General features: G+C 69.3%; 51 protein-coding genes (1 of these 51 only partly in view). 27 read left to right on the top strand and 24 right to left on the bottom strand.

Annotated features, from left to right (window positions below; genetic code table 11):
• The 3 genes from ABZ342_RS33910 to ABZ342_RS33900 form a co-directional block, all read left to right on the top strand.
• Positions 1–2,030, top strand: the 3' portion of a protein-coding gene (locus ABZ342_RS33910) for an FtsK/SpoIIIE domain-containing protein (protein WP_360481809.1). 364 nt of this gene lie to the left of the window's left edge; 2,030 of the gene's 2,394 nt are visible here — the last part of the coding sequence; its start codon lies beyond the left edge, outside the window; it ends in the stop codon at positions 2,028–2,030.
• Positions 2,031–2,841: 811 nt separating this feature from the next.
• The gene (locus ABZ342_RS33905) at positions 2,842–3,624 is read left to right on the top strand and encodes a hypothetical protein (protein WP_360481806.1); all 783 of its coding nucleotides are present in this window, start codon (positions 2,842–2,844) and stop codon (positions 3,622–3,624) included.
• Between the two features lie 127 nt (positions 3,625–3,751).
• Positions 3,752–4,993, top strand: coding sequence for an HAD hydrolase-like protein (locus tag ABZ342_RS33900; protein WP_360481803.1), 1,242 nt, complete (start codon positions 3,752–3,754; stop codon positions 4,991–4,993).
• Between the two features lie 205 nt (positions 4,994–5,198).
• Here the strand turns inward: ABZ342_RS33900 and ABZ342_RS33895 are convergent, their stop codons facing one another.
• Positions 5,199–6,647 carry a recombinase family protein gene (locus tag ABZ342_RS33895; RefSeq protein ID WP_360481800.1) on the bottom strand — a complete coding sequence of 483 codons (1,449 nt, stop codon included), beginning with the start codon at positions 6,645–6,647 and terminating at the stop codon, positions 5,199–5,201.
• A 269-nt stretch (positions 6,648–6,916) separates the two neighbouring features.
• Here ABZ342_RS33895 and ABZ342_RS33890 point away from each other — a divergent pair, with 269 nt between their 5' ends.
• Positions 6,917–7,795, top strand: coding sequence for an aldo/keto reductase family oxidoreductase (locus ABZ342_RS33890; protein ID WP_360481797.1), 879 nt, complete (start codon positions 6,917–6,919; stop codon positions 7,793–7,795).
• 58 nt (positions 7,796–7,853) lie between these two features.
• On the opposite strand, the gene ABZ342_RS33885 is transcribed toward ABZ342_RS33890, so the two are convergent.
• The 5 genes from ABZ342_RS33885 to ABZ342_RS33865 form a co-directional block, all read right to left on the bottom strand.
• Positions 7,854–9,056, bottom strand: coding sequence for an Ig-like domain-containing protein (locus tag ABZ342_RS33885; protein ID WP_360481855.1), 1,203 nt, complete (start codon positions 9,054–9,056; stop codon positions 7,854–7,856).
• An 88-nt stretch (positions 9,057–9,144) separates the two neighbouring features.
• Positions 9,145–9,705: a hypothetical protein gene (locus ABZ342_RS33880; RefSeq protein ID WP_360481794.1), complete on the bottom strand. Its 561-nt coding sequence runs from the start codon at positions 9,703–9,705 to the stop codon at positions 9,145–9,147.
• 148 nt (positions 9,706–9,853) lie between these two features.
• Positions 9,854–11,623 (bottom strand): hypothetical protein, encoded by a 1,770-nt coding sequence (locus tag ABZ342_RS33875; protein ID WP_360481791.1) that lies wholly within the window; start codon positions 11,621–11,623, stop codon positions 9,854–9,856.
• Between the two features lie 35 nt (positions 11,624–11,658).
• Positions 11,659–12,612, bottom strand: coding sequence for a hypothetical protein (locus ABZ342_RS33870; RefSeq protein ID WP_360481788.1), 954 nt, complete (start codon positions 12,610–12,612; stop codon positions 11,659–11,661).
• Positions 12,609–12,947 carry a helix-turn-helix transcriptional regulator gene (locus tag ABZ342_RS33865; protein WP_360481785.1) on the bottom strand — a complete coding sequence of 113 codons (339 nt, stop codon included), beginning with the start codon at positions 12,945–12,947 and terminating at the stop codon, positions 12,609–12,611. The genes ABZ342_RS33870 and ABZ342_RS33865 overlap by 4 nt, the downstream gene beginning before the upstream one ends.
• A 447-nt stretch (positions 12,948–13,394) precedes the next feature.
• Here ABZ342_RS33865 and ABZ342_RS33860 point away from each other — a divergent pair, with 447 nt between their 5' ends.
• Positions 13,395–14,300, top strand: a complete 906-nt coding sequence (locus ABZ342_RS33860) for a DUF1963 domain-containing protein (RefSeq protein WP_360481782.1) — start codon at positions 13,395–13,397, stop codon at positions 14,298–14,300.
• Here the strand turns inward: ABZ342_RS33860 and ABZ342_RS33855 are convergent.
• Positions 14,290–15,195, bottom strand: coding sequence for a helix-turn-helix domain-containing protein (locus tag ABZ342_RS33855; RefSeq protein WP_360481779.1), 906 nt, complete (start codon positions 15,193–15,195; stop codon positions 14,290–14,292). The two genes, ABZ342_RS33860 and ABZ342_RS33855, sit on opposite strands and share 11 nt — an antisense overlap.
• A gap of 158 nt (positions 15,196–15,353) precedes the next feature.
• Between ABZ342_RS33855 and ABZ342_RS33850 the strand changes: the two genes are divergently transcribed.
• On the top strand, positions 15,354–16,181 hold the full coding sequence (locus ABZ342_RS33850; protein WP_360481777.1) for a dienelactone hydrolase family protein: 828 nt from the start codon (positions 15,354–15,356) through the stop codon (positions 16,179–16,181).
• A gap of 9 nt (positions 16,182–16,190) precedes the next feature.
• Here ABZ342_RS33850 and ABZ342_RS33845 read toward each other — a convergent pair whose 3' ends face one another.
• On the bottom strand, positions 16,191–16,391 hold the full coding sequence (locus ABZ342_RS33845) for a hypothetical protein (protein ID WP_360481774.1): 201 nt from the start codon (positions 16,389–16,391) through the stop codon (positions 16,191–16,193).
• 142 nt (positions 16,392–16,533) lie between these two features.
• Between ABZ342_RS33845 and ABZ342_RS33840 the strand changes: the two genes are divergently transcribed.
• The 7 genes from ABZ342_RS33840 to ABZ342_RS33810 all read left to right on the top strand — a co-directional run bounded on the left by ABZ342_RS33840 (position 16,534) and on the right by ABZ342_RS33810 (position 22,981).
• The gene (locus tag ABZ342_RS33840) at positions 16,534–17,235 is read left to right on the top strand and encodes a YbaB/EbfC family nucleoid-associated protein (protein ID WP_360481771.1); all 702 of its coding nucleotides are present in this window, start codon (positions 16,534–16,536) and stop codon (positions 17,233–17,235) included.
• Positions 17,232–17,543: a hypothetical protein gene (locus ABZ342_RS33835; protein ID WP_360481768.1), complete on the top strand. Its 312-nt coding sequence runs from the start codon at positions 17,232–17,234 to the stop codon at positions 17,541–17,543. Before ABZ342_RS33840 ends, ABZ342_RS33835 begins: the two co-directional genes overlap by 4 nt.
• Positions 17,540–17,917, top strand: coding sequence for a hypothetical protein (locus tag ABZ342_RS33830; protein ID WP_360481765.1), 378 nt, complete (start codon positions 17,540–17,542; stop codon positions 17,915–17,917). The genes ABZ342_RS33835 and ABZ342_RS33830 overlap by 4 nt, the downstream gene beginning before the upstream one ends.
• Entirely contained in the window at positions 17,914–18,669 is a 756-nt protein-coding gene (locus ABZ342_RS33825; protein ID WP_360481762.1) for a hypothetical protein, read from the top strand. Before ABZ342_RS33830 ends, ABZ342_RS33825 begins: the two co-directional genes overlap by 4 nt.
• Positions 18,666–19,256, top strand: coding sequence for a DUF3558 family protein (locus ABZ342_RS33820; RefSeq protein WP_360481759.1), 591 nt, complete (start codon positions 18,666–18,668; stop codon positions 19,254–19,256). Before ABZ342_RS33825 ends, ABZ342_RS33820 begins: the two co-directional genes overlap by 4 nt.
• 180 nt (positions 19,257–19,436) lie before the next feature.
• The gene (locus ABZ342_RS33815; RefSeq protein ID WP_360481756.1) at positions 19,437–19,679 is read left to right on the top strand and encodes a hypothetical protein; all 243 of its coding nucleotides are present in this window, start codon (positions 19,437–19,439) and stop codon (positions 19,677–19,679) included.
• A 158-nt stretch (positions 19,680–19,837) separates the two neighbouring features.
• The gene (locus ABZ342_RS33810; protein ID WP_360481753.1) at positions 19,838–22,981 is read left to right on the top strand and encodes a tetratricopeptide repeat protein; all 3,144 of its coding nucleotides are present in this window, start codon (positions 19,838–19,840) and stop codon (positions 22,979–22,981) included.
• A 31-nt stretch (positions 22,982–23,012) separates the two neighbouring features.
• Here the strand turns inward: ABZ342_RS33810 and ABZ342_RS33805 are convergent, their stop codons facing one another.
• Entirely contained in the window at positions 23,013–23,480 is a 468-nt protein-coding gene (locus tag ABZ342_RS33805) for a MarR family transcriptional regulator (RefSeq protein WP_360481750.1), read from the bottom strand.
• Between the two features lie 89 nt (positions 23,481–23,569).
• Between ABZ342_RS33805 and ABZ342_RS33800 the strand changes: the two genes are divergently transcribed.
• Both ABZ342_RS33800 and ABZ342_RS33795 read left to right on the top strand, forming a co-directional pair.
• The gene (locus ABZ342_RS33800; protein ID WP_360481747.1) at positions 23,570–24,214 is read left to right on the top strand and encodes an NAD(P)-binding domain-containing protein; all 645 of its coding nucleotides are present in this window, start codon (positions 23,570–23,572) and stop codon (positions 24,212–24,214) included.
• 77 nt (positions 24,215–24,291) lie between these two features.
• Positions 24,292–27,741, top strand: coding sequence for a ricin-type beta-trefoil lectin domain protein (locus ABZ342_RS33795; protein ID WP_360481852.1), 3,450 nt, complete (start codon positions 24,292–24,294; stop codon positions 27,739–27,741).
• A 1-nt stretch (position 27,742) separates the two neighbouring features.
• Here the strand turns inward: ABZ342_RS33795 and ABZ342_RS33790 are convergent, their stop codons facing one another.
• On the bottom strand, positions 27,743–28,777 hold the full coding sequence (locus ABZ342_RS33790; RefSeq protein WP_360481744.1) for an NAD(P)-dependent alcohol dehydrogenase: 1,035 nt from the start codon (positions 28,775–28,777) through the stop codon (positions 27,743–27,745).
• A gap of 96 nt (positions 28,778–28,873) precedes the next feature.
• On the opposite strand from ABZ342_RS33790, the gene ABZ342_RS33785 reads away from it, so the two are divergent.
• Positions 28,874–29,461, top strand: a complete 588-nt coding sequence (locus ABZ342_RS33785; RefSeq protein WP_360481741.1) for a TetR family transcriptional regulator — start codon at positions 28,874–28,876, stop codon at positions 29,459–29,461.
• Here ABZ342_RS33785 and ABZ342_RS33780 read toward each other — a convergent pair.
• The 5 genes from ABZ342_RS33780 to ABZ342_RS33760 all read right to left on the bottom strand — a co-directional run bounded on the left by ABZ342_RS33780 (position 29,423) and on the right by ABZ342_RS33760 (position 33,264).
• Positions 29,423–30,244 carry a helix-turn-helix transcriptional regulator gene (locus ABZ342_RS33780; protein ID WP_360481738.1) on the bottom strand — a complete coding sequence of 274 codons (822 nt, stop codon included), beginning with the start codon at positions 30,242–30,244 and terminating at the stop codon, positions 29,423–29,425. The genes ABZ342_RS33785 and ABZ342_RS33780 overlap by 39 nt on opposite strands.
• Complete coding sequence (locus ABZ342_RS33775) at positions 30,237–31,055, bottom strand: carboxymuconolactone decarboxylase family protein (RefSeq protein WP_360481735.1); 819 nt, start codon at positions 31,053–31,055, stop codon at positions 30,237–30,239. Before ABZ342_RS33775 ends, ABZ342_RS33780 begins: the two co-directional genes overlap by 8 nt.
• Positions 30,997–31,713, bottom strand: a complete 717-nt coding sequence (locus ABZ342_RS33770) for an alpha/beta hydrolase (protein WP_360481732.1) — start codon at positions 31,711–31,713, stop codon at positions 30,997–30,999. Before ABZ342_RS33770 ends, ABZ342_RS33775 begins: the two co-directional genes overlap by 59 nt.
• A 108-nt stretch (positions 31,714–31,821) precedes the next feature.
• Complete coding sequence (locus tag ABZ342_RS33765) at positions 31,822–32,772, bottom strand: helix-turn-helix domain-containing protein (protein ID WP_360481729.1); 951 nt, start codon at positions 32,770–32,772, stop codon at positions 31,822–31,824.
• 9 nt (positions 32,773–32,781) lie between these two features.
• Entirely contained in the window at positions 32,782–33,264 is a 483-nt protein-coding gene (locus tag ABZ342_RS33760; RefSeq protein ID WP_360481726.1) for a nitroreductase/quinone reductase family protein, read from the bottom strand.
• 95 nt (positions 33,265–33,359) lie between these two features.
• Here ABZ342_RS33760 and ABZ342_RS33755 point away from each other — a divergent pair, with 95 nt between their 5' ends.
• Positions 33,360–33,977 (top strand): TetR family transcriptional regulator, encoded by a 618-nt coding sequence (locus ABZ342_RS33755; RefSeq protein ID WP_360481723.1) that lies wholly within the window; start codon positions 33,360–33,362, stop codon positions 33,975–33,977.
• A gap of 21 nt (positions 33,978–33,998) precedes the next feature.
• Here ABZ342_RS33755 and ABZ342_RS33750 read toward each other — a convergent pair whose 3' ends face one another.
• The gene (locus ABZ342_RS33750) at positions 33,999–35,138 is read right to left on the bottom strand and encodes a serine hydrolase domain-containing protein (RefSeq protein ID WP_360481720.1); all 1,140 of its coding nucleotides are present in this window, start codon (positions 35,136–35,138) and stop codon (positions 33,999–34,001) included.
• A 217-nt stretch (positions 35,139–35,355) separates the two neighbouring features.
• On the opposite strand from ABZ342_RS33750, the gene ABZ342_RS33745 reads away from it, so the two are divergent.
• On the top strand, positions 35,356–40,236 hold the full coding sequence (locus tag ABZ342_RS33745) for an RHS repeat-associated core domain-containing protein (RefSeq protein ID WP_360481717.1): 4,881 nt from the start codon (positions 35,356–35,358) through the stop codon (positions 40,234–40,236).
• A gap of 523 nt (positions 40,237–40,759) precedes the next feature.
• Here the strand turns inward: ABZ342_RS33745 and ABZ342_RS33740 are convergent.
• The gene (locus ABZ342_RS33740; RefSeq protein WP_360481714.1) at positions 40,760–41,521 is read right to left on the bottom strand and encodes an alpha/beta hydrolase; all 762 of its coding nucleotides are present in this window, start codon (positions 41,519–41,521) and stop codon (positions 40,760–40,762) included.
• Positions 41,522–41,594: 73 nt separating this feature from the next.
• Complete coding sequence (locus ABZ342_RS33735) at positions 41,595–42,203, bottom strand: TetR/AcrR family transcriptional regulator (protein ID WP_155544794.1); 609 nt, start codon at positions 42,201–42,203, stop codon at positions 41,595–41,597.
• Between the two features lie 140 nt (positions 42,204–42,343).
• Here ABZ342_RS33735 and ABZ342_RS33730 point away from each other — a divergent pair, with 140 nt between their 5' ends.
• The gene (locus ABZ342_RS33730) at positions 42,344–43,372 is read left to right on the top strand and encodes a helix-turn-helix domain-containing protein (protein WP_360481710.1); all 1,029 of its coding nucleotides are present in this window, start codon (positions 42,344–42,346) and stop codon (positions 43,370–43,372) included.
• Here the strand turns inward: ABZ342_RS33730 and ABZ342_RS33725 are convergent.
• Complete coding sequence (locus ABZ342_RS33725; protein ID WP_360481707.1) at positions 43,369–47,064, bottom strand: S8 family serine peptidase; 3,696 nt, start codon at positions 47,062–47,064, stop codon at positions 43,369–43,371. The two genes, ABZ342_RS33730 and ABZ342_RS33725, sit on opposite strands and share 4 nt — an antisense overlap.
• Positions 47,065–47,139: 75 nt before the next feature.
• The gene (locus ABZ342_RS33720) at positions 47,140–47,586 is read right to left on the bottom strand and encodes a MarR family transcriptional regulator (RefSeq protein WP_360481704.1); all 447 of its coding nucleotides are present in this window, start codon (positions 47,584–47,586) and stop codon (positions 47,140–47,142) included.
• A gap of 46 nt (positions 47,587–47,632) precedes the next feature.
• Between ABZ342_RS33720 and ABZ342_RS33715 the strand changes: the two genes are divergently transcribed.
• The gene (locus ABZ342_RS33715) at positions 47,633–48,319 is read left to right on the top strand and encodes a class I SAM-dependent methyltransferase (protein WP_360481702.1); all 687 of its coding nucleotides are present in this window, start codon (positions 47,633–47,635) and stop codon (positions 48,317–48,319) included.
• A 53-nt stretch (positions 48,320–48,372) separates the two neighbouring features.
• Positions 48,373–48,522: a hypothetical protein gene (locus tag ABZ342_RS33710; RefSeq protein ID WP_360481699.1), complete on the top strand. Its 150-nt coding sequence runs from the start codon at positions 48,373–48,375 to the stop codon at positions 48,520–48,522.
• A gap of 86 nt (positions 48,523–48,608) precedes the next feature.
• Here ABZ342_RS33710 and ABZ342_RS33705 read toward each other — a convergent pair whose 3' ends face one another.
• On the bottom strand, positions 48,609–49,052 hold the full coding sequence (locus tag ABZ342_RS33705; protein WP_360481696.1) for a hypothetical protein: 444 nt from the start codon (positions 49,050–49,052) through the stop codon (positions 48,609–48,611).
• Positions 49,053–49,235: 183 nt separating this feature from the next.
• Between ABZ342_RS33705 and ABZ342_RS33700 the strand changes: the two genes are divergently transcribed.
• The 5 genes from ABZ342_RS33700 (at position 49,236) to vanX (ending at position 52,906) form a co-directional block, all read left to right on the top strand.
• Positions 49,236–49,604, top strand: coding sequence for a VOC family protein (locus ABZ342_RS33700; RefSeq protein WP_360481693.1), 369 nt, complete (start codon positions 49,236–49,238; stop codon positions 49,602–49,604).
• Between the two features lie 64 nt (positions 49,605–49,668).
• Positions 49,669–50,076, top strand: coding sequence for an HPF/RaiA family ribosome-associated protein (locus ABZ342_RS33695; protein ID WP_230862661.1), 408 nt, complete (start codon positions 49,669–49,671; stop codon positions 50,074–50,076).
• Between the two features lie 145 nt (positions 50,077–50,221).
• Positions 50,222–51,241 (top strand): D-isomer specific 2-hydroxyacid dehydrogenase family protein, encoded by a 1,020-nt coding sequence (locus ABZ342_RS33690; RefSeq protein ID WP_360481689.1) that lies wholly within the window; start codon positions 50,222–50,224, stop codon positions 51,239–51,241.
• Positions 51,234–52,274, top strand: a complete 1,041-nt coding sequence (gene vanA, locus ABZ342_RS33685; protein ID WP_360481686.1) for a D-alanine--(R)-lactate ligase — start codon at positions 51,234–51,236, stop codon at positions 52,272–52,274. Before ABZ342_RS33690 ends, vanA begins: the two co-directional genes overlap by 8 nt.
• Positions 52,271–52,906, top strand: coding sequence for a D-Ala-D-Ala dipeptidase VanX (gene vanX, locus ABZ342_RS33680; protein ID WP_360481683.1), 636 nt, complete (start codon positions 52,271–52,273; stop codon positions 52,904–52,906). Before vanA ends, vanX begins: the two co-directional genes overlap by 4 nt.
• Here vanX and ABZ342_RS33675 read toward each other — a convergent pair.
• Positions 52,872–53,879, bottom strand: coding sequence for a HAMP domain-containing sensor histidine kinase (locus ABZ342_RS33675; protein WP_360481848.1), 1,008 nt, complete (start codon positions 53,877–53,879; stop codon positions 52,872–52,874). The two genes, vanX and ABZ342_RS33675, sit on opposite strands and share 35 nt — an antisense overlap.
• Positions 53,880–53,946: 67 nt before the next feature.
• Positions 53,947–54,606 (bottom strand): response regulator transcription factor, encoded by a 660-nt coding sequence (locus ABZ342_RS33670; protein WP_360481680.1) that lies wholly within the window; start codon positions 54,604–54,606, stop codon positions 53,947–53,949.
• An 87-nt stretch (positions 54,607–54,693) separates the two neighbouring features.
• On the opposite strand from ABZ342_RS33670, the gene ABZ342_RS33665 reads away from it, so the two are divergent.
• Entirely contained in the window at positions 54,694–55,119 is a 426-nt protein-coding gene (locus ABZ342_RS33665) for a M15 family metallopeptidase (protein ID WP_360481677.1), read from the top strand.
• Here the strand turns inward: ABZ342_RS33665 and ABZ342_RS33660 are convergent.
• Positions 55,094–55,669, bottom strand: coding sequence for a hypothetical protein (locus tag ABZ342_RS33660; RefSeq protein ID WP_360481674.1), 576 nt, complete (start codon positions 55,667–55,669; stop codon positions 55,094–55,096). The two genes, ABZ342_RS33665 and ABZ342_RS33660, sit on opposite strands and share 26 nt — an antisense overlap.
• Between the last annotated feature and the right edge of the window lie 763 nt (positions 55,670–56,432).

Below are 56,432 nucleotides of genomic sequence, written 5' to 3'. Positions count from 1 at the left end.
GGCTCGCCGGGGACGCCGCCGCGCGCCGCGCGGCGCAGGAGCTGATCCGCTCCGATGCCACGGCGCGGTGGGCCAAGCTCGGCATTGCCGTGCGCCGGTTGGTGATCACCATACGGGTCGCCGCTCCGGTCGTATCGGTGCTGTGGCTGGTGGACTCGGTGATGGACCGGGCGGACATGTGGCCGTGGCTCGCGGACGTCTACACGGGAGTGGAAGCCGTCTGGTCCGCGCTCACGGTGGCGGTGCCAGTACTGCTGATCGTGATCCCGGTGGCGTGGGCCGTGGCGGCGACGTTCGAGGGACGTGACCGCACCCCCGGTTCCGGGTGGCTGGTCCGGCCGGACCGCGACGACGCCGATTCCTGGATCGACGAACGCATGATCTCGAAAGCGTTGGCGCATCTGGGAATCAGCCCACTGGACAGGTTCTACCGCGACGGCGGGGAGCTGGTCTACACCGTGGCCGCCCGTAAAGACGGTGACGGGACGTTCGCTCAACTCCGGCTGCCGCTCGGGGTCACCGCGGACATGGTCGCGGCGCGTCGGTCCAAACTGGCCGCGAACCTCGGACGCGCGTCGCTGGAAACCTGGCCTACCAAGGGAGATGAAGACGGCATCCTCGACCTGTGGATCGCCGACAAGGGCGTCCTCCGGGGCGGGGCCGGCCAATGGCCGCTGGTCCACGATGGACAGGTCGACGTGTTCGAGGGAGTCCCATTCGGCCTGTCCCAACGCGGGGTGGTCATCAACGCGCCACTTGTTGGGGTGAACTGGCTGATCGGTGGCCGTCCCGGACAGGGCAAGTCGGCGGCGTTGCGGACGCTGCTGCTCGGCGCGGCACTCGACCCCACGGCCGAGCTGTGGGCGTTCGTCATGGGCGAGTCGCCCGACTTCGAACCGTTCCGGCCCCGGCTGTCCCGCTACGGGATGGGGATGGATGACAGTGTGGCCGAAGCGGCCACGCAGGCGCTGGCGGACTTGCTGACCGAAATGGAGCGACGCGGCAAGATTCTCGGAGAGCAGCCGGGCCGCCCGCCGAAAGTCTCTCGCAAGCTCGCCGACAAGGCCGGGCTTGGCTTGCATCCGCTGGTGTGCGGGATCGACGAGTGCCACGAGTTGTTCCAGCACCCGAAGTTCGGCAAGAAAGCCGCCGAACTGGCTGTGCGGTTGATCAAGCGGGGACGCAAGTACGGGATCGTGTTGTTGCTGGCCACCCAGTCGCCGACGAAGGACAGCATCCCTCGGGAGGTCACCCGCAACGTCTCGTGCGGGGTGGCGTTCAGCGTGGCCGATCAGGTGGCCAATGACGGGCTACTCGGGTCGGGCAAGTACGCGGCCGGTATCCGCGCAACGGAGCTCCGGATCAACACCGACCGGGGGACCTGCGTCGCGGTCGGCATCACCGATGAGACGTTCGAGCTGGTGCGCACGTTCTACGTGCCGTTCGAGGACGGCGCTGACGACGTCACGCCGGTCATCGCGCGGGCGGTGGCGCTGATTGAGGAGATGGGCCGGGCGGTCGAGTCAAGCGCACGCCCGCAGCTCGGCGCGGCACCGGTCGTCGCGGACCACCTGGCCGACGTCGCGGCGGTGCTGGACGGAGAGAAGCGGGTCCGGACTCAGGTGGTCTTGAACCGGTTAGCTCGGCACGATCCCGGCAAGTACGGGGAGTGGACGTTCCGGGACCTGTCGGCCGCCCTCGCGCCGTTCCGGGTCGCGCCGGTCAAGTCGGACGGGAACAAAGTCATCCGGGCCGACGATGTGGCCGCCGCGCTTGCCCGTCGGGACCGCGACGACGTCGGCACGGGGACCGGAGACGACAGGGATGCGGGCAGGGACCCGGCAGGGACTCAGGGACTTCTCCCTGACGGGTCCCTCAGCGAAAGTCCCTGCTCTGACCAGGGCGAACGCGGGTCAGGGAGCCCAGGGACCCACCGCCGGCCTGGCCCCGGATCGGGCCGAAACCGGGGTGACTCCGGGATCGGCGACGATCCCTCCCTGCCTCCCCGCCGACCGGACGAGGGGAGGTGAGCGGCCCTTTGCCCGACCACACCACCGACGCACCGCGGACGACCACCCGGCAGGACCTGAAAGGCAGCGACCATGACCACCACCCCGACGCAGGAGACGACCGCCCGACTCACGACGGCGGAGCGACCGGGACGAGTACGGCTGACGGTGACCGTGCCGACAGCCCGGACGACGGCGACCAGTCGGACGCCGACCGGCCCCGGCGCACTCGGCAACGCGCCGCCGTAGGACGGCCTGAGGGAGCCGTGGACGGCTCGATACCGTCACGGCCGAACCGAGCGACCGGGGCGGGGTCTCGACGCGTCAGAGCCGCTGCGAGCCGACAGGGTGGGCGAGCAGTCCCGCAGTGTCCGATCCCGACTCCGGAGGAGTGGGCGCAGGAACAGTTGAAGCACGCTCCCGAGCGCTCCCGCGCCTGGGCCGTCAAGGTGGCGGCGATCTACGGGCTCGAGCTACCCGCAGACTGATACCACGGAGAATTCAATCCGCGACAACGCCACGGCGGTGCGGCCGGTCACAACCGGTCGCACCGCCGTGGTCATTGCACGGTCAGCGTCGGACCGCTCAGCACGGGCGGTAGCCGATGATCAGGTGCCCTGGCCCCGTTGTTGCGCGAGGGTCGACCGCTCGATCTGTTGCCCCGGGTTTGGTGCGCGGCCTGTTGTCGTACCGAGAAAGTAGTTAGTCGATCACCAAATATTAAGTCATCTTGCAAAATGAGAACGAGGTTTCGAATTGACAACAGGTGTAACGAGGTTGTCACTCGTTAGGACATTAAGATCATCGATAGGGGGACCTACTGGAGGTGCTCGTGTACTTCTTCGTCACCGACGAAACCAACGTGACACCGACCCAGGCGGCCGAATATTTCATCTACGGGGGCCTGACGCTATCCGACAAGCAGTTGCCCAGGGTGAGTAACGCCATCGCAAATATCCGAAAAAAGTATGGGTTTCAGGATATCGATAGGCTGAAATTTGATACCAACTCACGGCCGTCGGCCGTCACGGCAGACGCTCACCGCGAGGCGAAAAACGCTGTCATCGAGGCCTGTCACGCTGAAGGACTGCGATTCATTGTGCAAATGATTCACCACAACATTGCAAAGCCGGAGAACCTTACCGAATACTCGCTCAATACCGTACTCAACTCGTTCAATGAAAGATTTCTCCGCGATCACGACGATTACGGAATCGTGGTAATCGACCGACTTCCAGACGGTCAGGCGTACTCAATGCTTAAGAACAAGTTTCAGCTCGGCCTTCAATTTCCAGGTTCTGGCTACCAATTACCACTTGATCGTGTTTTGATGTACGCGACGACGTGTGACGGCGCGTCAAATATCAGCTCTGCGGTGGACATTGTCCTGGGCGCCTTCCGCTGGGTCGTCAACAGTCAAGGTAAGCCGACAAAAAACGGGACGGAACGAACATTGTTCGAGAAAGTTGCACGCATGCTGTACGTGCGCGAGAAAGATGGGATTCGTTACGCGCGTGAAAATGGTCTGATTCTTCGACCGAAGGAGATCAAAGCGCCTGTTTACCAAGAGCGATATGACGAGCTAGTGAAATACTTCGTCGACCTAGGAAGCTAGCGCTGACTTTAGAAACAATTCGCTTTCGGGAGAAACGTCAGAGAATTGCTTCTGGCATGCGGCAAGGCGCACGGTTTGCGCCCTGCGACGCCAGAGGGACTCACGTGACTGTAATTTTTGGAGAGTAATGACACCTTCCGTAGAGCAACTGCTACGCGACTGCCAGCTGGTTCTGTTTGAATTTGAAGGGGTCGTTTGCAACACGCCCGGACAGCGTTTCGATGTCGCCAAGACTTTATCTAGACTCGCCCGCAGATTCAGTCTTCCTATCACGCTGATCGACTCACGCGATACATTCGAACTGCTTAGTCAACTCGATTCAAAAGCAACCGAGGTAGCGGAGGCAGGCGATCAGGCAGTCGCCGAACTGGAACTTGAACTCATCAATGATGCTATGACCAATCCTGGAGTCAGATCTCTGCTTGAGCTCGTTCGGCAGTCGAACCGAAAGACGGCTTGCATATCAAGAATGTCCAGCGCGGCGGTTCATAGATTCATTGAAGAGAATGACCTCATCGATCAATTCGACCTGATCGTCACTCGTCCACGGGCGCTGAGCCACATGATGCCAGAGCCTCATGTTTTCCATACGGTGAGATTCAACCTTCAAACGCCGCTCGAGAACTCACTGCTAGTGGCATCCTCCACGGCAAGTTGCGATGCAGCCAAAGAGGTCAGAGTCCCGACGATTGTTTATCGAAAGAGTCACTATAAACGAACTCACAACGAAGGCTCGTTGCCCGAGGTGCGGAGCTTGGTAGAGCTCGGAAGTGTCCTTGGCGAGGTCTATCTCGACGCGCGAGAACGCCAACTGCAAAGAGTATTTGATCTCCGCGACAAAGGTTCACTCACGGATGCAGAGATGCTGGAGTACTTAGTCATCTCCGGTGGGGGCAAGAACGTTGGAGACTCGGCTAATTTAGGCTTCTTGGACCAAGAAGCTGCACGTGAGAATTTGTGGATACTTGAGCACTCACGCCGCGAGGCAGCAGGAAGAGGTCTCATACTTGAGGTCTACGCAAGTACCGCGATTTTAATTGAGATGGAAATACGTCAATGGTTTTCCGCTTGTAAAGCGCGAACATTCAGAGCCGACGAAAAGTTCACGCTCGGAAAGCTGGTCAATCAAGCGAGCGACGCAGGCCTTGACGCAGACATTTCCGTCAGGCTCTCAAGATTTGTGGAATCTCGAAATATCGGGATTCACCGAATAATACAAGGAGAGCGAAAATACTTCGATTTGGGCGCGGAGTATATGAAAGATCCATCCCTGTACGAAGACCTTGTGATTTGGGTCTCAAGTCAGCTTCCAGAGGCTGTAAACCAACGCGCCGGGACCTGGAACGCAGTGAATGGAGAGCAAGACTAGCGCGGCCCTATGCCATTAATAAGAAGACCAACGAGTGCATCTTGTCGAGTGCGCCATGGTCCGCCGAGCACGGGTAAGCGATGGCGCTGCGGTTCAGCCTTCCCGTCGGCGCCGTCGGTCGCGACCGACGTAGCCGCCATCTATGAGATGGCCAGCCCGGGTGTAGATAGTTCGTGTGTCCGGTGGCATCCGCCCTGCATGGAAGTCAGTCGTCGTCGCCGCTGAAAATCGGCTTGATTTGATCCGGATGAAACCGGACACCCTTTCCGGCGGGGGTGATCACCACGGCGGTAAGGGTCTGTGCAATCGCCGCCTGCTTCAGTTCAATGGTAAAGCTCGGCTTCTCCCACAGCTCGTCAAGGTTGGCGATCGCTGCGTCGCGGGCATCCTGCCGCGCGGAATATTTACGCTTCTCAAGTTTCAGGGTTGCCACTTTGGACTCCATGCGCGCCAGGCTGGGAAAATAGTTCTCTGCCGAGTAAGTTCCGGCCTCGTACCGCAATGTCGATTCCTGGATTCGGTCCTTCAGATCTTGAAGTTCCTTCTCCTTCGGCCACGGTGGTAGCTTTTCCAGTTTTCGGGACTGAATCTTCCGATGCTCCGCCAGAACCAAAGCTTGAATGAAGGCATCCACGGGGGCGGCGTCGCGTGAGACGCTGGAACACCCGCCTTGCCCCTTCGACGGGCATCGGTAGATCTCAACCAGATTTCCGGAACGCTGGTCGCGCCTGCTGGAACCGACCATGCGCGCGCTGCACTTGCCGCATCGAACGAACGGCGACAGCAAATGATTGGTCCGATAGCCGCGCCCTTTCCCGCCGACCCGGGACTGTTCGTGCTCTTGCGCGGGGCTCCACGCGCGCACCACGGCCGCATACTGGTGATCGCTGAGAATTGGCTCCCATCGCCCGCGAACCGGTTCGCCATCTTCACCTCGGACAACCGCGCCACGGTAGACGACCATTCCGCACATGCGGGGGCGAGTGAACATGTTCCGGACCGTTGCCGCCCGCCACTCCACGCCGGTCACTGTCGGGATCTTGCGATCGTTCCATTCCCGCGCCAAGGTCAGCGGACTTAGTCCCGCGATAATGCGCGGGACCGCCGCCAAGATATGTTTTGCTTCACGCTTGTTGACCGTGACCCGGTCTTTGCGCCAGCCGAACGGGCGATTAGGGCCGCCGTGAAGCTTTCCCGCTTGCGCCGCCCGACGCTTTCCGTCCGTAACCCGACGCGACGTGTTGCGGGATTCGGCGTTACGCTGATTGACCAAGCGCCGCGCAGAATCGATCCCCTCATCGGTCGTCAGATTGATATTCCCGGTCATGCTGACGACGTAGACCCCGTACAACTCGACCGCGTCAATGAGATCTTCCAGGATACGTGGGTCACGGGTCGCCCGGTCGATATCCGCACAGGCAAGGGCATTGCACTCGCCCCGGCGCAGAGCCGTGAGAATCGACTCCCAATCCGGGCGGACCACGCGATAGCCGTAGGTGCCATCGGGCAGCAGCACACGCCGCCGCTTGAAGGACGACACGTTGGGCTCGGGAACCTCACGGTCGACCCGACCGCCGATCGTCTTGACGAACTTCCGCAGGTCGCTGAGCTGGTAGTCGACCTGTCCCTCACCCGGGGCATCCTGGCCCGGCACGACCCTGGACTCACGGGCTTGGAGAATCCAAACTAGCTGGTCAGGGGCGTACCCGATCAGCGTTCGGCCCCGCTCACGGAGTGGCTGTGAAGGTCCCATGACAGCAAGTGTGCACTAGAAGAGTCGTAGCTACGGCGATGAAGTACCGCAGCTCCCGGGTCTCCAAGGTGTCCACACCACAGCGTACCTCGCTGTGATACCTCCCCGGTATCACAGTCCACCGGATCGGTGTTGGCCGCCGCACCCGGCCGCGCACGAAGATCGACGGCATGAGCACGAACACCGTTTTCCTGCCCGGCGGCACGTGGTCGCTGGGCGAGCTGACCGTCACCCGATTCGGCTACGGCGCCATGCAGCTGGCCGGCCCCGGGGTCATGGGGCCGCCCGCCGACCGCGACGGCGCGCTCGCCGTCCTGCGCGAGGCCGTCGACCTCGGCATCACCCACATCGACACCGCGGACGCCTACGGCCCGCGCGTCACCAACGAACTGATCCGCGAGGCACTGCACCCCTACCCCGCGTCGCTGCACATCGTGACCAAGGTCGGCGCGCACCGCGACGAGTATGGCGGCTGGCCCCCGGCCCGGCGGCCCGCGGACCTGCGCCGGGCGGTCCACGACAACCTGGAAACCCTCCGCCTCGAACGGCTCGACCTGGTCAACCTCCGCCTCGGCGACGCCACGGGACCGCAGCCCGGCTCCCTCGCCGAGGCGTTCGGCACCCTGGTCGAGCTCCAGCAGCAGGGCCTGATCCGGCACCTCGGCGTCTCCAACGCCACCACCGAACAGGTCGCCGAAGCCCAGGCGATCGCGCCGATCGTGTGCGTGCAGAACATGTACAACCTCGCCCACCGGCACGACGACCGGCTGATCGACGAACTCGCCGGCCAGGGCATCGCCTACGTACCCTTCTTCCCCCTCGGCGGGTTCAGCCCGCTGCAGTCGTCGGCGCTGTCGGCCGTGGCCACCCGGCTGGGCACGACACCGATGTCGGTCGCGCTGGCCTGGCTGCTGCGGCGATCGCCGAACATCCTGCTCATCCCCGGCACCTCGTCGGTGGCGCACCTGACCCAGAACATCGCGGGCGCCGGAGTCCGCCTCTCGGAGGACGACGTGGCCGAGCTGGGCAAGATCGGCGCCGCCGGGTGATCCGGCGCGCACAGGCTCGTTGCGTCCGACAGACCGGGAAACGCGCTGCAGGCGGAACTCAGCCGCGCAAGGCGCTGCCGGCCTTCCAAGCGCTCCAGCTGATGGCCCAGTCGCCGTGACCGTTGTTGATCGCCAGTTGCGGGCCGCCCGAGTTGGTGACCTCGACGACGTCGCCGACGTTGAAGTTGTCGAAGAACCACTTGGCGTTCTCGGTGTTCATGTTGAGGCAGCCGTTCGAGACGTTGGCACTGCCCTGCACGCCGACCGTCTTCAGGTTCTCGTGCAGGTATTCGCCGTCGTTGGAGATCCGGACGTTCCAGTTCTCCGGCGCGCTGTAGTAACCGGGGTCGCCCTCGCACACGCCGTAGCTGCAGGAGTCCATGATCTTGTGCTCCTCCTTCCCCAGCACCGTGTGGGTGCCGGTGAAGGTCGGCGTCGCGCCTCGCGGCGGGGTGTCGGCGGTCTTGCCCATGCTGGTCGGAGCGGTCTTCACCAGCTGCCCGTTGTGGAACGCCTGGATCTGGTGCGTCTTGCCGTCGGCCTTGGCGACCCACGAGTCGTGCACTTTGTAGGTGGCCGAGACGTCCTGGCCGCCGTACACCCCGCCGCCGATCGGCGTCCCGAAGGTCGTGGTCTCGAGCTTCACCGTCGAGCCGGCCTTCCAGTAGTCCTTGGGCCGGAAGTGCACCTCGCGCTTGCCCACCCAGTACCAGCCGCCCTCCTGGGCGGGTGCGGAGGTCACCTTGAACGACTTCTCGGCCGCGGCCTTGTCGGTGATGTCGTGGTCGAACTTCAGGCCGATGATCAGGCCGACGCCGAAATCACCCGACGCCGGTTGGAAGAGTGCCGGCGTGGCGACCCCGGCCGGCTTCAGCGTGTGCACTTCCCCGCGCTGCTCGGTCGCCGCACCCGCCTGGTTCACCGCGGTGGCGACCACCTGGTACGTGGCCGCGTACCGGAGGTGGTCCGTGCTGGTCCAGGTCGTCTTGTCCGGTGAGAGACCGCCCTGGACGGCGTTGCCGGTCTGCGGGTTCGTGACCGTGACCGCCTGCAGTGTGCCGCCCGAGGCCTTGACGACGATCGCGTCCTTCGGGTTCAGCTGATCCGCGGGAGCGAACGCCACCGTCGCGGCCGGTGTTCCGGGCGATGTCGTCGTCGCGGTCGCTCCGGCAGCTCCGGCCGGATACGCGGTTCCGGCGGTCTGCCCGCTGCACGCGGCCAGGACCAGGACACTCAGGCCGAGCCCGGCGATACGGATCAGTCTCACGATCACCAGGACGTCTCACCGCCCCTGGCGTTGCATGACGATCCGAACTTCGACGCACCGCTCGCCGACGCCCACCGGCGAGTCACGCGCGGACCGCACCGCTGGCGGACGCGACGAGCGTGATCGCCCAGCGAGCCTCGTCGGTCTCATCCGACGCTCGTCGGCGCGAAACGACGTCCAGCTGCTCGTCCGTCAACCGCCCGCCGGTGGCGATGCAGCACCGCACGACGGACCGCACCTCGTGGTCCGCCTGCTGACCCCGCTCCCACAGTTTGAGCGCGTGCAGCGCAGCGCGGCGCGACACATCGGGGGTCGAGGCGTACCAATGGCCACCCATCCTGCTCGGCGGCGCATCCCCGGGCGAGGGCACCCGCCGGCCGAGCCGCTTCTGCCTCACCCGTGCGCCGACGTAGGAAGCGACCTCCTCACGCCACACCGCGCGACTGGCCTCCAACGCCTCGAGCGCCCGCAGCAGAGCCGGCTCGTGCTGCTGGTACGGCCCCGCCAGCTCACCGAGGAAGCTCAACGTCGCCCGATGGCCGATCGGGTGGTAGAGGCCCACACACGAACACAACGCCGCGACCCGCCGGCCGTACGCCAGCCGCCCGTCACGCACCCTGCGCGCCCGCTCGGTGAACCCCACCGGCAGACAGTACCGATCACCGCGCCCCTCGGGTGGGATTGGGCGTCGCCGACATCCGGTTGTGCCGGTGTATCGCCGTGCGACATTGACCGTGCTCACGCACCTCCGGCGAGGCTCCTGGATGGTGGCTCGGGTGCTGCTTCCCGGTTCACGGTCGTCCGCAGAATTTGCGCTCAGCTTCGAAGGGATCCGGCGGGATGGTGACCTGGGTCCGGTGCCACGCGCCGATCAGGTTGGCCCAGAAGCGCTTCAACGTCAGCGGATCCCGGGTCGAACGTTGGACTTCCGCGAGGTCGCCACAGTCGAGTGCGTGCCGGGCAGCGGCCACCTGCGCGGGCGTGACCTCGTCGCGGAAGACGAAGTTGCCCGCGGGCGAGGTCGGTGCCTCCGGGGCCGCGTAGTCGGCGAGGAGCCAGGCGTTGCTCAGCGGTTTCGCGTGACCGGGTTTGCCCTCCGGGAAGGCGAACCGGGCGCCGATCGGGTTGCTCAGCCCCCAGAAGTCGACGATCCCGACGTCGGCGGGTGCCAGCACGCCGACCGTGCCGAGGTACACACCGAGCACCGCCGCCTTCCCCGGCAGGTCCGCGCGCAACGGGGCGGCGATGATCTCGTTGTGCGGTCCCTGGTAGATCAGCACGCGCCTGCCGGAGTTCACCGCGTCGGCCACCGCGTCTCGGAGATTCCGCTGTCTCGACGTGAAGTCCTGGGAATCCGTCGGGTATTCGCGGCCGGTCCACGCTTGGTAGTAGGCGCGTTCGTCGTCGATCGAGCGCACCGCGGCGGGCTCCTCCCGGTACCGGGCCAGCACGGCGCACAGCGGCGCCCACACCACGACGACCAGCGTGAGCACCCCCGTGGTCCGCGAACGTGGGAGGACCAGGACCGGCAGCAGCACGAGGAACAGTGACGGCAGCAGCATGCGCGCGTGCATGTAGTCGCCGCCGACCTTCAGCACGTACCCCAGGAGCAGCAGGCCCGCCACCACCGGGGTCAGCGTCACCAGCAGGCCGCTCCGGTCCGCGCGCGCCCGCCGCAGGAGCCGCGCGAGCACGACCGTGACCGGTACCAGCGGGATCCACAGCAGGTACGGGTCCGCGAAGTCGGTGAGGTAGGTGAAGCCGCGGGCCCACCTCGACGCGTCGGCGTTCTTCGTGATCGCGGGCATCGGGACGAGGACGCCGTAGTAGCCCATGCGGAAGATCTCGTAACCCAGCGGCAGCGCGGCCGACGCCCCGGCTGCCGCGAGCGTCACCCGTCGGCCCGGCCGCGTCAGCAGCCACAGCGCGACCAGGAACACCGCGGCGACCAGCGCCTGTTCCGGCCGGACGAGCGGGCCGAGCCCGATGACCAGTGCCGCGCCGGTGATCGCCTTGCCCGACGTGTTTCCCCGCGCCCGCACCAGAAGCCACCAGCACGCCGCCATCCAGAACGTGTTGAGCCCGGTCTCCAGGCCCGAGGTCGCGTACTGCCAGACCGGGTGCAGCGCGAGCAGGATGAGGACGCCGACGGGCAGCAGCCAGGTTCCGGGCCGGTCGTGCAGCCGCCGGGTCGCGGCCACCGCGAGGGCGAATCCGCCCGCGGTCAGCGCCAGACCGAGCATCCAGGAGATCGCCGAGGCGTCGGTGTTCCCGGAAACGAATCCGGCGAGGGCGAGCAGCCATTGCCAGAGCGTGCTCGTGGAGGGTTCCGCACGTTCGCCCAGGGAGTAGACCGGGCCGTTCCCGGACAGGATCTGCTCGACGATCCGGGTGAAGATCAGCGCGTCGTCGCAGATCCAGCGGGTCAGGTAGCCCAGGACCGCGATGAGTACCGCGGCAGCCGGCGCGAGCAGGTCGTTCCAGCGGATTCTCGCCCGCGACCGTGGTACGTCGAGCGACGGCAAAAGGGCGCGCGAGGGCGCGACAGGAATGGTGTCCATCAGGAAGAAATCCTTGTCTGGAAGGAGAAGAAAGCTCAGTGATCCGCGACGGCGCGACGGTAGTCGCGGATTCCGCTGACGGTCAGGGCCGCCACGACCAGCCCGGCCAGGCTGATCTGGACGACCACCAGCACGTCGAAAGTGATGAAGGAGCGCTTCAGCACCAGGGTCTGCGCCACCGCCAGTGCGATGCAGAGGGCCAGCGTCAGTGTCCACGGCGCCGCGCGTTGTCCGGTGCGGTACCGCAGGAACAGGCATCCGGTACCGGCGATGATGCACAGCCAGACGAGCGGCGACACCCCGGCGAACCCGTTGAGGTCGCCCGCGAAGAGGAATCCGGCTGTCACAGCGGAGACCAGGCTTCCGCCGATGGCCCACCACCATGGACGCGCCGGCGGCAGCGGGGCCTCGGCATGGAAGGCCAGCAGCAACAACACCAGCGGAAGCCACTGCGGGGCGTAGTGCGCGACCAGATCGGGGCCGAGGCTGAGCGAGTACCTGGTCAGGCCCCACAGCGAGCCTGCGGCGAGTATCGCCCCGGCGGCGATCCGCGCCGCGCGGCGCCACCCGTCCACCAGCAGTGCGAGCGGGACCAGGGCGGCCGCCAGCAGGATGAGGTCCCTGATCAGCGCGGACCTCAGCGCGGAGTGCATGAGCAGGGGCAGGTCCGGACCAGGACGCGCGATCATCACCCAGAGGTCGTCGCCGGCGTGGCCCGCGGATCTGAGCACACCCCAGAGCAGGCCGAGGAGCACACCCACCCGCGTCAGCTCACCCAGTGCGACCGTGTGGGCGGGTGCCACCCGGCTCGCGAGCCGGGTGCGCACACCCAGCGCCAGCAACGCCCACAGTTCGCTCCACAGTGCTGCGCGGGCCCGCTCGCCATGCAGGTCGAGCAGGGTGCCAACCATCTCGTCGCCACGTTCGGCGCGATACCACGCCGGGAGCACCCGCACCAGCGCGCGGTACTGAGCCTCGGCGCTGATCATGCCCGCACTTCCGCCACACTGGGCCACTGGCCGCGGGCTCGCAACACCGTGCTGGCGGCATCGACGTTCGCCGCCAGCCGCCGGGTCTGCTCGACCAGCGCCGCGCTGCCCGCCCCGGTCAGCCGGTAGTAGCGCCGGAGCCTGCCCTGGTGAATCTCTTCCCGGTCGTGCTCGGCCCAGCCGTCGGCCACCAGCCGGTCCAGCACGCCGTAGAGGGTGCCGACCCGCAGCCGCACCCGTCCCTCCGACAGCTCCTGCACCCGCTGGACGACTCCGTAGCCGTGCCGCGGCTCGTCCGCCAGCGCGATCAGCATCAGGAAGGTCTGCTCGGACATGCTCCGCTCCGCCATGCGTCCACATATATCAGAAGACGATATATAGCGGGCTGCGTTGCCTCGTCGTTCGCAAGGTTTTGCAGCGGCCGTAGCTCGACAAGTGCAGCTGGTGTTCGATCGGCTACCGAGCGTCAATTGTCCGTGGTCGGCGGGGTGGCCTGCGCTACCGCCCGAACGTCCCCGCTGCGACTGCACGGCTGCTCAGTCGGGCATCATTCGACGCCGACCAGGTGCTGTCGAGATCAAGTCTTCGACACGGAGTAGTCACAGCCGGGGAAGAACTCATCGCACATGCTTTCGCGTCGATGCGACACCGCTCTCATGAACAGAACCGATTGATGAACCACTACGACGATCGCGTCCGCGATCACCGACTGTCGGCCGGACTTGCCCCTCCACACGCAGCTCAGTCTTCCAGAACCGGCGGATGTGCGAGAGTGCTCGGCCATGAACCATCTCGAACAGCTTCGGAGTACGGCGATCGAGCGTGGCATCCCGGCCGAAGCGGCCGACCGGATCGGCCGCTTTCTCCGGGTGGCGATCTGGGCGTGCAATGCCAACCGGTACGGCATCGGATCGGCCGAGCGGCACGGTGGCGTGGCCGGACAGAACGGCGGGCTGCCCCGCCTGCCGGCCGGCACGGAATGGCCGTGCGCCGACATCAGCGGCCTGGGCCGGTTGCCGCTTCCGTTCGTCGCCTCGCTCGACTGCGCGAAGCTGCCGCGGGCCGACGGCCTCCAGCTCCCGGCGGACGGGTCGCTGCTGTTCTTCTTGGCGCACGAACACGCTCTGCACGCGCACGACGAACACGAGTTCGCACGGGTCGTCCACATTCCGGCCGGCACCGCCACCGAACAGACCGAACAGCCACCGCCTCACGACGACGACTGGTTCGAATCGGGTTTCCTCCGGCCGCGGTCCGACCTCGTCGCTCTGGTCCAGCCGGAGATGCCGGGCTGGTTCGACGAACCCGGGAACCTCGAGTTCGAGTCGGACGTCGTCCAGCTGCAGGTGGGCGACACCGCCCACCTCGAAGATCTCCGCACCTTGTTCACCGAGCTCTGGCCGCAGGTGACCACGAGCGCCGACCTCTACCTCGGCGGCTATTCGATGGAGTTGGGCATCGGCGAAAACGCCGAGTACGGCATGGCGGAGGACTCGATCGCGCACGACGTGCCGGATCGCGACCGGCTCGTGGAGGAGGAGACGACCCGGCTGATGAGCGAGTGGATACCGCTGGCCCAGTTCCAGCTGGAAGACCAGGTCCACGTCGGCCGCTTCCTGATCCGCCACGAGGACCTGGCTGCCCGGCGCTTCGACCGGGTTCGGTCGCTGACCATGTTCACGGAGTAGACGGTTCGGCGTGCGCCTTGAACGTCGCGCGGTAGTCCTGCGGCCGTTGCCCCACCAGGCGAGTGAAGATGGCGCTGAATGCCCCGGGGTCGCGATAGCCGACGTCGGCGGCGATGCCGGCGACTGTCCGCTCGGTGGTCTCGAGCAGGTGTTTCGCCTTGCGCACCCGTTCCGCCTGCAAGTATCCGAGCGGGGTCTGGCCGGTCTCGGCGCGGAACCGCCGCAGGAGCGTTCGCGTGCTGACGTGGAAAATCGCGGCGAGCAGCCCGAGGTCGTAGCGCTCGCGCATGTTCTGGTCCAGCCAGCGTTTGACGCCCTGTGAGAACTGGCTTCCGGTGGCCGGCAACAGTTCCCTGTCGACGTACGGAGCCTGGCTGGACCGCGCGTCATCGACGAGCGCGACACGCGCGGTGGCGCGGGCGACGCGGCTGCCGTTGTGCTCGCGGATGAGGCCGAGGGCGAAGTCGTACATCGCGCTGAACGCGCCGGTCGTCGTCACCCCACGGTCGGTGACCACGAGTTTCTCCGGTCTGACGTCGGTGCCGGGACACCGGTCTGCCAGCCGGTCGGCGAACAGCCACGAGGTCGTCGACTCCCGCCCTTCGAGCAGGCCGGCATCCGCCAGCAGAAACGCGCCGACACAGATCGAAACCAGCGCGACTCCCGATTGCGAACCGGATCTGATGGTTTCGATCTCCGGCCTGAGCGACGTGAGGGTCGCGTCCAGGTCGAGTCCGGGGTGCAGCTCGAACCCGGGTACGACGAGAACGTCGACCTGCCGCACCGGCACGACGGTGATCACCGCCCCGCCGGCGGCGACCACGCGCCGCCGCGGCGACAGGATCGACACGTCGTACAGCGGGTTCCCGGTGGGCGCGGCGATGTGCGAGGCCATCGTGAGAAGGTCGGGAACTCCGAAGACTTCCGACGCGAAGCAGCCTGGATAGGCGAGCACACCGACGCGAAGCGGAGCCACCACGGTGGCGAGATTACCCGGACATGTGGCGATCTCGCCGCTGGCCGTACCAGCGACTCCGGCCCGACGATGCCGCTATGGCGATCACTGAACCGCGGCCGGACGACGCTCTCACGGATTTCTCGAAGCGGCTGGTCGACATCGGGGGCGTCGGCAAGACCGTCTACGTCGGCGGGTCCGGGCCGGCCGTCGTGCTGATGCCGGAGATGCCCGGCATCAGCCCGGACGTCGTCCGGTTGGCGCGCTGGATTCGAGACGCGGGATTCACGGTCTACCTGCCGTCGCTGTTCGGCGTCGACGGCGCTTTCCCCACCGTCGCCGACGGGGAGAAGGTCGTCCGCCGTGCTTGCGTCAGCGCGGAGTTTCGCGCGTTCGCCGGTGGCGGCACCAGCCCGATCACGGTCTGGCTTCGAGGGTTGGCCAGGACCGCGATGGCCGAGTGCGGCGGGCCCGGTGTGGGCGCGATCGGCCTGTGCTTCACCGGCAACTTCGCGCTCACCATGACCCTCGAACCGGCGGTCATCGCGCCGGTGGTCAACCATCCTTCGCTGCCACTGGACGACGCCGCCGGGCTGGAGATCAGCGACGAGGACGCGGCCATGGTGCGCGAGCGCGTCGAGCGTGACGGACTGAAGGTCCTCGCCTACCGTTTCGACAACGACCGGTGGTGCACCGGCCGGCGGTTCGCCGCCTACCGGGCGCTCCTGGGCGACGCGTTCGACGGACGCGTCATCCCGGGCGAGACGGCCAACCCCGCGCCACCCCCGTTCTTCCGTGACGTCGTCGGCTGCCCTCACAGCGTCGTCACGGCCCACCTCATCGACCAGCACGGACACCCCACGCTGCGCGCCAGGGACGAGATCCTGGACTTCCTCGCCGAACGGCTCGGCCACGAAGAGCATTGATCGGCAGGCTCAGCCGCCGCTCCGACCGCCGAGAAGCCGCCGGCACGCCAGCCCGGCGATGGCGGCCAGCGCACCGGCCACGAGCGGCCACCACGTCCGGAGTTCCTGCTGGTGGATCAAGGTGACACCGGCGAACGAGATGACGAGGAAGAGAACGAAAGTGCCGACGAAGTACTTTCCGTTCCGCCTCGCCGATTCGCCTTCGCTCATCGCCTGCCTCGCTGTCGATCGATCGCAACGCGCGATCCTGACGCCGATGCCCGTGGGTGGCAAGGGCCTGCGGTGCAAGCTTGTCACATTTCCGGCGCCTACTCCGCTACGCCCTCGGAGGGCTGGATATGAGGCCCTCTCGATGTTCGAGCGGACAGACCTGGTTGTTCGGGTGGTCGGGTCCCAAACCTGCACGCTGTCGGTGAGAGTGGCCTCGAACAGCGGGATCGCCCGCCCCTCGATCAGCTACGCTGACCCGCGTGGGGTGACCGACCTGCGACCACCAGTGATGATCGCAGGTATCGACCCCGGAGAGTGCGTGTCGGGAACGTGGGGAGGCGACACCGACGTGGTGTTCAACGCGGACGTTATGCGGCAACAAGCCGCAGAACTGGACGAGGAACTCGACCGGGTCCAGTTCACCGGCCAGTCGCGCGACGGCGCGGTGACCGCCGCCGTCAGCGGCCACGGACGGCTCATGGACCTGAAGATCAGCGCGGCAGCGATGCGCGGCGCCCATCCGCACACCATCGGACCCGACGTGGTCGAGGCCGTGGCGGCCGCACGCCGGCAAGCCAGCACCCTGGCCACCGCGAAGATCCGCGCGGTCCTGGACAAAGACCAGGTATGGCAGCCATCCCCAGTCCCGCCACCGCACAGCGTCGGCAGCGACCGCTGGACCGGCGTCACCCACGACCAACGCACGCAACCAGACCCCCTCTCGCCGAGCTCCCCGCCGGCGCGCGCACGTCCCCACAGCGACGAAGCCGAAGAGGAGAACTTCGAGAACCTCGACTTCCTCGGCGACGACAGCGGCGAGGACGAGGAACGGGGACGCTGGTGAACTACCAGGACGAGCTGTACAACCTGGCGCGGGAAATCGACGCCGCGGTGGCCACCGTGACGCAAACCGCTCGCGGTGCCGAACACGCGCCGCTGGAGTGGCGGCTGCCGGGCGAACTGGGCACGGTGACCGTGTCCGGGGCCGGGGAACTGACCGCGGTGACCCTCGACATCACCGAGATGCACCAATACTCCGCCGACGCGCTGTCCCGCACCGTACTGCAAGGAATCCGCGACGCCGAACAACGAGCCGATCAGCGCCGTGGCGACACCATCGCCACGGCGGTCACCGAAACGGGGCTGGCATGACCTTCGACCCCAACGACATCACCGGCCACGGCTACCGCGTCTACCCCGAATCCCTGCGCAAAGCCGCCGACGACGTCACCACCGCCGCCGAGCTCGTCGTCACGTTCGCTCAGCAGGACCTGGCCGGAACGCTGCTCGGCGAGTTCGATCTGGGACTGCCCGGGACGCTGACGACGATCATGCCCAACAGAAACGGCGCGGGAACGGTCGAGCAGTACAACCGGACCATCGAGACCATCCGCGGGATCTCGACCAAGAACGCGGAGACACTGCAGCAGCTGGCCCACGCTCTGCAGACCGCTGCCTCTTACTACGAACAGCAGGACGCCGCCGAGTACGAGCGGCTCAAGAAGCTCGAAGGAGGCCTCCCATGAGCGCCTTTCCCCCGTCATGGTCGGCCACCCCTCCGACACCGGTCACACCGTCGCAGGCTGAGATGCCCTACCCCGCCGACGCCGACGCGAAGATCCGCTACTGGGCCGAATTCATCGGTGCGCACGGCATCATCACCTTGCTGGACAAGCTTCGCGTCTTCATCGCCGGCGACATCGGCAAGGTCCTCCACCTCGCCGACACGTTCGCCACCGAGACTGCCCTGACCAAAGCGGCTGAACAGCTCAACGCCGCCCAGCTGACGCTGGCGAAAGCCTGGCACGGCGACGCCGCCGACCAGTTCAACGCCTACGCCGGCAAGGCCGTGACTGCGCTGGGCCAGAACCAGAACTCGATGATCAGCCTGACCAGCACCATGTCTTCGATTGCCGAGACGATCATCGACACCTACAAGAACCTGCTCATGACCATCGGCAAATGCGCGATCAACCTCGCCCAGCTCGGCGGGAAAATCGGCATCGCCGTTGCGGAGTCGGCTGCGCTGCCACCGCTGGCCGTCATCGGTTTCAGAGACGTCGCCGACGCGATCAACTCGGCGTTCGCGACATTCTGGAACGACTGCCTGGCCTTGCTCGGCGGGCTGATGACCAACATCGGCAGGTTGCTCGGCAACCGCATCCAGCTGACCACGATCGAAGCCAACTTCGCCACGCTGCCCGACGTCGGGGACAGCAACGAGGTCATCGACGACCCGGGTCGCTGGCGGGTCAAGCCTGGAGCCACTCACCCATGATCGATCGCCGAACTCTCTGCGTTGTCGTCGCCGTGCTGGGTCTGGGGCTGGGTGCCGGCTGCTCGCCCGGTGGGTCACCGGCCCCGGCAGAGCCGTCGGTGTCGGTTCCGCCGATCCCCGGGGTCGGGATGAGCGGCGCCGGGCGGTTCCGTACCGATCCGTGCGCCGCGGTCACCGTCGAACAACTCACCGCCATCGGCTTCGCCGGCGGTGAACGCAGCCGCGACGGGAACCGATGCGTCACCAGGTTCGGTACCGTCGCCAGTGTCAGCACCTCGAACCGAGGTGACAGCCTGCGCATCCTGTTCCAGGAGCATGCCTTGGGCCACGACACCGGCAATCACTGGGAGCCGATCACTGTCGAGACCATCTACCCAGCGGTCGTCGTCGCCATCGAGGAGAACGTCCCCAGCAAGCAGGCCGAGGGCCCGCTCGGTTGCACTCTCGCACTCGCCGCCGACGACACCACCCTCGTCTACATCAACGCCGCCACCGCCGACGAGCCCGAAGCCGGCCCTTGGCAGCACGACCCTTGTGGCGCCGCGAAAAAGATCGCCGCCCTCACCGTCAACAACCTGACCGCGTAAGCGCACCGCACCTTCACTTGCCTCGCGGGCCCGCTTGCAAGGTTGGCGCAAGGTTCGGAACCAGGGTGGAGCGCGACGGTGAAGCAGCCGACCCGAAGAGGTGGGTGCACGTGGCGAATATCGGCACGATTCGGCCGGCCGAGACTGGATCAGCGCGGCCATTGAACCAGGAGGACCTTCATGAACAATCAGAACTACGGCGACATCGCCCCTACCCGAGTCCTCTCCGCGGCGGAAGGGGTCGAAATCCAGAAGCGCCTCGCCGCCGAGAGTTCGGGGGTCAAGCAGTGGCATTGGATGGGTAACTACGGAAGCGTGTACGACCCGGTCAACGTCGCGAACGGGGCCGGGATTTCGGCGGGAGAACTGATTCTCAACATCAACTTCAACAATGGCCTGATCGCGGCATGGATGCTCTACTAGGAGATCCGTCCGTTTGAGCCGTCCATGGAGACAGGAAAAACGAGATCGGCGATGGACAGGTCGGCTGTGCTCGCCGGATAATGACTCGCAGCCTGGGGGATCCTCGGTGGCTGCCGGTGTCCGGTCCGGCAAGGCGCGTCGGCGGTGGTGGTGAGGTCGTGGAAATCCGGCTGCTGGGAGTCGTCGAGGTCTGGGACCGCGACAAGCGGCTGCCGGACCTCGGCACACCGCAACAACGGACCGTCCTGGCGGCGCTGGCCGTGGACGCCGGCCGTCCGGTGATGCTGCAGACGCTCATCAATCGGATCTGGGACCAGGCGCCCCCGGCCGCGGCCAGGCCGGCGCTGTACGCCCACGTCTCCCGTCTGCGAAGTGCCCTGAGCCAGGCCGAAACGGTCCCGCGGGGAGAGCCGGTGCGCCAGGCGGGCGGATACGCGTTGGACATCGACCCGGACAGCGTCGACCTGCACCGGTTTCACCGGTTGACCACCGCCGCCCGTCACCCCGGCTGTCCGGTTGCCGAGCAGGCCGACCTGCTCGACGAGGCCCTTAACCTGTGGCGGGGGCCTCCGCTGGCCGACCTGCCCGGCGAATGGGCCGCCCGGATGCGCGAGGACTGGAACCAGCAGCGGCTGGATGCCACCGTTGCCTGGGCCCGAGCCGAACTACGGCTCGGCCACCACGACAAGGTGATCGGGCCGGTTCGGAAGTTGCTGATCGAACACCCGCTGACCGAACCACTGACGGCGATACTGATGCGCGCCCTCGTGGCCGCGGGCCGGGACTCCGAGGCCTTGGACCGGTATTCCCTCACCCGGAGCCGGCTGGGAGACGAACTGGGGAGCGACCCCGGCCCGGAACTGCGCGCGTTGAACGCCGCGATTCTCCGCGGCGAACCGTTGTCGAGCGGGAAGAGCGCACCGGTCCCGGCGCCCGTGCGGCCACCGGTACCCCGGCAGCTACCCGCCCGTACGCCCCGTTTCGCGGGGCGCGCCAACGAACTGGCCGAGCTGGAGACCTTGGTCGGCAAATCCTCGCAAGACGGGGTGGCCACGGTCGTGATCACCGCGATCAACGGCACAGCGGGCGTAGGCAAGACCGCGTTGGCGCTGCACTGGGCGCACCACGTCGCCGAGCGGTTCCCGGACGGGCAGCTTTACGTGAACCTACGGGGTTTCGATCCCACCGGTACGCCGGCACTGCCCGGCGAGACCCTGCGCGGGTTCCTGCACGCGCTCGGTGTGCACCCCGAGCAGCTTCCCGCCACCGTGGACGCGCAAGCGGCGTTGTACCGCAGCCTCACGGCCGATCGACGTCTGCTGGTCGTGCTGGACAACGCCCGTGACGTCGAGCACGTACGGCCGTTGCTGCCGGCCGGCCCGGGATGCCTGGTGGTGGTCACCAGCCGAAATCAGCTCGCCGGCCTGTCCGCTCAGGAAGGAGCTCGTCCCCTCACGCTGGACGTGCTCACCGCCGAGGACGCGCGGGCACTGCTGATCCGGCACCTCGGCCACGACCGGGTGGCCGCCGATCCGGACGCTGTCACCGAACTGATCGAGCGGTGCGCCCGGTTGCCGCTCGCGCTGGCGATCGTGGCGGCGCGAGCCACCGCCTACCCGAGCTTCGCGCTGCGTGTGCTCGTCAAAGAACTTTCCGACGCGTCCACTCGGCTGGCGGGCTTGGACACCGGCGACGCCGCGACGAACATCCGTGCCGTGTTCTCCTGTTCCTACGACCACCTCAGTGCCGAGGCCGGCCGGATGTTCCGGCTCTTCGGGCTGCATCCCGGTCCCCATCTCGCCCTGTCCTCCGCCGCCCGGCTCGCCGACCGGGACCCGGCCCGGACCCGGGAAACCCTCGACGAGCTGGTCCAGACGCATCTGCTGATGCAGCACGCCCCCGGCCGTTACACGTGTCACGATCTTTTGCGTGCCTATGCCGCGAGCCTCGCCGCGACTCACGATCCAGAAGATGACCAGTCGAGGGCGACGACCCGCCTGTTCGACCACTACCTGCAGACAACCGCTTCCGCGATGCGCTTCCTCCACCATCCGGAAGACCAGTACTGGTCCGATGTTCCCCAGCCCGTCGCGTCACCGGTCGTCGACCTCGCGACCGCCGACGCCTGGCTCACCGCGGAAATGGTCAACCTCAGCGCGATCATCGCCCACGCGGCCGCACGTCGTTCGTACGCCGACATCGCCCGGCTCTTCCGCTGTGCCGAACTCGGGGAAAACTACGCTGACTCGTTGACCAGCTACGGCCAAGCTCTGCGTGCGGCGCGGGATGCCGGCGCTCACGCCACCGAAGTCTACGCACTGATCTACGTCGGCATCGGCCACTGGCAACAAGGTCACTACGAGCAGGCCATCCACCATCACGAGTACGCGATCAAGATTTCCCGGGAAATCGGCAATCCCACCGGCGAAGCCCTCGCCCTGAATTATCTCGGCCTGGTGCACTGGCGCCAGGGCAACCACCGGCTCGCGACGGAGGGCTACCAGCGCGCGCTGGTACTGGCCCGCGGCAACGACAACAAAGCAGCCGAAGCCACCACAGTGAACTATCTCGGCCTCGTCCGCTCGCAACATGGCCAGTATGCCCAGGCCATCGACTGTTACCGACGCGCGGCGGAGATCGGCCGGCGCATCGGCGACCGAGTGGTGGAAGCCTTCGCGATGAACAACTGCGGTGTCGTTCACCGGCAACAGGGTCGTCACGAACTGGCGATCGAGCAGCACCAGCGGTCGATCGCCATCTCCCGTGACATCGGCGACCGGGCGGGAGAGGCGTTGGCGTTGAACAACTTGGGTGTGGTCGATATTCGACGAAGCCGGTACGGGCCGGCCGCCGAGCATCTCGAGCAGGCACTCGTCGTGTTCCGCGAGATCGGCTTCGTGGCGGGCGAAATCGTGGCCACGAACAACCTCGGCGTCGTGCTTTGCCGGCAGGGGCACTACGGGCGGGCGGCCGCGCACCACCGGCAGGCCCTCGCGTCGGCTCGCGAGATCGGTGACCGCGTCACCGAACCGCAAATGCTCAACGATCTCGGCGAGACCTACCTGGCGAGCGGATTTTTGGACCCGGCGCGAACCCACCATCGGGCCGCCCTCGCTCTGGCCACCGAACTCAGTGACCCCTACGAGCAGGCCCAAGCCTGCCACGGCGCCGCCCAGTGCGATCTCGCCGTCGGTGATCTCCCGCAAGCACGACACCACCTGCGGCAGGCGCTGGCCCTCTTCGTCGATCTTGACGTCCCCGAAGCCGACACCGTCCGGGACACTCTCGCGGCTCTCGGCTGAAGCTTCGGTCTCGGGGTCCACGCCTTGGGCCTCAGCGCTGCGGCTCCTGCGCCGCCAGGCGTTCGCGGACCTTGTCGCTGATCGCCGTGAGTGCTTCGAGCTCGGCCGGCGTCAGGTGGTCGACGACCACTTCGCGGATGTCCGCGACGTGCTGGGGTGCCGCCGCCTCGATCAGCTCGATGCCCTTGGCCGTGATGGCGATGACCGAACCCCGCTGATCGGTGTCGCACTGTTCGCGCCGCACCAGGCCGCGTTTCTCCATGCGGGTCAGGTGCTGGGACAAGCGGCTCTTCTCCCAGCGCAGCAACCGGCCGAGCTCGAACGCCCGCAGCGGATCCGCCGCCTCCGACAGGTGGGCCAGCACCTGGTAGTCGCCCTGGGACAGACCGCACCGGTGCCGGAGCCGGCGGTCGATGAACTCCGCCAGGCCCTCCTGCATCGCCATCAGGCTGCGCCAGGCCCGCTCTTCCCGGTCGTCCAGCCACCGCACCTCGGTCACGACCGTCACTGTACCCATTTGGTTGACACGTTAACAAATTGCGGCGTAGCTTCGGGTTAACACGTTAACCAAATGGCCAGGGAGGCCGGATGAAGTTCGGGATGATCGGGGCCGGGACGCTGTCCCAGGCCATCGCCAGTCACCCGCTCAAGGCCGGCCACGAAGTGGTCTTCAGCAACAGCCGGGGGCCGGACAGCCTCACCGAGCTGGTCGACCGGCTCGGCCGGGGCGCCTCGGCCGGCACCGTCGAGGAAGCGGGCGACGCCGATTTCGTCGTCCTGGCCGTGCGGTGGAACCAGGTCCGCGATGCTCTGCGCGCGCTGCCGCCGCGGCCGGGCCGCGTGCTGATCGACGCGACCAACCAGTGGGCGGAAGTGCCACCCGCCGCCGTCCCCGACCTACTGGACGTCGGCGGCAGCGAGCTGGTCGCGTCCCTGGTGCCGGACGCCCACGTGATCAAGGCGTTCGACAACCTCTACGGCACGGTCATCGCGGCCGACCCGGTCACTCCGGCGGGCCGGCGGATCCTCTTCTACGCCGGTGACGACGCGGACGCGAAGTCCGGTTTCCGGGCGGTGGTGGCGGAATTCGGTTTCGCGCCGGTGGACCTCGGACCGCTGACGATGGGCCGGCTCATGCAGATCGACGGCCCGCTGACGGGTCTGCACGCGGTTCGCGAGGACGCACCGCAGGCGGTTCCCGCTCGTCGGGAGGATGCGGCATTCGGCGGCTGACTTGTCTTGTGGACAACGTTGACAGTGGGTGTGCGGAATCGCCGGTTCGGAGCGTGGACTAGGGAGTGCGCGTGTCGATGAAGACGATCCACACCGTGGTGGCGGTCCTGACGAGCCTGGTCACGGTCGCGGGCACCGCGGCCGCGCAGGCCCCGCCGACCCGGCTCGCGGACCAAGCCGTCGTCCTGGACGGCCATGCGCGGTTCGATGTGCTGACGCCGACGCTGATCCGGCTCGAGTACGCCGGTGACGACCACTTCCAGGACCAGGCCACCTTCACCGCCGTCAACCGGTCCATCCCCGCGCCCAGCTACACGACCACGGTCAGCGGCGGGTACCGCGAGATCCGGACCGCGAGCCTCACGCTGCGGTACCGGCAGGGCAGCGGCCCGTTCACCCGGGACAACACCTCCGTCCAGCTCACGACGACGAACGTCACCGCCGCCCCGCTGTTCCCCTCCTACTGCGCCTTCGGCACGGCGTGCGAGGCCGAGAACGGCGTCCCGGGCGGCTCGGCGTCCACCGCCTACGACCACACCGGCAACACCGGCTCGGGGTTCCTCGCCGGGTTCGAGTCCACCGGCGCGTCGCTCGGTCAGGACGTCTCCGCCGTGCCGTCGGCCGGGCAGTACAAGCTGACGGTCCGCTACGCGAACGCACAGGGCGGCGACGGCCAGACCACCACGCGCACCCTGTCCACCACGGTCAACGGCGCCCCCGGCCCGAAGTTCAGCCTGCCGCCGACGGCTTCCTGGAACACCTGGGCGACGGCGTCGGTGACGGTCCCGCTCACCGCCGGGACGAACTCCGTCCGCATCGACCGGAAGTCCGGCGACTCGGGCAACGTCAACCTCGACAGCCTCGCCGTCACCACGGCCACGGCCGCCTACCCCGCCGCCGACTCCTCGCTGCTCACCACCGCCTACGGCGCGGGCCCGAAGTCCGTGCTGGGCGGCTGGGACCGGTCACTGGACAACCCGGAAGCCGTCCCGACACCGCAGCACCCCGGCCTGCTCGATCGCGACGGCTGGTACCTGCTCGACGACACCCGTTCCGCCGTGCTCAACGCCGACCGCACGGTCACGGACCGGCCGTCCCACGGCGCGCAGCCCTACCAGGACGGCTACTTCTTCGGCTACGGCAAGAACTTCAAGCAGGGCCTGGCCGACCTCAACGCGCTCACCGGCGGCACGGCACTCATGCCGCGCTCCGCCTACGGCGTCTGGTTCTCCCGCTACTTCGCCTACTCCGACAACGACTACCGCACGACGCTGCTGCCGAAGTTCCGCTCGACGTTCACCCCGATCGACTGGCTGGTCGTCGACACGGACTGGAAGTCGCCCTCGCAGTGGAACGGTTGGAACTGGAACAGTGCGCTCTTCCCCGATCCGCAGGGTTTCCTGAACTGGACGAAACAACAGAACCTCGCCGTCTCGCTCAACATCCACACGTCCATCGCCGGCAACGACCCGCGGTTCGCGACGGCCAACGCCACGGCGGGCGGCCTGATCCCCGACGGCTCGAACTACGTCTTCGACTGGTCGAACCCGGCGCACCTGCGTTCCTACTTCGACCTGCACAAGCCCTTCGACGCCCAGGGCGTCCGGACGTGGTGGCTGGACTACTGCACCGGCTGCGGGCGCTCGACCGCCTCCGACCCGGGCGTCGCGCCGGACAACTTCATCAACCAGGCCTACGCCGACCACGCCGCGGCGCAGGGCCTGCGGGGCTTCTCCTTCGGCCGCATCGGCGGCGCCGAGCAGGGCGGCATCCACAGCAGCTACCCGCTCGGCCCGTGGTCGGAACGCCGCACCACGCTCCAGTTCACCGGTGACACGCCGCTGAGCTGGGACATGCTCGCCTACGAAGCCCACTTCACGCCGGACGAGGCGGCCGCCGGGCTCAGCAACATCAGCCACGACATCGGCAGCTTCCACGGCGGTCACCTGCCCGACGAGCTCTACGCCCGGTGGCTGCAGCTGGGGACGTTCCAGCCGGTCGACCGGCTGCACTCCGACCACGGCGACCGGCTGCCCTGGGACTACCCCGGCGCGGCGGGCGACAGCGCGGAGAAGTTCCTGCGGCTGCGCGAATCGCTGGTCCCCTACACCTACACGCTGGCCAAGCAGGCGAACCAGACCGGCGTGCCGATCACGCAGCCGCTCTACCTGAACTACCCGGACCAGGACGCGGCCTACACCCACCCGCAGGAGTACCTGTACGGCGACAACGTCCTCGTCGCCCCGATCACCGCGGCCGGCGGTTCGGTGTCGGCGTGGATCCCGCCGGGCACCTGGACCGACTACTTCACCGGCACCGTCTACACGGGACCGTCGACGGCGACGATCACCAAGCCCCTGTCGGAGATGCCGGTGCTCGTCAAGGCCGGTGGCATCGTGCCGATCCGCACGAACTACGTCGACAACGCCGCCGCACCGCTCGACCAGCTGACGCTCGACGTGACCGCGGGCGCCGACGGCACCTTCTCGCTCTACGAGGACTCCGGCGAGGGCGCCGGAGCGTCGTCGACCACCCGCTTCGGCTGGCAGGACGCGGCGAAGACGCTCACCGTCGACCCGGCCTCCGGTACCGCACCGACCCGCGCCTACACCCTCCGGCTGGCCAACTCCGCCGCGCCCACCGCCGTCTCGGTCGACGGTCAGCGGCTGCCCGAGACGGCGTGGTCGTACAACGCCAACTCCCGCACGGTCACGGTGACCACGGCGAGCCTCGCCTCGACCGCCCGGCACACGGTCACCTTGACCGGCAGCGCCGCCGGCAACCCCGCCGCGGGCCAGGTGAACGGCCGCGACGGACTGTGCCTCGCCGTCCACAACGGACAGACGGCCGACGGCACCGCGCTGGAGCTGGCCGCGTGCGACCACTCGGCCGGGCAGCAGTTCGCCCCGCCCGCCGGCGGCGCGGTGCGCGTCTCGGGCAAGTGCCTGGACGTCGCCGGCGGCTCGACGACGGCGGGCACGCCGGTCCAGCTCTACACCTGCAACAGCACGTCCGCGCAGGTGTGGACCCTGACGACCGCGGGCCGGCTGATGAACTCCGGCCGCTGCCTGGCCGCCACGGCGGCCGGGGACGGGATGCGCCTCGCCGACTGCGCCGCCACCGCCGACCAGGTGTGGCGCTTCCCGCCGGCCCCGCTCACCGGCCCGGCCGGGCTCTGCGCCGACATCGTCGACGCCTATCCCGCGTCGGGCACGGCGGTGCAGCTCTACGGCTGCAACGGCAGCGACGCGCAGCGGTGGAGCGCACCGGGCGACAGTTCCCTGCGCACGCTGGGGAAGTGCCTCGACGTCGTCAACGGCGCAACGGCGAACACCACGCCCGTGCAGCTGTGGGACTGCAACGGATCCGCCGCGCAGCAATGGACGTCCGGCACGGACGGGACGCTGCGCAACGTCGGCTCGGGACGCTGTCTCGACGATCCGGACAACGCCGGCAAGCCCGGCGACCGCCTCCGCATCTACGACTGCAACACGACCACCGCGCAGCGGTTCACGCTGGGGTCGTGACTCAGGCCAGGTCCGCCAGGTCCAGGACGAAGCGGTAGCGGACGTCGTTGCGCCGCAGGCGGTCGAAGGCTTCGTTCACCCGCGCCGAAGGGAGCACTTCGACGTCCGCGGTGACGCCGTGCTCGGCGCAGAAGGCCAGCATGGCGGCGGTCGCGGGCACCCCACCGCTGCCGGCTGACGTCAGCTTCTTGCGCCCGACCAGCAAATCCATGGTCCGCACGGTGACCGGCCCGAGGTGGCCGACCTGGCTGAGCGTTCCGTCCATGGCGACGATTCCCAGGTACGGACCGAGGTCGTGCGGTGCGGAGATGGTGTCGACGACGACATCGAACCGGTCCCGGGCGGCGGCCAGCTGGTCCGGGTCGGTCGAGACGACGACGTCCTGGGCGCCGAGCTTGCGGGCGTCCTCGGCCTTGCCCGCCGATCGGCTGATGACGGTCGTTTCCGCGCCCAGCGCCACGGCGAACTTGACCGCGAGGTGCCCGAGCCCGCCCAGCCCGGCGACGGCGACCCGCGTGCCCGGCCCCACTCCGAGGCTGTGCAGCGGTTCCCAGACGGTGATCCCGGCGCAGAGCAGTGGCGCCGCGCCGGCCGGGTCAAGGCCGGCGGGAAGGCGGTAGGCGAAGCGCTCGCGGACGACGTACTCCCGGGCGTAGGCGCCCGCGGTCGTCGAGCCGTCGCGGCGGTCGGTGCCGCCGTAGGTCAGGGTGGGGAACTCGCGGCAGAAGTTCTCCTGCCCGGCTTCGCACATGACGCACTCGCCGCACGAGTCGACGATGTTGCCGACGGCCACCGAGTCGCCGACCGCGAACCGCGTGACCTCGGGCCCGGCTTCGGTCACGACTCCCGTGAACTCGTGGCCCGGCACGAGGAGGCCGCCGGCGTGAGCGTCGAGGGAGTGGACGTCGGTGTGGCACACGCCGCAGTAGTCGACCCGGATCGCGATGTCGTCCGGGCGGAGGTCCCGGCGTTCGAGGCGCAGCCGCCGCAGCACCGCGGCTTCGCCGTCCACTCCCCAGCCCACTGTCTCCCGCATGCCGGCTCCTTTCCAAACAGACTGTTCGGTCTATTTCACCGTAGACACCCTCTCGCCAGAAAGCAAACCGACTGTTCTGTTTGGTAGGCTCGCCCGATGGCCGACCACCCCTTGACCGCCCGCGGCACCGCGACCCGCGACCGCATCCTCGAGGTGGCGACCCAGGAGTTCGCGGAGCACGGGATCGCGGGCGCCCGCATCGAGCGGATCGTGAGCACGGCGCGCACCAACAAGGCGCAGCTCTACACGTACTTCGGCAGCAAAGACGGACTCTTTGACGCGATCTTCTTCGCTTCGCTGGAGCGGATCGTGAACGTCGTCCCGATCGACGCCACCGACCTCGCGGACTGGGCCGTGCGCCTCTACGACGAGTACCTGCGCCGCCCCGACCTGATCCGCCTGGCGACGTGGGCCCGCCTGGAACGGCGCCCGGCCGGCCACCTCGTCGCCGACGCCGACCGGCTCGACGACCGGAAGCTCTCGGCGATCGCCGAAGCGCAGGCCGCCGGGCTCGTGCGACCCGGCGACCCGTTCGACATCATGGCCGTGGTCATCGCGATGTCGATGGCGTGGTCACCGGTCAGCAACGTCTACGCGGCGACCGCGGACGAGCCCGCGGACCGGCACGACGGACGCCGCGCGCTGCTACGGGAGACCGTCCGCCGCGCGGTGATGACCGGCTAGTTCACGGGCGTGGTCCCGGGTTTCGTCGTTCATCGGGAAGAAGCACTCGATCCGCAGTTCCTGGAGCGTCACGTCCTGCGGTGTGCCCAGGGTGGTCACCATCGAGAAGTACTCGAACCGCCGGTCACCGCGCTCGTACCGGATCGGCACGATCGGGAGGACCGGCGCGGTCACGTCCACCACCCGCAGGTGCGAGGGCACGCCCGGGTAGTCCAGCACCTCGTCGAGGATCCGCTGGGCCCGCTCGTCGGCGGCCCCGCCGATCGCCTCCCGCCGCGCGCGTCGCACCAGCGCCTCGGCGACCTCCAGCCAGTTCGTCACGTGCTGCCGCACCCCGTCCGGGTGAAACATCCGGCGAAGCACGTTCGCCGGCCCCGGCGGATTCGCCGGCTGTCCGTCCTGGAGGTAGGCGAAGAAGCGGCGGGCGGCGGTGTTGGTGTGCCGGATGTCCCAGCTGCGGTCGATCACCAGAGCCGGGAACGGCTCCTGCTGGGCGAGAACGGTCTCCAGCGCTCCCCGCACCGCGGCCAGTTCCGGTGCGTCCAATGCGGACTCCGGGTACTCGGGCGAGAATCCGGCGCTGAGCAGCAGGGTGTTGCGCTCCCGCAAAGGAACGTCGAGCACCTCCGCCAGCTTCAGCACCATGGCACGGCTCGGGTTCGCCCGCCCCGTCTCGACGAAGCTCAGGTGGCGGACCGACACGGCAGCCTCGGAGGCCAGAGCCAGCTGGCTCAACCGCCGGGCACCGCGCCAGTGTTTGAGCAGAGGACCGACGTCAGGCACCGGCCGAGTATCCCGCCTTCCAGGCGTGCGGCGCCACCGCGTCCTCCAGCGGCGGCCGGGTGAAGTTGGCCGTGTAGTTGGTCATCGCCGAGATCGCCACCGCGGTGATCACCTCGAACACCTGCTCTTCGGTGAAGCCCGCCGACCTGAACGCCGCCACCTCGGCGTCGTCGACGTGCCCACGCTGCTCGATCAGTGACCGGGTGAACGTGGAAAGTGCCGCCATCCGCCGGTTTCCGGGCACCTCGCCCTGCCGGATCGCCTCGACCACGGCCGGCTCGACACCGTCCTGCAAGGACTCCAGGGTGTGGAAAGCCACCGCCCATTCGCTGCGGTTGGCGACCGCGTTGGACAGCAGCAGGACCTGCCGCTCGTCCGGCCCGAACGTGCCGCCGCCCCGGAAGTGGCCGAAGGCGGAGAAGAAGGTGTTGATCAGCGCCGGCGAGTTCGCCATGAGGCCCGCACCGGCGGGAACGAAGCCGAAAGCGCTTTCGAGGACCTTGAGCGGCTCCTTCGCGGCTTCGGCGGCGGTGTCGGCGGTGTGGATCCGGTAACTGGTCATGGTCCGAGTCTGCGGCGGTCGCCGCACCGAACCAATTCCCTCGGAGGTAAACATCGGCTGTCTCCGGTGCCCGGCGTCATGGACGCCCTCGAAATCGGTTCGGCCGTCCTCGCCCATGTCGGCAAGCATCTGCCGGACTTCGGCGACCTTGTCCGGTTTGGCCTCGTCGGCGACCGTGCCGCGAAACGGCTCACCCCACCGAGGGGAGATCTCGGCTCGCCGCGTCGAGGATGGCCTTGGCCACCACATCGGGGTGCACCAGCGGGACGGCGTGGGTGGAGTCGACCTCGACGACCGTGGAACCGGCCCGCTCGGCCATCCACCGCTGGGCCTCGGTGGGGATGGAACTGTCCTGAGTGGACACCACCGCCCACGACGGCAGCGTGTGCCAGCTGGCAGCGGCCGAAAAGCTGCCTTCCAGGGTGACCGGGTCGAACGGCTTCTGGGCGGCGGCGAGGACCTTCCGGTCCCGCGCACCGGCGTCGCCGGCGTAGACGTCGGCGAACTTGTCCGGCCGGAGGTAGATCTCCGCGCCACCCGGGTACTCGCGCACGACCAGGTTGTCCGGGATGAGCAGGCTGCCCGGGAACTTCCCGTTCAGCGCACCCGCCGTCTCCCCCGCGTCCTGCTGGAACGCGGTGACGAACACCAGCGACCGGACCGCCGCGGTCAACGCGTCCGGAGCCGAGATCACCGACCCGGCATAGGAGTGCGCGGCGACCACGAGGGGGCCGTCGAGGGTGGCCAGGAACTGCTTGAGGTAGGCGATGTCGCCGTCGAAGTCGCGCATGGGCAGGGACGGCGCGATGACGGCGTGTCCCGCGTCCTGCAGGCGCACGGAGACCCGGCGCCACACCGAGGCGTCGGTCAGGGCGCCGTGGACGAGGACGAAGGTCGGCTGGTTCATGGGGTTCGCTCTCCTGAGGTCGAATCGGTCTGACACCGAGTCTCGCCTCGGGGGACACCCGCGGACAGTGGCAGTACTGCCGACTATCGAAACGTTCCCGCCACCCGGTCAGGCGCGGTCGAAGGTGAACGCCTTCCGGTGCTCGCGCGGCGAAACGTTCGTCGCGCGCCGGAACTGGACCCGCAGGTTGGTCGCCGTGCCGAACCCGACCCGGCGCGCGATGTCCTCGACGGAGAGCTCCGAGTTCTCCAAGAGCTCCTTGGCCCGGGCGATGCGCTGGTCGCGCAGCCAGGCCAGCGGCGGAAGGCCGGCCTTCTCCCGGAACCGCCGGTGGAACGTCCGCTCCGACATGGCGAACCGGGTGGCCACGTCCTTCACCGACAAGTTCTGCTCCAGCGACACGAGCATCCACTGCTGGGCCCGGGCGATGACGTCGTCACCGGGCGGGACGACCGCCTTCTCCACGAACTGCCGCTGGCCGTCGGCCGGCCGCGGCGCCATGACGATGCGCCGCGCGACGTGCCGCGCGGCCGCCGGCCCCAGGTCGACGTTCAGCAGGTGCAAACACAGATCCACCCCGGCGGTGACGCCACCCGAGGTCAGCACCGAGCCGGTGCCGGCCACGAGCACCGACTGGTCGACCGTGATCGCCGGGAACCGCTCGGCGAGCGCCGCGCACAGCGACCAGTGCGTCGTCACGGTCAGCCCGTCGAGGATCCCGGCCCGCGCCAGTGCGAACGCGCCGGAGCAGATGGACACCATCCGGACACCTCGTCGATACGCTCCCACCAGCGCCCGCAGCAGCGAACCGGGCAGCTCACGCTCCACAGCGTCGGCGTAGCCGGGCACGACGATCGTGTCCGCCCGGCGCAGCAGCTCCAGCCCGCCGTCCGGAACCACCGACGTCCCGCCGGCCACCGGCACCGCTCCCCCGCCGACGGACACCGTCACCAGGTGGTAGGCCTCCGACGCCTCCCGCCCGAAGACGTGGACCGGGATGGCGTAGTCGAGCGGCAGGACGTCCTCGAGCAGGACGACCACCATCCGGTGCCGGGTCATGGCAGTATCCTAGTGGTGCGAGGCACTACTGCCAGAGTTGCCCGGCGCCGGTTCGAGCACGATCACCGGAATCCGCCGATCGGTGCGGTTCGCGTACGTCGCATACGGCCGGTACAACGCGACCAGTCGTGACCACAACGCGTCGCGTTCCGTCCCGTCCGCGAGCCGCGGCCTGACGCGGCGGCGCACACCGCCCGGAAGCTCGACCTCGGTGCTGTCCATCGCCATGAGGTTGTGGAACCAGTGCGGGTGCGCGTCGGTGCCGCCCTTGGATCCGACGACGACGAGGTTCGGCGCGTCGTCGAGGTAGATCAGCGGGTTGGTCCGGGCCTGCCCCGTCCGCCGGCCGACGTGGTCGAGCAGCAGGACCGGGGCGCCGAAGTCGGTGGCGCCGACCCGGCCCCGCGTGGCCGAGAACAGGGCTTTGTTGAGGCGGGCCAGCCGGCGCTGGATCGTCCACCACGGCGATGAAGACGAAGGTGCTTTGACCATGGCCCCATGGTGGCATGGCACGCCATTTGTCACAAGCTGCCATTTGTCATCGACTGTCTAGTGGCAGTGACCGGCGCGGCCCGTATGCTGGCCTGATGACCGGTCCGGGCCTGCGAGAGCGGAAGAAACAGCAGACCACGGACGCTCTCGTCGACACGGCGTACGAGCTGTTCCGCCGGCAGGGCTACGACGCGACGACCGTCGACGAGATCGCGGCCGCCGTGAACATCTCGCCCAGGACGTTCTTCCGGTACTTCGCGTCCAAGGAAGACCTCGCCCTCGCCCCGCTCGACCAGCAGCTCACGGAGATGATGACGGCCCTGGCCGCGCGCCCGGCCGCGGAGCCCGTGATCACCGCCATCGAGAACGCCGCGGTCGAAGTCATCCGGACCTACGAAACCGGCGGGGATCCGGGCAAGGGGAACCGCCACCGGAGCATGCAGGACCTGGTGGCCGCCACTCCCGCACTCATGGCCGCCTGCCTCGGACGCAGCACCGGCCGCCTGGACGAACTGGCGGACCTCCTCGCCCGGCGGCTGGGGGTGGACGCCCGCCTCGACCCGCGTCCGCACCTCGTCGCGTCGATCTCGCTGTGCGCGGTCCGGACCACCGTCGGTGCCTGGCAGGAGATCCATCCCGGAACACCGGTCTCGGAACTCGTCCACCGGGCGTTCGGACTGCTCACCACGGGCTTGAACCACTCGGCGGAATAGCCGAAGGCGCGGCGTGCCCGATCAGCCCAGCGCGTCGTAGATCGCCTGGACGTACGTGCCGCTGCGGTCGGAGCCGATGACGCCGGGGGCCATCCGGTTCATCATGTACGCGATCGTCAGCCGCCGGTCGAGGTCCGTGATGATCATCGAACCGCCCCAGCCGCCCCAGAAGCAGATGCGGCCGTCCGGGATCCACGGCACCGTCTCGCGCAGGGGCAGCCCGTAGCCGATTCCCCAGCGCAGCGGGACACCCAGCCCGAGGTCGACGCCGTTGGCCTGCTCCTCGAAGATCAGGTCGATCGTACCCGGGCCGAGCAGGCGGACGCCGCCGACCGTGCCGCCCAGCGCGAGCGCCGACAGGATCCGCGCGACCGAGCGCGCGTTGCCGTGCCCGTTCACCGCGCCGAGTTCCGCGCGGCGCCACGCCGGCGTGTTGGCGACCCTCGCGTCGACGGCCGGCCCGGTCAGCGTCTTGACGATCACGTTGTCCGGGCCCAGAGCTTCGAGGTCGAACTGCGCCGGCGGCGGCGGGACGACGTCGGCGATCCGGCCCCAGTCCGCTTCGGCGGCCCCGATCCGGAAGTCCGCGCCCAGCGGCCCGGCGATCTCCTCGGCGACGAACGCCTTGAGCGGCTTCCCGCTCACCCGGCGGACGACCTCGCCGACCAGGTGCCCGAAGTTCGTCGCGTGATAACCCGAAGCCGTGCCCGGCGGCCACCACGGTGCCTGCGCCGCCATCCGGGCCGTCGACGTCTCGAGGTCGTAGAGGTCCTCGACCACCGCGGGCCGCTCGAGGCCGGAGACGCCGGACGTGTGCGACAGCAGGTGCCGGACCTCGACGTCCTCCTTGCCGTTGGCGGCGAACTCCGGCCAGTACCTCGCAACCGGCTCGTGGACGTCGAGGGCGCCCCGGTCGACGAGCATCAGCGCGGCCAGGCTGGTCACGGTCTTCGTCGTCGACCAGACGTTCGTGATGGTGTGCTCGTCCCACGCGACGGTGCGGGCCTCGTCGCGGAAGCCGCCCCACAGATCGGCGACGACCTCGCCGTCGAGGTCGACGACGAGCGACGCGCCCAGTTCCTCGCCGGAGGCCACGTTCTTCTCGAGCGCGGCTCGGACGTCGTCGAAGCGGCGGTCGTGCTTTCCGTGGATTTCGGTCATGCGGGCCACGGTAAGACCTGACATTGGTGTCAGGGGCAAGGTGCCGGACCGGTTGCGTTCGTCGTTCGCCGGGTGCGTCCGCGGTCCTCCTTCTTGCCCGATGAGGCAAGGTTCGCCCCGGCGGAGGCCGGTTTCGCTAGGGTCGAGTGCTTCGACGGGGTGATCGTGAAGGTTGCTGTAGGGGGCTCGCGCGGTGAGTAATCCACTGGTTGCGCCGGTGAAGGATTCGACCACGGCCATTTCCGGGGTGTCGCTGCTGGAAAGCGCTTCCGACCTGAAGTCGGCGATCGAGAGCGGCGACTGGGCGTCCGTGGCGATGGGCGCGGTGGGGACCGCGCTCGACGCGCTGTCGATGGCGATGGACCCGTTCGGTGCCATCCTCGCCGCCGGTGTCGGGTGGCTGATCGAGCACGTCGGCCCGCTCAAGGAAGCCCTCAACGCACTGACCGGCAACGCGGACGAGATCGCCGCGCAGGCGGAGACCTGGGCGAACGTCGCCAAGGAGCTGGGAAGCGTGTCCACCGACCTGGTGGACATGGTCAAGGCGGACCTCGGCGGGTGGAGCGGCCCGGCGGCCGACGCCTACCGCCAGCGCGCCGAAGACACTTCGACGCTGATCGCGAGCGCGCAGAAGGGCTGCGAAGGCGCGTCCAGCGGCGTGAAGACGGCCGGCGAGGTCGTCGCGGCGGTCCGCGCCCTGGTGCGCGACATCATCGCCGAACTGATCGGGCACCTGATCTCCTGGGCGTTGCAGGTGGTGTTCACCCTCGGCATCGGGCTGACCTGGGTGGTGCCGCAGGTCATCGGCGCCGTCGCGAAGACCGCGTCAAAGATCAGCCAGCTCACCACCAAGCTGGTCAAGGCGCTCAAGGCGCTGATGCCGCTGCTGAAGCGGGCCGGTGACCTGTTCGGCGACGCGGGCAAGGCGCTGAAGAACATCAAGCCGGGCAAGGCCGCGCCGGCGCCGAAGCACGCCGACATCAACGGCAGCCCCAAGGGCCTGGACGGGCCCAAGGGCAAGGGCGGCGACTCCACCAGCACCGCCGGTGACCACGGCGGGGGCACCCCGGGCGGTCACAAGGGCGACTCCACCGACACCGCGGGCGACAAGGGCAAGGGACCCTCGGGCAACGGCGACAGCACCGGCCCCTCCGGTGCCCACGACAAGGGCCCGGGCGGTGGCGGCGAGAAGTCCCCGGGCGGCACCGGTTCCCGGGGCAACCCCGACGGCACCACGCCGCAGGGGATCCGCGGCCAGGGCGAGAACAACCGCTCGATCGGCAACGAGGTCTGCGTGACCGACCCGGTCGCCGTCTCGACTGGGCAGATGGTGATGGAAGAGGTCGACGCCAGTCTCCTCGGCGTGCTGCCCCTGGTGTTCCGGCGGACGCACTTCTCCGGCTACCGCGCGGGAATCTTCCTCGGCGGCAGCTGGGTGTCCACTGTGGACCAGCGGGTCGAGGCCGACGAGCGCGGGGTCAGCTTCGCCGCCGAAGACGGCACCCTGCTGCGCTACCCGCTGCCGGGCACGGACGACTGGGTCGTCGCCGAAAGCGGACCGCTGCGCCCGTTGAAGCGCGCGGCGGACGGCGGCTACCTGGTCGACGACCAGGAGCTGGGGCGGCTGCTCTACTTCGCGCCGGGCGGCGGGCGGGCGTTGCTGACCTCGGTGACCGACCGCAACGGCAACGCCTTCGAGATCGTGCGCGCCGACGACGGCCGTCCGCTGGAGATCCGGCACACCGCCGGGCACCGCGTCCGCTTCGAAACCGTCGACGGGCTCGTCACCGCGCTGTTCGCGGTCACCGGTGACGGCGAGGTCGAGCTGGTCCGCTACGCCTACGACCGCCGGAACCTGGTCTCGGTCACCAATCCGTCGGGGCAGCCGATGACCTACACCTACGACCGCGCGGAGCGCATCGTGGGCTGGACCGACCGCAACGGCGAATGGTTCCGCTACCACTACGACCCCGCCGGCCGCGTCGTGCGCACCGAAGGCTCGGGCGGCTTCCTGGACTGCGTGCTCGAGTACGACCCGGACAACCGCGTCACCCGGTCGACCGACGCGCTCGGCCACACCTCCGAATTCCACTACAACGAAGCCGGCCAGGTGACCCGCGAGGTCGACCCGCTCGGGCAGGCGACGGTCTCGGAGTGGGACGCCCGCGGTCACCTGCTGAGCTCGACGGACCCGCTGGGCCGCACCACGCGCTACCGCTACGACGAGCTCGGCAACCTCGTCGCCGAGATCCGCCCGGACGGCACGGAACGCACCTGGGACCGCGCTGCGGACGGCCGGACGCTGGTGCTGCACGAGGCACCCGGCGTCGCGACGCGCCAGGAGTTCGACGAGCGGGGCAACCTCGTCACGGTCGTGGCGCCGGACGGCGCGACCACCCGCTACCGCTACGACGACCGGGGGTTCACGGTCGCGCTGACCGACGCGACCGGGGCCACGGCCACCATCGTCAACGACGAGGCGGGCCTGCCGGTCGAGGTGACCGATCCGCTGGGCGCCGTCACCCGCTACGAACGGGACGAGTTCGGGCGCCTCGTCGCGATCACCGACCCCGTCGGCGGGGTGGAGCGCTTCGCCTACTCCGTCGACGGAAAGCTCGCGTGGCACCAGAACCCCGACGGCAGCCAGGACCGGTGGGTGCTGGACGGCGAGGGCAACAACCGGATGCACACCGGCGCGGCCGGCGGCGTCACCCGCTACGAATACGGCGGTTTCGACCAGCCGACGGCGCAGATCCTGCCGGACGGAAGCCGGATCTCGGTCAGCTACGACGGCGAACTGCGGGTCGACGCGGTGACCGACGGGCAGGGCCGGGTCTGGCGCTACGAACGGGACGCGGCAGGGAACCTGGTCCGGGAAACCGACTTCGCCGGCGGCGTGACGACGTTCGGCTACGACGCGGCCGGCCGGCAGGTCGAGCGCGTCCGCCCGGACGGGCAGCGCACGACGTTCCGCTACGACCTGGCCGGCCACCTGGTCGAGCAGGTCGACGGAAACCGCACCACCCGGTTCGAGGTCAGCGCCACCGGGCAGCTGCTGTCGGCCGACGACGGCACCACGCGGATCAGCTACGAGCGGGACGCGGTCGGGCGGGTCCTGGCCGAGACGGTCAACGGCCGCACGGTGCGGTCCGCCTACGACGCCGCGGGCCGCCGGGTGCACCGGCTCACGCCGTCCGGCGCGGAAAGCGCGTGGGAGTTCGACGCCGCCGGGCTGCCGGTCGCCGCCCGGCTCGCCGGCCGGGACCTGCGGTTCGTCCACGACGCCGCGGGGCGCGAGGTGCGCCGCACCCTCGGTACCGGCGCCACCCTGGTGCAGACCTGGACGCCGAACTCGCAGCTGGCGTCCCAGGTGATCACCGACCGGGCCAGTGCGACCCGCCAGCAGCGCTCGTACGGCTACCGGGCCGACGGCGAGCTGGTCGCGCTGCACGACCAGGCGGCCGGTCCGCGCGAGTTCGGCCTCGACCCGCTCGGCCGGGTCACGGAGGTGCGTTCCCCGCACGGGTCCGAGTCCTACCGCTACGACGAAGCCGGGAACATCACCGAAGCTTCGTGGCCCACCGCCGAGCCCGACCTCGTCGGGAGGCGGACGTTCGTGGGCCCGCTCGTCACCGCGGCCGGCGGGACGCGGTACGGGCACGACCGGCGCGGCCGGGTCGTGCTGCGCGAACGCACGATGCCGGGCGGCGCGAAGCTGACCTGGCGGTTCACCTGGGACGGCGACGACCGGCTCGTCGCCGCCGGCGTTCCGGACGGCAGCACCTGGCGCTACACCTACGACGCGCTGGGCCGCCGCGTCACCAAGGAGCACCTGGCCGCCGACGGCCGCACGCCGCTCGAACGCGTCGAGTTCACCTGGGACGGGCAGCTGCTGGTCGAGGAGGCCCGGCACACGCCCGACGGCGTGCAGGCCACGGTGTGGGACTACGAGCCCGGCGACTACCGGCCGCTCGCGCAGCGCGGCCGGGCGGCCCGGCCGGGACAGGCGTGGGTGGACACCCGGTTCGACGCGATCGTCGCCGACCTGACGGGCAGTCCCGCGGAGCTGGTCGACGACCAGGGCCGGATCACGTGGTGCGCGCGCACGAGCGTCTTCGGGGTCGGTGGTCCTTCGGCGACCCCGCTGCGGTTCCCCGGGCAGTACTCCGACGCCGAGACCGGGTTGCACTACAACGCCCAGCGCTACTACGACCCGGTGACCGCGCGCTACCTCAGCCCCGACCCGCTCGGCCTGGCGCCGGGACCCAATCCCTACGCCTACGTCGACAACCCGTTCGGGCAGATCGACCCGCTGGGCCTCGCCCCGCAGTCCTGCGGCAAGCCGAAGCTGACGCTCGACACGAACATCGGGAACAACCCGATCATGCAGTCGCCGGGCGGCGGGAAGTACAGCCAGTCCCCGGGCGGCGGCTGGTACAAGGAGTCGGCGCCCGCGGGGCCGATGAAGAACAAGAAGAACCGGCCGGCGGCGGGCATGGACAACCCCAGCTGGACGCACCAGAACATCCGGCCGATGTTCGAGGACGCCCTGGTCAACAAGCACCAGATGCCGCCCGGTCTCAAGACCGACGCGCAGAACAAGTGGATGCAGAAGCACGGCCAGTTCCAGACCTACCACCAGGACGGCACGCCGGACCAGATCGTCCCCAAGAAGAACGCCATCATGGGCCACAACAAGGCGGCGGGCACCTACTTCAACGAGACCGGGCACAAGCTGCCCATCGAGGACAACAAGCACTACAACCGGCAGGGCAGCAGCTACGGCCAGGTCGAGTACTCGAAGAGCTCGTCGGGCACCGGCGCGCACGAGGACAAGTACATGCCGCCGCGCCCCGACCGCGGTTCCCACCCGGGCTACACCAACCCGGCCGCGCCGGGCCACACGGGCGGTCCGTGGCCGTCGTATCCCCAGGCGCCGAACGGCCTGCCGCCGAACTCGTCGGGCATCCTGCCGGACGGCACCCCGATGCCGCACGCACCGACCACCGAGCGCCCCCCGAACGGCCTTCCCCCGGGCCACACACCACCGGCGTCGCCCATCGACGACCGTCCGGCGAAGCGGCCGAGGCTCGGGTAGGAGCGGTATCGAGGTCGGCCGGAAGCATTCGGTGCGCCTGGGGACGGGTGGCCCGCCGACGTCACGGTGATCTTGATCGGCCGGTCGGCGAGCGGGCGGGCGCGCTCTCGCTCAGCCTCGACCGAGCCGACGCCGACGCCGACGCGCCGGCCGGCCGGCGCATGACCGGGCCCGCCGGATCGCGGCTGCCGCCACGCGATCCGATTCGGCGATTCCGCGGTCTGCCCCGCCCACGACGAGGTGCACCGAAGTTTTCTCGCTTCTTGCGTTCCAGCCTGGCTCTTCCGAACGGAGACCCACGACAACGGCGTCGCATCCGCGGTAGTCGTCCGAGGCTCAGGTGCCCAGGACCGCGACCAGCTTGTCCCGCCGCGCGGCGGCGCGTCGGCGACCTCGTCCAACCCGTCGGCGAGCAACAGCTGACGGCACCCGACGCCCCGGAGCAGCCCGTCGTGTCGGCGCGAGCCGGGACGGCCGCTGCCGGTCTCAGTCCCGCGACCACCGCGTCTTCCCGGACAGCGCCCTAACCGTCCACACGGGACCAGAAGGCCGTCAAAGCGCGCGCCACCCGGTGGGGGTCCGTCACCGGCCACCAGTGGCCGACCTCGGCCAGTTCGGCGATCTCCGCGCCGGCCGCCGCGCCCGCGGAGCGGTGCTGCGCAGGCGTTCCGCTGGCTTGTTCGGCGTCCGCGAGGGCGACCAGGGCCAGGCCGGGCCGCTGGCGTGCCTTCGCGAGGCCGCGGCCCGCCTCCGCCATCGCCGGCTGGGCCGCCGACCGCAGCAGCGAGAGCACCGCCCGGCCCATGCCGTCGTCCATCCCGGCGGCCACGCGTTCCGCGAACGGGCCGGTCATCCCGAGCGCGGTGACGACCGCCAGCCGCTGCTCGAACGTGCCGCCGAAGATCTCCTTCACCGAGGCCTCGCCCGCCCCCTCCTGCTGCCACACCTGGGCCCGCGGGTGCCAGACGTAGCCCGGGTCGAAGAGGCCGAGTGCGTCCGACGCCCAGCTGCGGATCAGGTCCGGGCGGGTCATCGCGATCTGGACGACGTGCGCGCCACCCCAGTCGTGGCCGACGAGGTCGACCGGCTCCCGGAACTGCTCCAGCCGCGCGGCGAGCCACTCGCGGTAGCCCTCGACGGTGGCGGGGAAATCGTCCGACGCCGGCACCCCGAAGCCGGGCGGGGACAACGTCACCGCGTCGTCCCGGCCGAGCGCCTCGATCAGCGGCCCCCACACGCCGGAGCTCTCCGGATTGCCGTGCACCAGTACCAGGGGAACAGCCATCATCACTCCTAAGTTGCGTGCATGTATGCAAGTAAGTGTAGCAGCGGCCGGCGCGGGAGACCACGGCCGGAAACTACGGCGAGACGGCGAACGCCGCGCGTACCGAGCGCGTCGCTTCCCGGATGAGGGCGGGGACGTTGCGCACCGGAGGCTGGGCGATGAGCTGCAGCCCGGTACCGCGGACCAGGGCGACGACCAGCACGGCGGCCGCGGCCGGGTTCGCGTCGGGCCGGACGGACCCGTCGGCGACGCCCTGGCGGACCACGTCGGCCAGTAGCTGCCGGAAGTCGGCGTCCCGGCGGGCGAACAGCGGAGCCAGCGCGGGGTCGGCCGCGATCGCCTCGCCCCACAGCTGCAGGAACGCGCGCGCCGCCGGTGTCCGCCGCACGACGTTGCGCAGGTACGCCTCGACGATCCGCACCAGGTGGTCCAGGCCGTCGCCCTGGTAGGCGGGGACGTCGAACCGCTGCGCCTCGTCGACCACGGCTTCCAGCAGCCGCTCCCGGCTGCCGAAGTGGTGATAGACGATGCCGCGGCTGTACCCGGCAGCCTCCCCGACCTCGGCGAGCGTGACGGCTCGGGACCCGCTGCGCGCGATGAGCGCCATCGCCGCGTCCAGCACGCGCCGTTCGGCCTCGGCGCGTCGCTGCTCCTGCGTTCGCCTGGCCGGCCGATCGGTCACGCGTCACCCCCGCCTCATGGTCGACGAAGTGTGCCACGGCGTCCTCCCGCCGTCCGTTCCCGGCCCGCACCCGCGTTGTACGTTGTCAGCGAGCCGTCAACGCCGATGGAGACCCTGGGGCCGCGTGGCTAGGAGGCACTGTGCTGGAAGCGCTGGGCATGACTCCCGACGAAGAACGGGTCTACCGCGTGGTCGTCGGCGGGTACCGGACCGCGCCCGGCGAGATCGCGGGCAAGCTCGGCGTGGACCGCGGCGAGGTGGAGCCGATCCTGGAGGTCCTGCTGGCGAAGGGGCTCGTCAACCGGGCCGACGGGCACTACGTGTCCGCGCCACCGGACGTCTCGCTCGGCCCGCTGCTGGTGCACGGCCAGGAGAAGCTGGAGGCCGCCAGGGCCGCGGTGACCCAGCTCGCCGAGGAGTACCGCGGCAGCGCGCGGCGGCGGGACTCCGCGCAGCTCGTCGAGGTCATCACCGGGGTCGACGCGATCCGGCGGCAGGCACTGGCCATCCAGCGCGGCGCCCGCGAAGAGTCGCTGTGGTTCTGTCTGGAGGGCAACGTCGCGATGGCGGCGTCGGAGAACGTCGAAGAGGCGCTGGCGCAGGCCCGCGGCGTGCAGTACCGCGTGATCTACGAGACCGGCCTGCTCGAGGAGCCCGGCCGGATCGTCAACGTCCTGGAGGGCATCGAGGGTGGCGAGATCGCCCGCTCGATCTCGAAACTGCCGGTGCGCCTGGCCATCTCCGACCGCCGGGTGGCGCTGTGCCCGCTGGTCAGCCACGACAGCACGGGCGAGCCCACCGCCGCGCTCGTCCGGGAGAGCAGCCTGCTGTCGGCGCTGGTCGCGTTGTTCGAGGTCTACTGGGAGCGCGCTTCGCCGCTGCGGATCGGCGACACCGCGCCCACGAGCCACCTCGACCCCGACGAGCGGCGGCTGCTGTCCCTGCTCATCGGCGGCGTCAGCGACAAGTCGATCGCGACGCAGCTCGACGTCAGCTACCGGACCGTCCAGCGGCGCCTGCAGGACCTGATGCGCCGGGTCAACGCCCGCACCCGGATGCAGCTGGCCTGGCAGGCCAGCAAGCTCGGCTGGCTGGACGAGCCGAGCCCCGGGCACCTCCTGCCGCGAACCGGCGGGAGGCACCCGGCGCCCTTGAGCGAAACCGGCTAGCGCAGCCCGTACGCCCGCAGCACCGTCTGGTCGACGGCGTTGCCCGCGCTGTCGGTGGCCTGCACCCGCAACGCGACGTACTTGTTCGTGGCCCCGAGCGACGGGTGGTCGATCGTGGCCTCGTAGGACTTCCCGGTGCGTTTGACGTCGACGGCGCGCCAGGTCCTGCCGTCGTCGTAGGACGCCCAGGCCTTCATCGACCGCACGTCCGGCGCGGCCATCCCGTCCTGGAACCGCGCGGTCAGCCCGATCCCGGCCCGGCGGCCGGCCGAGAGCCGGTTGCCGGAGTCGGCGTCCACCGCGTAGTCCAGCTGCAGCAACGGAAGCAGCGCCGGGGCCGCCGATCTTGCCGATCGGAACGTCCACGACGTCTGCGTGCTCGTACCGAACAGCCACTCCGGCGAATCGCGCCGCACCGACAGGTCGAGCCGGTAGGTCGCCGGGTCCGCGCCGGCGGGGAAGGTGCCCCACGCGTAGGGCTGCTCCGACACGAGCTTGCCGTCCCGGAACAGCTTCGCCGACGTGGTGGCCGGCGCGGCCTGGTCGTCGCCTTCGTTGAAGCCGTAGTGCCCGGCCTGGCTGTCGACGAACTCCGGGATCCGGATCCGGAGGCTGTCGCCGTCACGGGTCGAGTCCATGCCCGGCACGCCCCGCGGGATGGCGGGCCGGACGACCGGCGCGAACCAGTCCTCGGTGATGTTCTCCTTGCCCGTGTAGGTGCGCGGCGCTGCGGTCATGCCGCCGTCGAGCGGCGACATCTCGTCCCAGACCAGGCCGTGCTTGACCCGGTGCTGCCACAGGATGTCCCCCGAGCTGACGTACTCCACCCGGGTCGACGGCGTCGTCACGTACCGCTGGTACTCGTTGACGGCGAAGTCCTGCCACGGCTTCCACGCGAACCGCTGTTCCTTGGCCTCACCGCCGCTGCCGGCCTGGCGGTAGTGGGTGGTGACGGTCGCGGTGTTCGCCGCGGTGACCCGGTGGACGGGCTTGTCCGGGATCCGGTCGCGCTCGGTCTGCACCACGTCGTAGAGGTACGGGCTGACCGCGATCCCCTGCAGGCTCAGGAACGTCGGGAACCGCTTGATCCGGTCCAGCAGCGCGAGCCCCTGGTCCCGGTCGAGCTGGACGGTCGGGATCGCCAGGTTGGGCGCCGCGCTGATCGACGGCACCGAGGCGGTCCCCCAGCCGTCCGGCACGACGATGAAGACGATCGCCGCCCCGGCGTCCGCGGCGGCGCGGGAGACCTCGTCGCGGTTGTAGTCGGCCGGGTCCGGGTCGACGATCGCGGCCTTGCCGCGCGCGTTCTTGAAGTCCGCCGGTTTGCCGCGCCCCGCGGAGACGGCCTGCAGCAGCCGCCAACCGTCCAGCTTGGGTGACCCGGCGAGGTAGCGGTTCGTCAGCGCGTCACGGCCGCCCAGGACGTTCACCGTCAACGGCGGTGCGATCCTCGACCAGCGGGACCCGAACTCGAAGGCGCCGGTGGTCACCTTCGGGGTCGGGGTCACGCGGAGTTCGCGGGTGTAGTCGAACTGCATGGCGTAGTTCGCGATCTTGCGCGAACCGAGTTCCCGGTAGGTGTAGTAGCTCCAGATCCCGGCCTGTTCGGACGGCTGCGGGGTCTGGATGTCCACCTTCACCGCCTTGCGGGCGTCCAGCACGACGGTCGTGTCGCCGGTGACCCGCAGCTCCGGCAGGACGACCTGGGTGGCGGTGAGGCCGTCCCGGGTCCCGTCGACCTCGGCGGTCAGGTAGTACACGCCCGCGCCGAGCTCGACCGTCAGGCTGCCGCCGCCCAGCCAGGTGTTGACGTCGAAGCGGTAGTCCTCGCCGTACATCAGCAGCCACGGCGCGACGGTGGGCTTGCCCTGCAGGTCGAGCGCGGTGAGGGTGACCTTGTGCTTCGGCGCGGTCTTGTCCGCGCCGAGCGAGGTGTGCACCACCACGCCGTCCGCGGTCGCGGTGAGCCGTCCGCTGTAGGTGCCCGGCGCGAGCCTCGCCGGGTCGCCGGTGATCGTCACCGTCGTGCTTCCGCCGGCCGGAACGTCCACAGTGGACTTGTCGAGCCGGATCCCGTCCCCGGCGGGGACGCCGGCCAGGGACTTGGCGTCGAGAGCGAGCTTCAGCGAGACCGGCGTGGTGCCGGCGTTGGTGTAAGTGGCCTGCTTGGACACCAGACCCTTGCCGTCCTCGACCGCGCCGAGGTCGAGCGTGCCGGTGGCGAAGACCTTCTGCTTCACCGCGCGGGCCACGTCGACCCGGCCGCCGCCCTGCTCGAACACCGAACGCCCGGGGGCGGTCAGGGACGTGCTGGCCAGCGCGTCCTTGAGCTGGCGGCCCGTCCAGTCGGGGTGCTGCTGGGCGAGGATCGCCACGGCGCCCGCGACGTGCGGCGTCGCCATCGAGGTGCCGGAAGCGGCGGTGTAGTGGTCGTCGACGACGTCGCCCATGGCGGTCCCCGCGGCGCGGGCGGCGACGATGCCGACGCCGGGCGCGGTGATGTCCGGCTTGACGGCGTTGTCGCCCAGGCGCGGGCCGCGGCTGGAGAACGACGCCAGGCTCTCGTCCCGGCCGACCGCGCCGACGGTCAGCGCGGCTTCGGCGGTGCCGGGCGAGCCGATCGTGTAGGCGCCTTGTTCGCCGTCGTTGCCGCCGGCCACCACGAAGAGCGTGCCCGTCTGCGCACTGAGCGCGTCGAGACCGAGGCTGAGTTCGTCGGTGCCGTCGGTCGGGCCGCCGCCGAGGCTCATGTTGACCGCCTTGGCGCCGGAGTGCGCCGCCCACTCCATCCCGGCGAGGACCCAGGACTCGTAGCCGAAGCCGTCGTCGTCGAGCACCTTGCCGACGAGCAGTTTCGCGCCCGGCGCGGCGCCTTTGAGCCGGCCGCCCGAGGCGGCACCGGAGCCCGCGATCGTCGAGGCGACGTGCGTGCCGTGGCCGAAGTGGTCGGTCGTGTCGGGGCTGGTCGTGAAGTTGACCGCCTCCTTCACCCGACCGGCCAGGTCGGGGTGGGTGGGGTCGTAGCCGGTGTCGAGCACCGCGACCGTGGTGCCGGTGCCGTCGTAGCCCGCGGCCCACGCCTCGGGGGCGCCGATCTGCGGGACGCTGCGGTCGAGGGAGGCACGGACCTTGCGGTCCAGGGAGATCCGCTCGATCGCGCTGCCCGCCGACGAGGCCCAGAACGCGCCGGCGCTGGCCTTGCTGGCCCGCGCGGAACGGCCGTTGACGCTGGTCAGCGTCACGCCCAGCTCGGCGGCGGCCGGGGCGGCTTCCTTGGCGCGGAGGTCCGCGCCCTTGCGGTAGGTGAGGATCAGCGGGAGGGTCTTCGACTGCTCGTCGGCGTACCCCTCGGCGATCAGCTCGGTGACGTCGAACAGGGTCCGGTCGACCTGCTTCGAGCCCAGCCGCGGCGCGACGTCCTCGGGGAAGACGCTGAGGTGGCCGTCGACCTCCTGCTGGTGGAACCGGATCTTCTCGCGGCCCGGCGCGGGCTGGACGGTGGCGGCCTGCTTGCCGCCGGGCTGCCGTTCGACCTGGACGACGTCACCGGTGAGCAGGGTGACCGAGTGACGTTCGGTGGCCGCGGGTGACGGTGCCGCCGTCGGGCCGGGGGCCGCGTCCGCGGCTCCGGCGGTGCCCGCGACGAGGGTGCCGACGCAGGTCAGGACCAGAACAGATGATCTCCAGTGCATCGCACCAGGCTCGCCCCGCCGCCGTCATCCGTCACTAGGGCGGAGGCGTCCGAATCACGACACGTCGCATCTTCGTCAGCTGTTCACCGGGTTGTCGCGCCGTGGTGGGGACCCGACCGCGACCAGGAGCCGCCGCAGCTCGCGCCGATCCTGTTCGCCGAGATTGGCCAGCACCCGATCCTCGGCCTGGACCACCTCGGGGTCGAGGCGCGCGAGCACGGTCACGCCCTCGCGCGTCAAGGTGGCGGGCAACGACCTGCCGGACGACACCGTGGCGGGTCGCGTCACCAGGCCGCGCTCCTGCAGCTCGCGAACCACCTTGTTCATCGCCTGCGGCGACACCTGGGCCTCGCGGGCCAGCTGGGCGTTGGACTTCGGCGACCGCGCCAGCATCCGCAGGCAGAGGTACTCGGGCGCCGCCAGCTCCGCCGGCTCGAGCACGGCGGCGGCCACCTCGGCGCGCAAGGCCGCGGTGACCCGGTGCAGCAGGTAGCCGAGTGGCTCGTCCCGGAAGCTTTCCATGTCAACCATGTTGACATATATCAACCCGGTTGACACTCTGAGGTTCATGACGAACTACTCGAGCGACGCGTTGTTCGAATCCGCCTACCGTGGCCAGGCTCCGGAGATGGGGCCGGGCTTCCGGCCGCCGTGGAGCCTCGGCGAACCGCAGCCCGCCATCGCCGCGCTCATCGACGCGGGCGCCTTCCACGGCGACGTCCTCGACGCCGGCTGCGGCGAGGGAGCGACGTCGCTCTACCTCGCCAACCAGGGCTTCACCACCGTCGGCCTGGACCAGTCACCGTCCGCGATCGCGCTCGCGCGCACGGAAGCCGCCCAGCGCGGGTTGGACAACGCCCGGTTCGCGGTCGCCGACATCAGCACGTTCACCGGCTACGACGGCCGGTTCGGCACCATCGTCGACAGCACGTTGTTCCACTCGATGCCGGTCGAGCTGCGCCAGGGGTACCAGGAATCGATCGCGCGCGCCGCGGCGCCCGGCGCGTCCTACTTCGTGCTGGTGTTCGACAGTGGGTCCGTGCCGTCGGACAAGGTGAACCCGGTCTCGGCGAAGGAACTGCGGGAGGTGGTGCGCGAGTACTGGACGGTCGACGAGATCCGGCCGGCCCGCATCCACGCCAACGTCCCCGAGGGCTTCCCGGACTTCGCGGACTTCGCCGGCAGCGATGTCCGGGACGAGGGCAACGGCCGCAAGTCGGTCCCCGCGTGGCTGCTCTCGGCCCACATGTCCTGACCCTCGGCGCCGAGCCGCTCTTTCCCTGACGGCACATGGGCTATCGTCTCGCCATGGTCGATCGCATCCGCGAGAATTCCCGCGCCGCCGCGTTGCTGGCGGACGTTTTCGACTTCGACATCGCCCGCCTCGATCCCGTCGAGCCGGTGCGATTGGCGTCGGGCGGCGAGTTGCGCGTCGTCGCCGGCGATTGGCGTCGCTGAGCAGGTGCCTGACAGACCTGTCACCCGGATACGTGCTGCTCAACGAAAACGGCGACGAGTACGACCCCTTGTGAGCCCCGGCACCGCTAGCCCGGCGGCTGCCGGCTTTGCGGACCGGGCGGCGGATAACCAGGCTGCGCGTAGCCGGGCTGAGGACTCACGAAACCCGGCTGCGGCGCCATCGGGTAGCCGACCGGCCCCGGATACGGCCGGGGCGGGCGGCTGCCCTTGACGACCGCGAGCGCGACCAAGAGCCACGACAGCACCGCGGCGGTGTCGAGCGGAATGCCCACCGCCAAGAAGATCAGCTGGATGTCGTCGATGCTGAGGTGACTGGCCCTGCTCCACGACGGCGCGTTCAACGACACGAACTGCCACGCGATGCCCGCCGCCGTCGTGGCCAGCATGATGACGAATGCGGCCACCATGAGGCCGGAAACTCCCCGGGACCGCCCCTTGATCGAAAAGATCAAGCCGAGCAGGCCCACGACGAGCTGGAGCACGCGCGGGACGATCTCGATGCTCGTCAACGTCAAGGGTGACATGCCTGCCCTCCACCGGTCTCCGCCGGACCTCGCGGCGTCCGGGCTGCGCCGATCCTAGGTGGTCACGACGCCCCGCGTGGCCGGTTCGGCGAGACTTGACCTATGTCAGGTTCCTGACATACAGTGGCTCATGTCAGGAACCTGACATTCAAGAGAAGGAGCAGCACCATGCCCGTCACCGGCCCCGACTTTCTCTCGCTGCAGGCGCGCGATCTCGACGCTTCGCGGGAGTTCTACGAGCAGTACCTCGGCCTCGTCCGCTCGCCGGCCGGACCGCCGCACGCCGTCGTCTTCGAGACGAAGCCGATCGCCTTCGCGCTCCGCGATGTCGTTCCCGGCACCGATCTCGCTTCCGTTGCCCAGCCCGGCATCGGGGCCGCGATCTGGCTCCACGCCACCGATGTCCAAGCCATTCACGACGCGCTCGCCGCCGACGGCCACACCATCGTCTCCGCGCCGATCGACGGCCCCTTCGGCCGGACGTTCACCTTCGCCGACCCCGACGGCTACCAGGTCACCCTCCACGACCGCGCCTGACGCTCGCGCGCGTGCCGGGTTTGAGCCGGCCGCCCTCGTGGTACTGACGGAGATCATCGCTGTCGTGCTTTGGAGGGTGCTCGTGCAGATCCAGGTCAACACCGACCACAACGTCCACGGTGGCGAGCGACTGGCCACCTTTGTGACCACCGACCTGGAGGACAGCCTGGCCCGGTTCGGCGGATGGGTGACCCGGGTGGAGGTGCACCTCAGCGAGGACGGTGGCAGCAAACCGGATGACAAGAAGTGCGTGATCGAAGCGCGGCCCGGCGGCAAGCAGCCCGTCGCGGTCACCCACCACGCGACCACCGTCGATGACGCCTACGCGGGGGCGGCGCACAAATTGGGGCGGGTACTGGATTCCCGGTACACCCGCGCCCACGACCACAAGGGCAGCGAGAGCATCCGGCACATGCCCGCGCCCGAGGATCCCGAGCAGGTCGGCGTGCTCGAGGACGAGCCGCGGGACTGAGCCGCGATCGCCTGGGCCGCTACCGGCCCACCGGTAGCGGCCCACCTCCGTAGTGGCGCGAAGCGCAGCCTGACCGGCCACCTATCGCCGGCTTATCGAAAACCGCATACGAGCCGGCAACACCCCGCCGGTTTGACTGCCGGGCATGACCTACGGCGAACCAGTACGCACCGCGGTCCGATCGCCGGCCCCGCCCGCCGCGGTCACCGGGATCACGATCTACGGGTGCGAGCCGGACGAAGCCGCCCTGTTCCGGGAGATGGCTCCCCGCTTCGGCGTCGTGCCGACCATCACCGACGCCGCGGTGTCCGAAACCACCAGCGAACTCGCGCTCGGCCGGCGCTGCATCAGTGTCGGCCACAAAACCCGCGTCACCAGCTCGGCCCTTCGCGCGCTCAGTGAAGCCGGAGTGGAGTACATCTCCACGAGAAGCGCCGGGTTCGACCACATCGACGTCGGCTACGCGGAGCGCGTCGGCATTTCCGTGGGGAACGTCGCCTACTCCCCCGACAGCGTCGCCGACTACACCCTGATGTTGATGCTCATGGTGGTGCGGAACGCGAAATCCGTCCTCCGCCGCGCGGAGGTCCACGATTACCGGTTGAGCGAGGTACGCGGGAAAGAACTGCGCGACCTGACCGTCGGGGTCGTCGGAACGGGACGCATCGGCGCCGCGGTCATCGACCGGCTGCGGGGTTTCGGCTGCCAGACGCTCGCCTACGACAGCCGTCCGCAGACCTCCGCCGACTACGTTCCGCTCGACGACCTGCTCGTGCAGAGCGACATCGTCACGCTCCACACGCCGCTCACCGCCGAGACCCACCACCTCCTGGACCGCCGGCGCATCGAGCAGATGCGGCGCGGCGCGGTCGTCGTCAACACCGGGCGCGGTCCCCTTCTCGACACCGAAGCCCTGGTTCTCGCGCTGGAGAGCGGAAAGCTGGGCGGCGCGGCGTTGGACGTCGTCGAAGGTGAAGAAGGAATCTTCTACGCCGATTGCCGGGACGAACCTCCGGGCAGCGAAGCGTTGGTGCGGCTGCAAAGAATGCCGAACGTGCTGATCAGCCCGCACACCGCGTACTACACCGACCACGCGTTGAGCGACACGGTCGAAAACTGTCTCGTCAACTGCCTGACCTTCGAAAGCGGGAAGCAGCATGGATAGGGTGAAGATCGGAATCATCTTCGGGGGAGCCACGGAAGAGCACCCCGTTTCCGTCAAATCCGCGCGAGAAGTCGCGAAGCACCTCGACACCGGGAAGTACGAGCCGTTCTGGATCGGGATCACGAAAAGCGGCGAATGGCGGCTTTGCGACGGCCCCGACGAGGGCTGGGAAACCGGCGGCAGCCGTCCGGTCGTGTTGTCGCCGGACCGCGGTGTGCACGGACTGCTCGTCCTGGAGCAGGGGCGGTACGAGACGATCCGGCTGGACGTCGTGCTGCCCCTCCTCCACGGCAGGCTCGGCGAGGACGGCGCGATGCAGGGTTTAGCCGAACTCGCCGGCGTCCCCTACGTCGGCTGTGACGTCCCGAGTTCCGCGCTGTGCATGGACAAGTCCCTCACCTACCTCGTCACCGCGAGCGCGGGAATCGCGACGCCGGTGTTCCGGACCGTCGCGGCGGACGAGACCGTCGACCCCGGCGGGCTCACCTATCCCGTCTTCGTCAAGCCGGCCCGCTCCGGGTCTTCGTTCGGCGTCGGCAAGGTGTCCCGCGCGGAAGAGCTGCCGGGCGCGGTGGAGGCCGCGCGGCAGTACGACTCGAAGGTGCTGGTCGAAGAGGCGGTCGCCGGCCGCGAGATCGGCTGTTCGGTCCTGGGGAACGACGAGGACCTGCTCGTGGGCGAGCTGGACCGGGTCGCGCTCTCCCACGGCTTCTTCAAGATCCACCAGGAAAGCGACCCCGAAAGCGGTTCCGAGAACTCGACGTTCATCGTCCCGGCGGACATCCCGGCGGAGTCGCGCGCGCTGGTGCAGGAGACGGCGAAGGCCATCTACCGTGCGCTGGGCTGCCGCGGGCTGGCGCGGGTGGACCTGTTCCTGAAGGACGACGGGACGGTGGTCCTCAACGAGGTCAACACCCTGCCCGGGCTGACCTCGTACAGCCGTTACCCGCGGATGATGGCGGCCGCCGGGCTGCCGCTGGGCGAAGTGCTCGACCGCCTGGTGTCGCTGGCCTTGACCGGGAAGTCCCAGTGAAGGACGACTTCGTCTTCGTCGATGAGTTCGCGCCCGGCATCCGCTGGGACGCCAAGTACGCCACCTGGGACAACTTCACCGGCAAGCCGGTGGACGGGTACCTGGCGAACCGGGTCGCCGGCACGCGGGCCCTGGGCGTGGCCCTGGAAAGGGCGCAGGAAAAGGCCGAGTCGCTCGGCTTCGGCCTGCTCCTGTGGGACGGCTACCGCCCGCAACGCGCCGTGGACTGCTTCCTGCGCTGGTCGCGACAGCCCGAGGACGGCCGGACGAAGCGGCGCCACTACCCGAACATCGAGCGGGCGGAGATGTTCGAAAAGGGTTACGTGGCCGCGAAGTCCGGGCACAGCCGCGGCAGCACCGTCGACTTGACGCTGTACCACCTGGCCACCGGCGAGCTCGCGGCCATGGGCGGTGACCACGACCTGATGGACTCGATCTCCCACCACGGCGCGACCGGGATCACGACGGTCGAAGCCGAGAACCGGCGGCATCTCTGTTCCCTCATGGAGGCCTGCGGTTTCCGGCGGTACGACCGCGAGTGGTGGCACTACACGCTGCGGGACGAGCCCTTCCCGGACACGTACTTCGACTTCCCGATCATCGGAGCCACCAGCGCGGTAGCCGCACCGTGATGCCGAGCCCGCCGCCGGGGCGCGGGGTGAGCGTCAGCGTCCCGTCGTGGGCCTGGGTGATGCTCTTGACGATCGCCAGGCCGAGGCCGACGCCCGCGTGGTCGGCGCGGACGCGTTCGGTGCCGCGCTGAAACGGCTCGACCAGCGTGGAAACCAGCTGCGGGGTGAGCTCCTCGCCCGCGTTCTCGACCGTGAGCACCACCGCCTTGGGCTCCGCGGCGGTCGTGACCCACACCGTGCCCCGGCCGTGGACGATCGCGTTGTGCACGAGGTTCGTCGTCAGCTGCAGCAGGAGCGCGTGCGAGCCGTGGGTCGGCGTGATCTCACCGGTGGTCTCGATGGTGAGACCGCGCTTTTCCGCGAGCGGGAGCAGCGTTTCCGTGGCCTCTTCCGCGACGAGCGACAAGTCGACGCGGTCCCGGGTGAACGAACGCCGGTCGGCCTGGCTGAGCAGCAGCAGCGCTTCGGTCAGGTCGATCGCCCGGCTGTTGACGGCGTGGAGGCGATCGACGAGCTCGCCCGGCACCCCCGCCGGATCGGTGCGGGCCACCTCGAGCAGCGCCTGCGAAATCGCCAGCGGGGTGCGCAGTTCGTGGGACGCGTTGGCGGCGAACCGCTGCTGCTCGGCGACCTGGGCTTCGAGCCGGGTGAGCATCGCGTCGAAGGCGTCGGCGAGCTCGCGGAACTCGTCCTTGCGGCCGTCCAGCCGGATCCGGTGGGACAGCGAACCGCCGGTGGCCCTGCGGGCGGCGTCGGTGATGCGGGTCAGCGGCGCGAGCATGCGGCCGGCGAGGATCCAGCCGCCCAGGAGGCCGAACACCAGCAGGAACACCACGACCACGCCGGCGGCCGACGTGAAGGTGCTCATCAGCGTCGCGCGGTTCAGCACGCCGCCGGGCATGACCGCGACTTCGGGCAGGTGACTGCGCAGGAACACCCACACGGTCATCAGCAGCAAGGCGCCGGCGAGCATGAGGAACCCGGCGTAGCTGAGGGTCAGTTTGAGGCGAACGCTCGGCCCCGGCTTCCGGATCCCCACGTCAGGTGTCGATCCGGTAGCCGACACCGGCCACGGTGGTGATGACCCAGGGTTCGCCGAGCCGCTTGCGCAGGGCGGAAACCGTGATGCGCACGGCGTTGGTGAACGGGTCGGCGTTCTCGTCCCACGCCCGTTCCAGGAGCTCTTCGGCGCTGACGACCCCGCCTTCGGCCCCGACGAGGACTTCGAGCACGGCGAACTGCTTCCGGGTGAGCGCGACGTAACGGCCGTCGCGGTAGACCTCGCGGCGGAACGGGTCCAGGCGCAGGCCCGCGATCTCCCGGACGGGAGGCCGGTTGTGCGCGCGCCGCCGGTCGAGGGCCCGGAGCCGGAGCACGAGTTCGCGAAGCTCGAACGGCTTCGTGAGGTAGTCGTCGGCGCCGAGCTCGAAGCCGGACGCCTTGTCGTCGATCCGGTCCGCGGCGGTGAGCATGAGGATCGGCATGCCGCTGCCGGAGGCGACGATGCGCTCGGCGACCTCGTCACCGGACGGGCCGGGGATGTCGCGGTCGAGCACGGCGATGTCGTAGGCGTTGACGTCCAGCAGTTCGAGGGCGGTGTGGCCGTCACCGGCGATGTCGGCGGCGATCGCTTCCAGGCGCAGGCCGTCGCGGACCGCTTCCGCCAGGTAGGGCTCGTCCTCGACGATCAGCACGCGCACGGTGCCGATGCTACGAGCCGGGCCCTATCGCCGGCATATCGAAACCCGGATACGGGCCGGCAACGCGGCGCTGCCTTGACTGCGGACATGACTCTTTCCGACCCGGTGCGGGTCTTCGACGACGCCCCGGCCGTGGTGGGCCTCGATCCCGCGCTGCTCGCCGCCCTGCGCCGGGCCGCGACGGACGCGGGGATCGAGTTCGTCGTCAACAGCGGCCGGCGTTCCCCCGAGTACCAGGCAGAGTTGTACCGGGCGGCGGTTTCGAAGTACGGGTCCGAAGCGGAAGCCGCCCGGTGGGTGGCCACGCCCGGCACGTCCGCGCACGTGTCGGGCGACGCGGTCGACATCGGTCCGGCCGAGGCCAGGGCGTGGCTGTCCGAACACGGCGCCGCGTACGGGCTTTGCCAGATCTACCGCAACGAGCCCTGGCACTTCGAACTGCGGCCCGAGGCGGCCCGGCACGGCTGCCCGCCGATGTACCCCGACCCTACGCACGATCCGAGGATGCGATGACGGTCCCGCGGGGGATGCCGAGTGACTCGCGGTACCAGTCCGCCGCCTCGGCCAGCCGGCGGCCGGGCAAGACGCCGGTGAGCTCCCAGATGCGGCTGCTCTCGTACCAGTGATCCCGCGTGAGCAGGGAGTACTGGTGGTCGGTCAGCGCCGGGAGTGCCGCCCGCGTGCGGGCCCGGTGCTCGGCCAGCGGCAGATCGGCCGCCGGCAGCGGCAGGTCGAGCAACCCGCACACGGCGGTGACCAGGCCCCGGATGGTGACCGGCCGGGGATCGGCGACGTGCAGGACCTCCCCCGGCCGGCTCAGCCGCGGATCGAGCGCCAGCACGGCGATCGCGGCGGCCAGATCGGCCACCGCCACGAGCGACGTCCGCGCCACCCCACCCGCCGCCCAGGCCGGAACGGCCCGGATCCAGCGAACGAGCGCGGGGACGACATGCCGATCGCCGGGACCGTGCACGAGGTGCGGCCGCAGGACGGTGCCCCCGGCCGCGAGCACCAGCCGCTCACCGGCCAGCCTGCTGCGGCTGGTCGGGGAGGCTGGGCCCATGACCAGCTCGGAGGGGTCGGGTGGGTGGTCGCCGGTTGGCGGCTCCGGATCCGCCGGTGGCTCGGACCCGCGCTCGTGTGTGGGCCCGCTCCGGCCGGTCGACGACTCCGGGACCGCCGGTCCGGACAGTGTGGGCAGGCGGCCGCCCGCCGGCCCGCTCCCGCCGGTCGGTGGGCCCGGATCCGCCGCCGTGTCGACCCCGGCGGGCAGGGTCTCACCGGCCAAGTCGCGCCGGTCGGTAGGTGAAGCCGGGTCCGGTATCCGCCCAGGCTCGGCTTGCGGCCCCTCGCCGACCAGACCACTCCGACCGACCGGCAAGGCAGAGCCCGGTACCGGCCCGAACCCGGCCCGCGGCCCCTCGCCAGCCAGACCTCGCCGGTCGGTAGGTGAAGCCGGATCCGGTACCAGCCCAGACCCGACCCGCAGCCCCTCACCGACCACACCACTCCGACCGACCGGCAAGGCAGAGTCCGGTACCAGCCCGGCCCGCGGCCCCTCGCCAGCCAGACCACTCCGACCGACCGGCAAGGCGGGGTCCACCCCCAGCCCGGGCCCTTGGCGCTCACCTGCTGGCTTGCTTTCGCTGGTCAGCGACTCGGGATCGGCTCGCGAGACCACACCCGCCGACCCGTCCCCACTGACCAGCGACCCCAGGCCACCTCCCAAAACCACACCCGCCGACCCGTCCCCACTGACCAGCGACCCCAGGCCACCTCCCAAAACCACACCCGCCGACCCGTCCCCACTGACCAGCGACCCCAGG

Origin of the sequence: Amycolatopsis sp. NPDC005961 (assembly GCF_040629235.1) — a bacterium.
Taxonomy (GTDB): domain Bacteria; phylum Actinomycetota; class Actinomycetes; order Mycobacteriales; family Pseudonocardiaceae; genus Amycolatopsis; species Amycolatopsis camponoti.
The sequence above is the reverse complement of the archived record's forward strand: the minus strand, read 5'-3'. Positions and strand labels throughout refer to the sequence as shown.

Excerpts from the sequence above, each read along its gene's own strand:
- ABZ342_RS33760 (WP_360481726.1), bottom strand. The coding sequence starts at position 33,264 with ATGGTCAAAGCACCTTCGTCTTCATCGCCGTGGTGGACGATCCAGCGC.
- ABZ342_RS33675 (WP_360481848.1), bottom strand. The coding sequence starts at position 53,879 with ATGCTCGCCGGCGCCTTGCTGCTGATGACCGTGTGGGTGTTCCTGCGC.
- ABZ342_RS33750 (WP_360481720.1), bottom strand. The coding sequence starts at position 35,138 with ATGACCGAAATCCACGGAAAGCACGACCGCCGCTTCGACGACGTCCGA.
- ABZ342_RS33900 (WP_360481803.1), top strand. The coding sequence starts at position 3,752 with ATGACACCTTCCGTAGAGCAACTGCTACGCGACTGCCAGCTGGTTCTG.
- ABZ342_RS33830 (WP_360481765.1), top strand. The coding sequence starts at position 17,540 with ATGACCTTCGACCCCAACGACATCACCGGCCACGGCTACCGCGTCTAC.
- ABZ342_RS33660 (WP_360481674.1), bottom strand. The coding sequence starts at position 55,669 with ATGGGCCCAGCCTCCCCGACCAGCCGCAGCAGGCTGGCCGGTGAGCGG.
- ABZ342_RS33840 (WP_360481771.1), top strand. The coding sequence starts at position 16,534 with ATGTTCGAGCGGACAGACCTGGTTGTTCGGGTGGTCGGGTCCCAAACC.
- ABZ342_RS33870 (WP_360481788.1), bottom strand. The coding sequence starts at position 12,612 with ATGATCAGCGCCGAGGCTCAGTACCGCGCGCTGGTGCGGGTGCTCCCG.
- ABZ342_RS33770 (WP_360481732.1), bottom strand. The coding sequence starts at position 31,713 with ATGAACCAGCCGACCTTCGTCCTCGTCCACGGCGCCCTGACCGACGCC.
- ABZ342_RS33790 (WP_360481744.1), bottom strand. The coding sequence starts at position 28,777 with ATGCGGGAGACAGTGGGCTGGGGAGTGGACGGCGAAGCCGCGGTGCTG.
- ABZ342_RS33715 (WP_360481702.1), top strand. The coding sequence starts at position 47,633 with ATGACGAACTACTCGAGCGACGCGTTGTTCGAATCCGCCTACCGTGGC.
- ABZ342_RS33845 (WP_360481774.1), bottom strand. The coding sequence starts at position 16,391 with ATGAGCGAAGGCGAATCGGCGAGGCGGAACGGAAAGTACTTCGTCGGC.
- ABZ342_RS33875 (WP_360481791.1), bottom strand. The coding sequence starts at position 11,623 with ATGGACACCATTCCTGTCGCGCCCTCGCGCGCCCTTTTGCCGTCGCTC.
- ABZ342_RS33890 (WP_360481797.1), top strand. The coding sequence starts at position 6,917 with ATGAGCACGAACACCGTTTTCCTGCCCGGCGGCACGTGGTCGCTGGGC.
- ABZ342_RS33765 (WP_360481729.1), bottom strand. The coding sequence starts at position 32,772 with ATGACCCGGCACCGGATGGTGGTCGTCCTGCTCGAGGACGTCCTGCCG.
- vanA (WP_360481686.1), top strand. The coding sequence starts at position 51,234 with ATGGATAGGGTGAAGATCGGAATCATCTTCGGGGGAGCCACGGAAGAG.
- ABZ342_RS33700 (WP_360481693.1), top strand. The coding sequence starts at position 49,236 with ATGCCCGTCACCGGCCCCGACTTTCTCTCGCTGCAGGCGCGCGATCTC.
- ABZ342_RS33710 (WP_360481699.1), top strand. The coding sequence starts at position 48,373 with ATGGTCGATCGCATCCGCGAGAATTCCCGCGCCGCCGCGTTGCTGGCG.
- ABZ342_RS33665 (WP_360481677.1), top strand. The coding sequence starts at position 54,694 with ATGACTCTTTCCGACCCGGTGCGGGTCTTCGACGACGCCCCGGCCGTG.
- ABZ342_RS33755 (WP_360481723.1), top strand. The coding sequence starts at position 33,360 with ATGACCGGTCCGGGCCTGCGAGAGCGGAAGAAACAGCAGACCACGGAC.
- ABZ342_RS33795 (WP_360481852.1), top strand. The coding sequence starts at position 24,292 with ATGAAGACGATCCACACCGTGGTGGCGGTCCTGACGAGCCTGGTCACG.
- ABZ342_RS33775 (WP_360481735.1), bottom strand. The coding sequence starts at position 31,055 with ATGTGGTGGCCAAGGCCATCCTCGACGCGGCGAGCCGAGATCTCCCCT.
- ABZ342_RS33850 (WP_360481777.1), top strand. The coding sequence starts at position 15,354 with ATGGCGATCACTGAACCGCGGCCGGACGACGCTCTCACGGATTTCTCG.
- ABZ342_RS33865 (WP_360481785.1), bottom strand. The coding sequence starts at position 12,947 with ATGTCCGAGCAGACCTTCCTGATGCTGATCGCGCTGGCGGACGAGCCG.
- ABZ342_RS33820 (WP_360481759.1), top strand. The coding sequence starts at position 18,666 with ATGATCGATCGCCGAACTCTCTGCGTTGTCGTCGCCGTGCTGGGTCTG.
- ABZ342_RS33740 (WP_360481714.1), bottom strand. The coding sequence starts at position 41,521 with ATGGCTGTTCCCCTGGTACTGGTGCACGGCAATCCGGAGAGCTCCGGC.
- ABZ342_RS33800 (WP_360481747.1), top strand. The coding sequence starts at position 23,570 with ATGAAGTTCGGGATGATCGGGGCCGGGACGCTGTCCCAGGCCATCGCC.
- ABZ342_RS33720 (WP_360481704.1), bottom strand. The coding sequence starts at position 47,586 with ATGGAAAGCTTCCGGGACGAGCCACTCGGCTACCTGCTGCACCGGGTC.
- ABZ342_RS33725 (WP_360481707.1), bottom strand. The coding sequence starts at position 47,064 with ATGCACTGGAGATCATCTGTTCTGGTCCTGACCTGCGTCGGCACCCTC.
- ABZ342_RS33825 (WP_360481762.1), top strand. The coding sequence starts at position 17,914 with ATGAGCGCCTTTCCCCCGTCATGGTCGGCCACCCCTCCGACACCGGTC.
- ABZ342_RS33785 (WP_360481741.1), top strand. The coding sequence starts at position 28,874 with ATGGCCGACCACCCCTTGACCGCCCGCGGCACCGCGACCCGCGACCGC.
- ABZ342_RS33690 (WP_360481689.1), top strand. The coding sequence starts at position 50,222 with ATGACCTACGGCGAACCAGTACGCACCGCGGTCCGATCGCCGGCCCCG.
- ABZ342_RS33860 (WP_360481782.1), top strand. The coding sequence starts at position 13,395 with ATGAACCATCTCGAACAGCTTCGGAGTACGGCGATCGAGCGTGGCATC.
- ABZ342_RS33815 (WP_360481756.1), top strand. The coding sequence starts at position 19,437 with ATGAACAATCAGAACTACGGCGACATCGCCCCTACCCGAGTCCTCTCC.
- ABZ342_RS33855 (WP_360481779.1), bottom strand. The coding sequence starts at position 15,195 with ATGGCCTCGCACATCGCCGCGCCCACCGGGAACCCGCTGTACGACGTG.